The organism is Virgibacillus sediminis (genome assembly GCF_042643265.1).
In the GTDB taxonomy this organism is placed as follows: domain Bacteria; phylum Bacillota; class Bacilli; order Bacillales; family Amphibacillaceae; genus Virgibacillus_O; species Virgibacillus_O sediminis.
Genome location: NZ_JBHRRZ010000035.1, coordinates 1 through 57,671 on the forward strand (window position 1 = coordinate 1; position 57,671 = coordinate 57,671).

Annotated in this window: 56 protein-coding genes, 1 pseudogene and 1 riboswitch (1 of these 58 running past the window's edge); of the genes and pseudogenes, 15 read left to right on the plus strand and 42 right to left on the minus strand. The window is 48.7% G+C overall.

The genetic code is table 11. The annotated features are described in order from the left end of the window. Positions 1-237 precede the first annotated feature (237 nt). From ACFODW_RS13370 to ACFODW_RS13380, 3 genes are all read right to left on the minus strand, one after another. Positions 238-1,482, minus strand: coding sequence for a metal-dependent hydrolase family protein (locus ACFODW_RS13370; RefSeq protein ID WP_390307269.1), 1,245 nt, complete (start codon positions 1,480-1,482; stop codon positions 238-240). Between the two features lie 13 nt (positions 1,483-1,495). After that, a complete protein-coding gene (locus tag ACFODW_RS13375) occupies positions 1,496-2,668 on the minus strand; it encodes a hypothetical protein (protein WP_390307270.1) in 1,173 nt (390 codons plus the stop codon). A 340-nt stretch (positions 2,669-3,008) separates the two neighbouring features. Beyond that, positions 3,009-3,521, minus strand: coding sequence for a cupin domain-containing protein (locus ACFODW_RS13380; protein WP_390307271.1), 513 nt, complete (start codon positions 3,519-3,521; stop codon positions 3,009-3,011). Positions 3,522-3,680: 159 nt separating this feature from the next. Here ACFODW_RS13380 and ACFODW_RS13385 point away from each other — a divergent pair, with 159 nt between their 5' ends. Together ACFODW_RS13385 and ACFODW_RS13390 are read left to right on the plus strand one after the other, a co-directional pair. After that, positions 3,681-4,538, plus strand: coding sequence for a YitT family protein (locus ACFODW_RS13385; protein WP_390307272.1), 858 nt, complete (start codon positions 3,681-3,683; stop codon positions 4,536-4,538). A 179-nt stretch (positions 4,539-4,717) separates the two neighbouring features. Then, positions 4,718-5,755, plus strand: coding sequence for a M14 family zinc carboxypeptidase (locus tag ACFODW_RS13390; RefSeq protein WP_390307273.1), 1,038 nt, complete (start codon positions 4,718-4,720; stop codon positions 5,753-5,755). A gap of 51 nt (positions 5,756-5,806) precedes the next feature. On the opposite strand, the gene ACFODW_RS13395 is transcribed toward ACFODW_RS13390, so the two are convergent. The 7 genes from ACFODW_RS13395 to ACFODW_RS13425 all read right to left on the minus strand — a co-directional run bounded on the left by ACFODW_RS13395 (position 5,807) and on the right by ACFODW_RS13425 (position 15,549). Then, positions 5,807-7,147 carry a CitMHS family transporter gene (locus tag ACFODW_RS13395; RefSeq protein ID WP_390307274.1) on the minus strand — a complete coding sequence of 447 codons (1,341 nt, stop codon included), beginning with the start codon at positions 7,145-7,147 and terminating at the stop codon, positions 5,807-5,809. 134 nt (positions 7,148-7,281) lie between these two features. Continuing rightward, on the minus strand, positions 7,282-8,013 hold the full coding sequence (locus tag ACFODW_RS13400; protein ID WP_390307276.1) for a response regulator: 732 nt from the start codon (positions 8,011-8,013) through the stop codon (positions 7,282-7,284). Next, positions 8,006-9,661, minus strand: a complete 1,656-nt coding sequence (locus tag ACFODW_RS13405; RefSeq protein ID WP_390307278.1) for an ATP-binding protein — start codon at positions 9,659-9,661, stop codon at positions 8,006-8,008. The genes ACFODW_RS13400 and ACFODW_RS13405 overlap by 8 nt, the downstream gene beginning before the upstream one ends. 371 nt (positions 9,662-10,032) lie before the next feature. Further along, the gene (nhaC, locus tag ACFODW_RS13410) at positions 10,033-11,481 is read right to left on the minus strand and encodes a Na+/H+ antiporter NhaC (protein ID WP_390307279.1); all 1,449 of its coding nucleotides are present in this window, start codon (positions 11,479-11,481) and stop codon (positions 10,033-10,035) included. 27 nt (positions 11,482-11,508) lie between these two features. After that, positions 11,509-12,669, minus strand: coding sequence for a beta-aspartyl-peptidase (iadA, locus tag ACFODW_RS13415; RefSeq protein WP_390307280.1), 1,161 nt, complete (start codon positions 12,667-12,669; stop codon positions 11,509-11,511). Between the two features lie 181 nt (positions 12,670-12,850). Further along, positions 12,851-14,887 carry a sigma-54 interaction domain-containing protein gene (locus ACFODW_RS13420; RefSeq protein ID WP_390307281.1) on the minus strand — a complete coding sequence of 679 codons (2,037 nt, stop codon included), beginning with the start codon at positions 14,885-14,887 and terminating at the stop codon, positions 12,851-12,853. 320 nt (positions 14,888-15,207) lie between these two features. Further along, entirely contained in the window at positions 15,208-15,549 is a 342-nt protein-coding gene (locus ACFODW_RS13425; RefSeq protein WP_390307282.1) for a DUF4363 family protein, read from the minus strand. 156 nt (positions 15,550-15,705) lie between these two features. On the opposite strand from ACFODW_RS13425, the pseudogene ACFODW_RS13430 reads away from it, so the two are divergent. From ACFODW_RS13430 to ACFODW_RS13440, 3 genes and pseudogenes are all read left to right on the plus strand, one after another. Further along, positions 15,706-16,218, plus strand: a pseudogene (locus ACFODW_RS13430) (DUF421 domain-containing protein); the annotation flags it as partial. A gap of 164 nt (positions 16,219-16,382) precedes the next feature. Beyond that, positions 16,383-16,499 carry a DUF1657 domain-containing protein gene (locus tag ACFODW_RS13435; protein WP_390307283.1) on the plus strand — a complete coding sequence of 39 codons (117 nt, stop codon included), beginning with the start codon at positions 16,383-16,385 and terminating at the stop codon, positions 16,497-16,499. A gap of 149 nt (positions 16,500-16,648) precedes the next feature. Beyond that, positions 16,649-17,878, plus strand: a complete 1,230-nt coding sequence (locus ACFODW_RS13440) for an EAL domain-containing protein (RefSeq protein ID WP_390307284.1) — start codon at positions 16,649-16,651, stop codon at positions 17,876-17,878. A gap of 47 nt (positions 17,879-17,925) precedes the next feature. Here the strand turns inward: ACFODW_RS13440 and ACFODW_RS13445 are convergent, their stop codons facing one another. From ACFODW_RS13445 to ACFODW_RS13455, 3 genes are read right to left on the minus strand one after another with little or no spacing between them, the layout of a single operon-like run. Continuing rightward, the gene (locus tag ACFODW_RS13445) at positions 17,926-18,228 is read right to left on the minus strand and encodes a hypothetical protein (RefSeq protein ID WP_390307285.1); all 303 of its coding nucleotides are present in this window, start codon (positions 18,226-18,228) and stop codon (positions 17,926-17,928) included. Between the two features lie 41 nt (positions 18,229-18,269). Then, positions 18,270-18,758 (minus strand): hypothetical protein, encoded by a 489-nt coding sequence (locus ACFODW_RS13450; RefSeq protein WP_390307286.1) that lies wholly within the window; start codon positions 18,756-18,758, stop codon positions 18,270-18,272. Between the two features lie 51 nt (positions 18,759-18,809). After that, complete coding sequence (locus tag ACFODW_RS13455) at positions 18,810-19,436, minus strand: metal-dependent hydrolase (RefSeq protein ID WP_390307288.1); 627 nt, start codon at positions 19,434-19,436, stop codon at positions 18,810-18,812. A 434-nt stretch (positions 19,437-19,870) separates the two neighbouring features. On the opposite strand from ACFODW_RS13455, the gene ACFODW_RS13460 reads away from it, so the two are divergent. Beyond that, on the plus strand, positions 19,871-21,190 hold the full coding sequence (locus ACFODW_RS13460; RefSeq protein ID WP_390307289.1) for a short-chain fatty acid transporter: 1,320 nt from the start codon (positions 19,871-19,873) through the stop codon (positions 21,188-21,190). A gap of 74 nt (positions 21,191-21,264) precedes the next feature. Here the strand turns inward: ACFODW_RS13460 and ACFODW_RS13465 are convergent, their stop codons facing one another. After that, entirely contained in the window at positions 21,265-22,566 is a 1,302-nt protein-coding gene (locus ACFODW_RS13465) for a M20 family metallo-hydrolase (RefSeq protein WP_390307290.1), read from the minus strand. Positions 22,567-22,829: 263 nt separating this feature from the next. Then, positions 22,830-24,737, minus strand: coding sequence for an FUSC family protein (locus ACFODW_RS13470; RefSeq protein ID WP_390307291.1), 1,908 nt, complete (start codon positions 24,735-24,737; stop codon positions 22,830-22,832). A gap of 347 nt (positions 24,738-25,084) precedes the next feature. Between ACFODW_RS13470 and ACFODW_RS13475 the strand changes: the two genes are divergently transcribed. Then, complete coding sequence (locus ACFODW_RS13475) at positions 25,085-26,083, plus strand: metal ABC transporter solute-binding protein, Zn/Mn family (protein ID WP_390307352.1); 999 nt, start codon at positions 25,085-25,087, stop codon at positions 26,081-26,083. A gap of 265 nt (positions 26,084-26,348) precedes the next feature. On the opposite strand, the gene ACFODW_RS13480 is transcribed toward ACFODW_RS13475, so the two are convergent. Then, on the minus strand, positions 26,349-27,332 hold the full coding sequence (locus ACFODW_RS13480) for an ornithine cyclodeaminase family protein (protein ID WP_390307292.1): 984 nt from the start codon (positions 27,330-27,332) through the stop codon (positions 26,349-26,351). Positions 27,333-27,350: 18 nt separating this feature from the next. Beyond that, positions 27,351-28,670 carry an MFS transporter gene (locus ACFODW_RS13485; RefSeq protein ID WP_390307293.1) on the minus strand — a complete coding sequence of 440 codons (1,320 nt, stop codon included), beginning with the start codon at positions 28,668-28,670 and terminating at the stop codon, positions 27,351-27,353. A gap of 285 nt (positions 28,671-28,955) precedes the next feature. Here ACFODW_RS13485 and ACFODW_RS13490 point away from each other — a divergent pair, with 285 nt between their 5' ends. Then, positions 28,956-29,504: a helix-turn-helix domain-containing protein gene (locus ACFODW_RS13490; RefSeq protein ID WP_390307294.1), complete on the plus strand. Its 549-nt coding sequence runs from the start codon at positions 28,956-28,958 to the stop codon at positions 29,502-29,504. Between the two features lie 116 nt (positions 29,505-29,620). Here ACFODW_RS13490 and ACFODW_RS13495 read toward each other — a convergent pair whose 3' ends face one another. Beyond that, a complete protein-coding gene (locus ACFODW_RS13495; protein ID WP_390307295.1) occupies positions 29,621-30,469 on the minus strand; it encodes a glycerophosphodiester phosphodiesterase in 849 nt (282 codons plus the stop codon). Positions 30,470-30,738: 269 nt separating this feature from the next. Between ACFODW_RS13495 and ACFODW_RS13500 the strand changes: the two genes are divergently transcribed. Beyond that, positions 30,739-31,194 (plus strand): nucleoside deaminase, encoded by a 456-nt coding sequence (locus ACFODW_RS13500; RefSeq protein WP_390307296.1) that lies wholly within the window; start codon positions 30,739-30,741, stop codon positions 31,192-31,194. A gap of 160 nt (positions 31,195-31,354) precedes the next feature. Beyond that, positions 31,355-31,765 carry a VOC family protein gene (locus ACFODW_RS13505; RefSeq protein WP_390307298.1) on the plus strand — a complete coding sequence of 137 codons (411 nt, stop codon included), beginning with the start codon at positions 31,355-31,357 and terminating at the stop codon, positions 31,763-31,765. Positions 31,766-31,861: 96 nt separating this feature from the next. Here ACFODW_RS13505 and ACFODW_RS13510 read toward each other — a convergent pair whose 3' ends face one another. Continuing rightward, complete coding sequence (locus ACFODW_RS13510) at positions 31,862-34,015, minus strand: FUSC family protein (RefSeq protein WP_390307299.1); 2,154 nt, start codon at positions 34,013-34,015, stop codon at positions 31,862-31,864. A 301-nt stretch (positions 34,016-34,316) separates the two neighbouring features. On the opposite strand from ACFODW_RS13510, the gene ACFODW_RS13515 reads away from it, so the two are divergent. Next, a complete protein-coding gene (locus ACFODW_RS13515) occupies positions 34,317-35,306 on the plus strand; it encodes a DUF3231 family protein (RefSeq protein WP_390307301.1) in 990 nt (329 codons plus the stop codon). A 50-nt stretch (positions 35,307-35,356) separates the two neighbouring features. On the opposite strand, the gene ACFODW_RS13520 is transcribed toward ACFODW_RS13515, so the two are convergent. The 10 genes from ACFODW_RS13520 to ACFODW_RS13565 all read right to left on the minus strand — a co-directional run bounded on the left by ACFODW_RS13520 (position 35,357) and on the right by ACFODW_RS13565 (position 43,056). Further along, on the minus strand, positions 35,357-36,136 hold the full coding sequence (locus ACFODW_RS13520; protein WP_390307303.1) for an energy-coupling factor transporter transmembrane component T family protein: 780 nt from the start codon (positions 36,134-36,136) through the stop codon (positions 35,357-35,359). Continuing rightward, positions 36,120-37,715 carry an ABC transporter ATP-binding protein gene (locus ACFODW_RS13525; RefSeq protein ID WP_390307304.1) on the minus strand — a complete coding sequence of 532 codons (1,596 nt, stop codon included), beginning with the start codon at positions 37,713-37,715 and terminating at the stop codon, positions 36,120-36,122. Before ACFODW_RS13525 ends, ACFODW_RS13520 begins: the two co-directional genes overlap by 17 nt. After that, positions 37,702-38,307, minus strand: coding sequence for an ECF transporter S component (locus tag ACFODW_RS13530; protein WP_390307305.1), 606 nt, complete (start codon positions 38,305-38,307; stop codon positions 37,702-37,704). Before ACFODW_RS13530 ends, ACFODW_RS13525 begins: the two co-directional genes overlap by 14 nt. A gap of 19 nt (positions 38,308-38,326) precedes the next feature. Next, positions 38,327-38,920 carry a YkoF family thiamine/hydroxymethylpyrimidine-binding protein gene (locus tag ACFODW_RS13535; RefSeq protein ID WP_390307307.1) on the minus strand — a complete coding sequence of 198 codons (594 nt, stop codon included), beginning with the start codon at positions 38,918-38,920 and terminating at the stop codon, positions 38,327-38,329. A gap of 90 nt (positions 38,921-39,010) precedes the next feature. After that, positions 39,011-39,116: riboswitch (TPP riboswitch) on the minus strand. A gap of 93 nt (positions 39,117-39,209) precedes the next feature. Then, the gene (locus ACFODW_RS13540; protein ID WP_390307309.1) at positions 39,210-39,449 is read right to left on the minus strand and encodes a hypothetical protein; all 240 of its coding nucleotides are present in this window, start codon (positions 39,447-39,449) and stop codon (positions 39,210-39,212) included. A 69-nt stretch (positions 39,450-39,518) separates the two neighbouring features. Further along, a complete protein-coding gene (locus ACFODW_RS13545) occupies positions 39,519-40,673 on the minus strand; it encodes a flagellin N-terminal helical domain-containing protein (protein WP_390307310.1) in 1,155 nt (384 codons plus the stop codon). A gap of 127 nt (positions 40,674-40,800) precedes the next feature. After that, positions 40,801-41,028 (minus strand): carbon storage regulator CsrA, encoded by a 228-nt coding sequence (csrA, locus tag ACFODW_RS13550; protein ID WP_390307311.1) that lies wholly within the window; start codon positions 41,026-41,028, stop codon positions 40,801-40,803. Beyond that, positions 41,015-41,470 (minus strand): flagellar assembly protein FliW, encoded by a 456-nt coding sequence (fliW, locus tag ACFODW_RS13555; RefSeq protein ID WP_390307312.1) that lies wholly within the window; start codon positions 41,468-41,470, stop codon positions 41,015-41,017. The genes csrA and fliW overlap by 14 nt, the downstream gene beginning before the upstream one ends. A 14-nt stretch (positions 41,471-41,484) precedes the next feature. Beyond that, a complete protein-coding gene (locus tag ACFODW_RS13560; protein ID WP_390307313.1) occupies positions 41,485-42,039 on the minus strand; it encodes a DUF6470 family protein in 555 nt (184 codons plus the stop codon). 105 nt (positions 42,040-42,144) lie between these two features. Continuing rightward, positions 42,145-43,056, minus strand: coding sequence for a DMT family transporter (locus tag ACFODW_RS13565; RefSeq protein ID WP_390307314.1), 912 nt, complete (start codon positions 43,054-43,056; stop codon positions 42,145-42,147). A gap of 197 nt (positions 43,057-43,253) precedes the next feature. Between ACFODW_RS13565 and ACFODW_RS13570 the strand changes: the two genes are divergently transcribed. Further along, the gene (locus tag ACFODW_RS13570) at positions 43,254-43,610 is read left to right on the plus strand and encodes a response regulator (protein WP_390307316.1); all 357 of its coding nucleotides are present in this window, start codon (positions 43,254-43,256) and stop codon (positions 43,608-43,610) included. Between the two features lie 60 nt (positions 43,611-43,670). On the opposite strand, the gene ACFODW_RS13575 is transcribed toward ACFODW_RS13570, so the two are convergent. Next, positions 43,671-44,261, minus strand: coding sequence for a helix-turn-helix domain-containing protein (locus ACFODW_RS13575; protein WP_390307317.1), 591 nt, complete (start codon positions 44,259-44,261; stop codon positions 43,671-43,673). 373 nt (positions 44,262-44,634) lie between these two features. Here ACFODW_RS13575 and ACFODW_RS13580 point away from each other — a divergent pair, with 373 nt between their 5' ends. After that, positions 44,635-44,817 carry a hypothetical protein gene (locus ACFODW_RS13580; protein WP_390307319.1) on the plus strand — a complete coding sequence of 61 codons (183 nt, stop codon included), beginning with the start codon at positions 44,635-44,637 and terminating at the stop codon, positions 44,815-44,817. Between the two features lie 197 nt (positions 44,818-45,014). On the opposite strand, the gene ACFODW_RS13585 is transcribed toward ACFODW_RS13580, so the two are convergent. The 3 genes from ACFODW_RS13585 to ACFODW_RS13595 form a co-directional block, all read right to left on the minus strand. Beyond that, complete coding sequence (locus ACFODW_RS13585) at positions 45,015-45,914, minus strand: endonuclease/exonuclease/phosphatase family protein (protein ID WP_390307320.1); 900 nt, start codon at positions 45,912-45,914, stop codon at positions 45,015-45,017. 334 nt (positions 45,915-46,248) lie between these two features. Continuing rightward, a complete protein-coding gene (locus ACFODW_RS13590) occupies positions 46,249-46,782 on the minus strand; it encodes a RidA family protein (RefSeq protein ID WP_390307321.1) in 534 nt (177 codons plus the stop codon). A 340-nt stretch (positions 46,783-47,122) separates the two neighbouring features. Then, positions 47,123-47,488 (minus strand): winged helix-turn-helix transcriptional regulator, encoded by a 366-nt coding sequence (locus ACFODW_RS13595; protein WP_390307322.1) that lies wholly within the window; start codon positions 47,486-47,488, stop codon positions 47,123-47,125. A 185-nt stretch (positions 47,489-47,673) separates the two neighbouring features. Between ACFODW_RS13595 and hxlA the strand changes: the two genes are divergently transcribed. Together hxlA and hxlB are read left to right on the plus strand one after the other, a co-directional pair. Beyond that, the gene (gene hxlA / locus ACFODW_RS13600; protein WP_390307323.1) at positions 47,674-48,306 is read left to right on the plus strand and encodes a 3-hexulose-6-phosphate synthase; all 633 of its coding nucleotides are present in this window, start codon (positions 47,674-47,676) and stop codon (positions 48,304-48,306) included. Between the two features lie 7 nt (positions 48,307-48,313). Then, positions 48,314-48,871 carry a 6-phospho-3-hexuloisomerase gene (hxlB, locus tag ACFODW_RS13605; protein ID WP_390307324.1) on the plus strand — a complete coding sequence of 186 codons (558 nt, stop codon included), beginning with the start codon at positions 48,314-48,316 and terminating at the stop codon, positions 48,869-48,871. An 86-nt stretch (positions 48,872-48,957) separates the two neighbouring features. Here the strand turns inward: hxlB and ACFODW_RS13610 are convergent, their stop codons facing one another. From ACFODW_RS13610 to ACFODW_RS13650, 9 genes are all read right to left on the minus strand, one after another. Next, complete coding sequence (locus ACFODW_RS13610; RefSeq protein ID WP_390307325.1) at positions 48,958-49,359, minus strand: MaoC family dehydratase; 402 nt, start codon at positions 49,357-49,359, stop codon at positions 48,958-48,960. Next, positions 49,314-49,667 carry a hypothetical protein gene (locus ACFODW_RS13615; RefSeq protein ID WP_390307326.1) on the minus strand — a complete coding sequence of 118 codons (354 nt, stop codon included), beginning with the start codon at positions 49,665-49,667 and terminating at the stop codon, positions 49,314-49,316. Before ACFODW_RS13615 ends, ACFODW_RS13610 begins: the two co-directional genes overlap by 46 nt. Then, on the minus strand, positions 49,664-50,758 hold the full coding sequence (locus ACFODW_RS13620) for an acetyl-CoA C-acyltransferase (RefSeq protein WP_390307327.1): 1,095 nt from the start codon (positions 50,756-50,758) through the stop codon (positions 49,664-49,666). The genes ACFODW_RS13615 and ACFODW_RS13620 overlap by 4 nt, the downstream gene beginning before the upstream one ends. Then, a complete protein-coding gene (locus ACFODW_RS13625; RefSeq protein ID WP_390307329.1) occupies positions 50,755-52,203 on the minus strand; it encodes an AMP-binding protein in 1,449 nt (482 codons plus the stop codon). The genes ACFODW_RS13620 and ACFODW_RS13625 overlap by 4 nt, the downstream gene beginning before the upstream one ends. After that, complete coding sequence (locus ACFODW_RS13630) at positions 52,200-52,766, minus strand: biotin transporter BioY (protein ID WP_390307330.1); 567 nt, start codon at positions 52,764-52,766, stop codon at positions 52,200-52,202. Before ACFODW_RS13630 ends, ACFODW_RS13625 begins: the two co-directional genes overlap by 4 nt. Before the next feature lie 481 nt (positions 52,767-53,247). Beyond that, a complete protein-coding gene (locus ACFODW_RS13635) occupies positions 53,248-54,531 on the minus strand; it encodes a GntP family permease (protein WP_390307331.1) in 1,284 nt (427 codons plus the stop codon). Positions 54,532-54,583: 52 nt separating this feature from the next. Continuing rightward, positions 54,584-55,762 carry an acetyl-CoA C-acetyltransferase gene (locus ACFODW_RS13640; protein WP_390307333.1) on the minus strand — a complete coding sequence of 393 codons (1,179 nt, stop codon included), beginning with the start codon at positions 55,760-55,762 and terminating at the stop codon, positions 54,584-54,586. A 37-nt stretch (positions 55,763-55,799) separates the two neighbouring features. Next, complete coding sequence (locus ACFODW_RS13645; RefSeq protein ID WP_390307334.1) at positions 55,800-56,576, minus strand: 3-hydroxybutyrate dehydrogenase; 777 nt, start codon at positions 56,574-56,576, stop codon at positions 55,800-55,802. 232 nt (positions 56,577-56,808) lie between these two features. After that, positions 56,809-57,671: the 3' portion of a purine-cytosine permease family protein gene (locus tag ACFODW_RS13650; protein WP_390307335.1), read on the minus strand. Its footprint extends 535 nt past the window's final position; 863 of the gene's 1,398 nt are visible here — the last part of the coding sequence; its start codon lies off the right edge, out of view; its stop codon occupies positions 56,809-56,811.

A 57,671-nucleotide genomic window follows, 5' to 3' on the forward strand; every position in this document is an offset into this window, starting at 1 on the left:
CTTTCATGGATTGAAACAAGTTCATCACCGCCTTTGGAAATTCTATCTTAAGAATAACATGTAAAGAAAATGAATTTTAGAAAAATGGACAAAAAATAAGGCTGTCGAGAACTTTCTCGACAGCCTGAGCACTGCATCCTGCAGTGCTTTTTGGTATATATCTATGGTACACAAAATTAAAGCTTTGTTTAGTAGGTACCAGACCCCGTTATTTCCGACGGGGCCCCTTTTCAGCCATTAGGCCAATGTATTTTTCTCTACTTCTCCGTTTTTTACAACGACTTGGATCGTATCGTTGTCAGCTAGTGAATAAATATCATCCAGCGGGTTGCCTTTGGTGATGATCACATCAGCCAATTTGCCTTCTTCCAGGGTGCCGACCTTATCTTCCCAGCCCAGACATTCTGCGGCTGTCTTTGTGGAAGCGGTGATGGTTTCCAACGGGCTCATTCCGCCGTCTGCCATCAGACCGAGTTCACGCAGGTTGGTACCATGCTTGAAAACACCTGCATCCGTTCCCATGGCAATTTTCACGCCTGCCTTATAGGCTTTAGTAAAGCTTTCCTTATGCTTCTCGATTACTTCTCTGGACTGCTGGACGGATGCTTCCGGCATACCGGCCTCTTCTGCCGTCTCCAGAACAGCTACTGGTGCCAGCAGTGTCGGTACAAGGTAGGTTCCGTTTTCTAGCATCAGCTCAATTGCCTCATCATCCAAGAAGATACCATGCTCGATGGAATGGATGCCTGCACGGACAGCATTCTTGATGCCTTCTGCGCCCTGTGCGTGGGCCATAACCTTGACACCTTTACGGAAACGCCCTTCTTCTACGATCGCCCGCAGCTCTTCTTCCGAAAACTGAGTGAATTCCGGATGATCGGTAGCACTAAGAACGCCGCCTGTCGCATGCACCTTGATGACCTCAGCGCCGGCTCTGAGCATTTCCCTGGTCTTTTTGCGGACTTCCGCTACGCCGTCACAGCGCCCGTTCGGCATGCCTGGATAATCATTCGGCAGCAGATCGATGGAGTTGCCTGACACCGTATACCCATCGCCATGTCCTCCGGTGATGGTCAATGCATTTATGCTCAGCTGCAGCCTTGGGCCGGAAATCAATCCGTCATCCACTGCTTTTTTCACGCCTAAATCTGTTCCAAGTGCATCCCTTACGGAAGTGATGCCCGCCTTCAGGGTAGTTTCCAGGTATTTGGCCGCCTGATAGTACATGAAGGAAAAAGGAGTCTCCAGACGCTTAGCAATCGGGGAAAATTCCATCATCATATGCACATGGGAGTCAATCAGCCCCGGCATGATGGTACCACTTTGCGCATCGATGACTGTCTCATCTCCGTTAGCGGTATATCCGTTCTCCGCCCCGACATAGACAATTTTTCCTCCATCGGTAACGACAACCTGGTCCTTCTTCGGTTCGCCGCCATTTCCATCGATCAATAGTCCGTTCTTGATGATTTTCTTGCTCATGTAAAAATACCTCCTATAATGTTTGTACTAGGATTCCTGCTACCACGACCGATGCTATGGTCACCGTGGTGAAGCCGCCAATCAGCATCGGTGTCATCAGTTCGTCAAAGATGGCCTTCTCCTCTTTTTTATTCCTGGCCACACTCCTGCTCACTTCCTCGCAAAGGATATAGTCGCCGGGGAAACCAAAGAGGGCCGTTAGTGCTACCGGCATTCCTTTATATGGATGCCACTTGACCAGCTTGGACATGATGAAGCCGCCAAGCGAGATGCCGAATGTACCGAGAATCAGGATCACCAGGATGCTCGGCAGGTTATCCCATACATCGACCGGCGTCACCCCCGCCATGCTCCCGATTACCACGAAGATGATGGCAACCATGGTCATGGTGAAAGAGTTCGCTTTCTCCAGGGTCCTTGCTTCAAACATTCCAAATTTCAACCCGGCAATACCAATGGCAAGGCACCATAATGTATAGTGAATCGGTGTTACCTCGCCAAGCATGATCCCGACGGATGCTCCGAGGAACACGAAGAACAGCTTCATGGTCATGCTGGAACGGATCGGCCCTGCCGGCTTCTCCTCCTTCGTTGTGGCAACTTCTTCTGATTCTGGTCCGGCTAGCGGGATGAACTTTCCTTCATCCATATCCTTCTGCAGTCTCACCGCATAACGGCGCATGAAATTAAGCGCCAACGGCATCCCCATTAGTCCCTGGAATGCCACGACCAATGCGGGGATGACAACCAGGCTAGCAAGCCCGATCTCGGTCAGGCGCTCCGATGTAACCAGCAGAGCGACTACTCCACCGCTGAGCGGTCCGACACCGGCCACCGCTGTCGGATAGTCAAAGATCAGCGAAACGACAAGGAGTACGATCCCCCCGCCAACTACAACTCCGCCAAGCGCGATCAGTACTGCCTTAATTTGGCTTTTCAGCAGGGAAAGGGGAATCATCGTACCCATATGTAGAATCGCGGGTCCGATCAATAGAGCCCCAAGTCCGGCAAATGTTGAAGTTTCCATAATATCGGCCGGAAAAATTCCCGTCCATACACAAATCAAATATCCTACCATCGCTGTCAGGAGCATGGGTACCCGTGCTCTTGTTATAATGGAAATCCACTCACCAAGGGCAATCAAGGCAAAAATCAAAGTTGTTGCCACTAGCGGATTATCAATCATCGTCATTACCTCCCAGATGTTAAAACACTGTTGTTTTTTTTTTGAAATTAGAACAGTATCCAATATATCACCGTCAGGTATGCTTGTCTATAGTGTTTTTTGACAATTGTATACAATGCTAATATTTGTTTTTGAGGTACTTTTGTGGAGAAATAAACAAGCAAATAGACATAATATGCGGAATATCGACAAAGAAAGCGATTGCTTATCTGGATGGTCGGGGGTGGGATTTTTCAATATATTTCCCCTTTGATTGAAAAAATTGGATAAATATTTTTTTCTAACTGGAGACGGCTCTGTTATTAGGTATCCTTAAAATCCTGTTATTCATTCGCGGAACTTATAAGTTTATAAAAAAATAAAGCAGGACGGTCAAACCGTCCTCCCCAAACACCGGGTCACTGGATGGCGCCGGCTGCTTGGCAGAACGGATCTCCTGCAGATCCTCATTATGCTCTGCAGGGTTTCCCGTTTTCAGGTTTGGGCTACGGCCTTCGGGATAGGCCCCGCATACTTGGAAGTCGTCACTGTTCTGAAGTTTCTTATGGCCAGTGCCGGCAGGGAGGACAACAACATCGCCCGCCTTTACCCGGTAGGTTTCGCCCTGTTTTCCGCCGAGCTGGAGGTCTGCACTGCCAGACACGACGCCTACCGCTTCATGGGTATTGGTGTGATAATGATGATAATCGAATACATCGCCTGTCCAGCTGCCTGTCCATCCATTACGGTTGAAAGCATCCTCTATCTCTTGTGGATGCTCTTCAAAGGCTCCCTGGTAAACCAGAACGGGAAGCACTGGGTTGTTCGGAATAGTTCCGTCACTTTCAAACATTACTGTCTTCACATCTGCCATCGTCACCATCCTCCTTTTCACTATCGTTCTAATAAATCTATACCCAATTCATCCGCTACCCATGCACGGCCCGGCGGCGTTTAGCTCGCATGGTTCCCATTTTGCCGAAAGTGAGATAGACTGATGTATGTGATAAAGGAAAAGAGCGGAGGGATAGCTGTGCAACATCATGTAAGAGATATCATTTTTATTATTATTGGATCGTTCCTATTTGCATTGGGTGTCAATTATTTCGTGATACCCAATCAGCTGTCCGAAGGCGGGATCATCGGGATTACCATCGTCACCTATTATCTGTTCGGATGGTCCCCCGGCGTGGTCAACTTTATTTTGAATACAACGCTTGTCGCCTTGGGCTATCGTTTTTTCACCAAACGAACCATCTTCTATACCATTTTGTCCATCTTCCTATCTTCCGTGTTTCTGCATATTACGGTAGGGTGGGGAGAACTGCTGGAGGATAAGCTGCTTGCTGCCCTGTTCGCCGGGCTGGCAGTCGGAATTGGCCTCGGCCTTATTTTCCGGGCCGGCGGGACATCGGGCGGCACCACCATTCTCGCCCGGCTGGCCAACCGCTTCTTCGGCTGGAGTGTCGGTAATGCGATGCTGTTCATCGATATTGCCGTCATCTCCATCTCGGCATTTATCATCGGGCGGGAGCGGGCAATGTATACATTGATCTCGGTCTATGTCGGTGCCAAAGTAATCGACGCGCTCTTAGAGGGTGCCGAGGAACGGAGCGCGGTAATGATCATGTCCGAAAAGCATGAAGCCATCCGCAAAAGCATCACCGATAAGCTCTCCCGCGGGGTAACCGTACTGGAAGCCCATGGCGGCTATACCGGTGCGGAAAAGGATGTCCTATATGTGGTCATCAACAAACGGGAAATCGTCCAGCTCAAGAAACTCATTGAGGATATTGATGAGAATTCCTATGTGACCCTCCATAAGGTACAGGAAATTTTCGGGAAAGGCTATAAAGGCACACATCCCTCTGGGAAGATGCTGAAGTGGTGAGGGGAGGCCCTCGCCTTTTTTTCTGCCTCCCCCTCCTCCCTCCTTCCCATTACCTTTTTCCCTATTTCCCAAGAGTGCATAAGAACAATGATTTATTTTCCATTATTTAGAAGGATTAAGTATTTCGACCACCGAATGAATACACCAAGCGTTAATTAAAAATGGGAGGGATTTGCTTGATGAAAAAGAAATTGCTCACCTGCACAATGGCAGGCGCCTTGGTGTTTAGTGGGATTGCCGCCGGCTCCATGAGTGTGAGTGCCGCCGGGGAAGGGCCGAATTATAATGGCCATGAGACCATCAATACATCCATTCTGCATAATCATGAAGAATTGGTAAGCTTCCTCGAGACACAGGATGCCAAACAGGAACAGATGGAATTGGAGGTGATCGGCCAGTCGGTTCAGGGCAGGGATATCCATCTGGTTAAATATGTTTCAGATCCGGATAACCCGACCATCCTGTATTTGACTCAGCAGCATGGCAATGAATCACTTACTACTGAAGGTACGCTGGAATTTATCAAGCATCTTGGGACAGATAAGACGAAGGATGTCCTGGATGGGGTGAATATCCTGATTGTCCCGCGCTTGAATGTGGACGGGGCCGTGGGTGACGTCAATTTCTCACTGGATGACTATGTAGGGGATGGGGAGTATAACCTGACACGTTACAATGCCAATGGAGTTGACTTGAACCGTGACCATGTAGATAAAGAGGAGCCGGAGACTCAGGCACTGCATGATAATGTGATGCAGAAGTATGACATTGATTATATGATCGATCTGCATCATCAAGGCGCACAGAGCGAACGTGATGGTGAGCTGGTGTCCGGTTCCATCCTTTATCCGACAACCAAGAATGCAGATCCTGCCCTGGTTGAGAAATCCAAACAGCTGGGCGCTGTGGTGTTTGATGAAATCGACCGCACCGGCTGGGGGCATCTCGGCAAATATGCAGGCGGCTCTGCTGAAACCATCAGCCGCAACGGCATTGCAGTGGAATATGGAATTTCCACCCTGCTGTTTGAAATGCGCGGTATGATGGATCATGAAAATGAAAGTTATGTACTTGGACAGAAAAGCAATGGCTATCTGATCAAGCAGACAGTCAATACATTGACTGCCACTGCAGAGGCGATTTCCGACGGTTCCATTGAAGAGATGGATACCTCTTTCTGGGATACACTGCCTGAACAGGAATCTCGGTCCGAATAAAAGAAAGCCGCTCCGATTGCTGTCGGAGCGGCTTCTTTATCTTCCTTACGTCTAGATCACGCCAATAACGAGCGCTATTACCATCAGTACGATACTAAGCCCCCACAGCCAAGGCAGCGAATACTTGATATGCTTACCCATTTCCAGGCCTGCAAGTCCAAGCGCCAGCCATAGTGCCGGGGAAAATGGGCTGATGAATGTTCCGACAATATTGCCGATGATCATGGCATACGTGGTAGTCAGTGAAGCTACACCAAAGCCTGCGGAGATCTGTTCAACCACCGGAAGCAGTGCGAAATAATATGCATCTGTGCTGAGCAGCAGATCAAATGGCACTCCTAGGAAGCCGATGATCAAGTGAATATACGGTCCTACGAATGCTGGCAGAATGGTGACAATATCACCGGCCAGCGAATCGAGCATTCCTGTTCCCGTCAAAATCCCCAGGAAGGATCCGGCTGCAAGGATAATCGATGCCATGGTCAAAGCATTCGGCGCGTGGGCACGGATACGATCTGTCTGTTCCTTTGAACTGCGGTAATTGATTGGCAAGGCAATAGCAACCCCGATCATAAATGCAAATCCAGCCGGGATAATGCCAGTGATAAGCAGGGTTATTATGCCAAGCGCCAGCAGCGCATTCATCCAGAAGAGTTTTGGCAGGGATTGGGAATTTTTATCTTCCTCTTGCTCCATATCATTCTGGCCGGCATGCAACGTGACACCTGTTCCACCACCTACCGCTGATATGGCATCTATGCTGTAGCTATGCCGCTGCTCAATCCTCCGCTTTTCTTTAAGCCCTAGGAAAAATGCAAGAGAGAGCATCAGTACCATGCCGATAATCTGTACAGGGATGAGCCCCTGCCATAATTCCGTAACATCCATTCCAAGAACGGAGGCAGCCCGTCCAACCGGACCAGCCCAAGGCAGCATATTCATGATGGCAGCACTTCCCGCAATCAAGAGCAGCAGAAGGTATGGACTCATTTTCAACCGCTGGTAGAGTGGTAGAAGCGCCGGGATGGTAATCAGAAAGGTGGACGCCCCGGAGCCATCCAATTGGGTGACTGCAGCGATAATGACGGTAGCTATGCTAACTGCAATGATATTCCCCTTTGACAGCGCAATCATTTTATTGATTAATGGATCAAATAAGCCTACATCCTGCATGATTCCGAAGAACAGAATCGCGAAAATGAACATAATTGCCACATTCATTACCGATCCGATTCCTTCGTTGAAGAACTCGCCTATTTCCCCCAATCCGAATCCAGCCAAAAACGCCCCGATGATCGGTACAAGGGCTAAAGCAACCACTGGAATGACCTTGCCTTTGATCAATAGAATAACAATAGTAATGATGGTCAGAAAAGCGATAATGCTCAACATACTATATCTCCTCCCCATTGTACGTTCATTTCTTTTTCAAAAATGAAAACGCTCGCAATTAACCTGTAAATAATTGATTACTGTCAAAATTAGCACAAAAAATAAGAAGGATAAACCTTCTTATCATTAACTGCTTAATCTCCATATTGGCTATTTTGTTCATAAGTTTCATCGTACTCATACTGGCGTTCGGGCCTGCCGACAGTGCCATATTTCAACGTCGTGCGAACGAAGCCGGTGGAAACCAGGAATTCCAGGTAACGCCGTGCTGTTGACCGGCTCGTCCCAATCTGCTCCCCAAGCTCTTTGGCGGTGACTCCTTCCCCTGACCGGGATTGCAGCCATGTCTTGATTTCCTTTAAGGTGATAGGGTCAATTCCCTTCGGAAGACCATCTGCAGAAGCCTCTGCCGGAAGAAACGTTTGGGATCTAATTAAGAGATCAACCTCTCCTTGTGCCAATGTTTCCTTCGAAGCGAGAAATTCTTTATGCTCTTTGTATTTTTTCAGCGATTGTTCAAACCGCTCTGTATCCACCGGTTTGACAATGTAATCGAATATGCCGCCCCTCAATGCTTCCCCGATAATCTCATTTTCTTTAGCGGCGCTCACAATGATCATATCCATTTCATGATAGGTTTCCCGTATCTGCCAAAGCAAGTCGAGTCCTTTCACATCAGGTATGTATATATCCAATAAGATCAAGTCCGGTTTCTTGTCATTTTCAGCCAGGAAGGCTAATGCTTCTTCCCCTGTCTTGACGGTACCAAGCACCTCGAAGCCATTCACTTTTTCTACATACCTCGCATGAATATCGGCAATGCGGAAATCATCTTCCACAATCAACACCTGAATCTTCTCACTCATCCTGTATCCCCTCCTTTGGTATCGTTACGACAAAGCAGGCACCGCCGTATTCTCCTTCTTCCAAGAGAATCTCGCCCCCAGCTTCTTGCACCAGCTGTTTGGACAACGCGAGCCCCGTGCCCCTGTGAACGTTCTGCTTTCTCGTAAAACCTTGCTGAAACAATTTGTCTATATCCTCTTCGGCAATGCCTGCACCCGTGTCTTCCACTTCGGCTACCACATCATCTCCCATATCGGTCAAGAACACAGAAACCATCCTTTCCCTGGCCTCTGGCACTGCTTCCACCGCCTCTATTGCATTTTCAAGCAGGTTGCCGAGGGCCGTCACAAAAGCCGTCCGCTTTTTCCCATACAGACGATGTGTCAATTGGCTTCCTGGGTCAATTTCCATTCGGACCCCCAGTTCATTTGCCTGATTATATTTTCCCTGCAGCAGCCCGTGGACCATGGGATCTGCGACATGCTGGGTCAGAAATGCAGACCATTCATTCTGGATATTCTTCTCCTGTTTGATAAAATCGATCGCTTCCTGTGTCTGGTTCAACTGAAGCAGGCCGAGGATGATGTAAAGCTTATTGGAGAATTCATGCGCCTGGGCACGCTGGGCATTCGCATACTGCTTCACCTGGAGTAGTTCCTTTGTTACATGTTCCAGCTCTGTTTTCCTACGGATGGTAGACACTGCACCGGCAATCGTTTCTCTATCATAGACAGGCATCCGGTTTACCAGCACAATATTTCCCGAGAGCACCATTTCCTCATCATGATGCCGCTCCCCATGATGAAGCACCCTATGCAGCCGTGTTTCCGGGATGATCTCTTGGACCGGCCTCCCATATACATGGTCTGCCTGCTTTTCATCGCCAAGGACAATTCTTCTTGCCGCTGCATTCATCATGGTCACCAATCCCGATTGATCCACAGCCACGATTCCTTCATGTGTCGATTGCAGAATTGCCTCTTTTTGCAACAGCAGATGGGAAATTTCCTCTGGTTCCATATCAGACAACAATTTTTTCAAATAATGTGCAATGGCTATAGCCCCCGCGATGCCTAGAAGAATAATGGAAATCAGGGCCACCCATAATGGTTTGCTCTGGTCCCAAACCGTCTCCCGGATCTCCGAGTCCAGAAAACCAACAGAAACCACACCAATGATATCTCCTGCTTCATTGCGGAGCGGGACTTTGCCGCGAATGGACAGGCCAAGTGAACCAATGCTTCTCGACGTATAAGATTCTCCTTCATTTAATGCACGATCATTGTCTCCACCGATCATTTCCTCACCGATCCGGTCCGGGTTTGGATGGGAATAGCGAATGCCATCTTCATTTCCTACGACAATGAATTCCGCCCCGGTTTCCTCCCGAATGGGATCCACTATATCTTGAATCACCGCAGCCGGCTCGTCCCTTTCAAAAGCGTCGGCCAACTCAGGGATGTGCGCAACACTCTGCGCCACGCTCAATGCCCGCTTGCCAATCTGCTCCTCCATGGTGTCAGAAATAAATGGATACAGGAACATGGCAAAAATAACAAACACACCTATCAACAGCAGACTAATCAGTCCGATCATCTTCGCTCGCAGACTTAGCCTTCCACCAGGATTATTTGATTGCAGAAAACCATCGTTGGTATGTTGTGCCATATGCGCCTGCCCCTTTTCTGTCTAAAATTCCGAATAAAAAAACATAGAATCATTTTAACAGATTATGAAGGGTAATGTAGTTGTTTTTGAGTTGATATTGGGGGTGGGTTGGTGCCCGAGTGGTGTGGGTCGGGGCCCGAGTGCGGGGGCTGGCGACCGAGTGGTATGGGGGGCGGCCCGAGTGTGGTGGGGTGGCGCCCGAGTGGTATGGGGACGGCCCGAGTGTGGTGGGGTGGCGCCCGAGTGGAGTCGGGTGCGGCCCGAGTGAGGCTGGAAGGTAGCATAAGGTTTAGTCAATTCTCCATTATATTTAATGGATAACTTTAAGAAAGAAAAGCAGCTGCCATATAGCAGCTGCCTCTCTTTGTATCTTATTGTGCTTTAATCTCTTTTTCTTCCTCTAATTGCTCGGGCGGTCCTCCCAGTTTTGCAATCCCTATACCTGTGTATCCCAAAATGATGGCAAATATGAACCCTATATAACATAATATAGCCCATGGTGCATAACTAAGTGTTGGGACGCCTAAAGTTCCTGCCATGAAGACACCGGCAGAAGACCAAGGGATAAGAGGAACAACGACCGTTCCCGAATCTTCAAGTGTCCTGGAAAGATTCTTTGCGTGCAGCCTTTTATCTTTATAAGTATCTTTATATATTTCCCCAGGTACAATGATGGATAGATAAGAGTTTCCTGTAACCAAAGCCATAGTTATGCAGGAAAGGACTGTGGAGAGAACAAGGTCTCCTGTCCGCTTAACGATCTTCATTAATGCATTTATGATAACCTCAAGAGATCCAGATTTGGTAATTATACCTGCGAACACAAATGCACTGAAGGCAATTAGAACTACACCCGTCATAGATTCCATCCCACCCTGATTCACGAGGCGGGTCACTTCCCAAATCACCCCTTCCGGATTAAAACCAGGTTGGTTAACCATTTCCACGTTAAAACCTGATACCGTAGAAGCAAAGATATTCTCTGCACTGAATCCTTGTAGTAACTTCGCTAATAAAGCGGCTACAAATGAAGATATAATAATAACGGGAAGAGTCGGCTTCTTACGAAAAGAGCCATATAGCACAATTGCAGGCGGGAGGAGCAGCCATAGACTGAAATCAAACATTTGCGAAAGGGTCTCCAGCATAGAGTTCATCGTTTCTGGTGCCGCCACCTCAGGTGAAGATAGGTTCAGTCCTACTACAAAATAGATAATCATACTGATGATAGCTGCCGGGAAAGTTGTCCATAGCATATGTTTAATATGTTCGTATAGTTCACTCCCTGCAGCGATTGGAGCCAGATTGGTTGTATCAGACAATGGAGATAACTTATCTCCAAAATAAGCACCGGCTACAATAGCACCCGCTGTAGCAGGGAGGCTCGCTCCGAGCCCAGTGGCAATTCCCATTAAAGCAACACCAACTGTTCCAACTGACCCCCAGGAAGTTCCGGTAACCACCGAAATTATCGCGGCCACTACAAAAGAGATAAAGATGATAAATGTTGGATCGATAATTCTCAAACCATAATATATCATCATTGGAATCGTGCCGGAAATCATCCAGGTCCCAATTAAAATACCAATAGAAATTAGTATTAGAATCGCAGGCATTGCCTGTTTTATTTTCTCCTGTATTCCTTCCAACATATCATTCCATTTAAGACCCAGACGAACTGCTATGATACCAGCATATACAGATGCTAGAATTAATAGCGGTTCAGGAGCAAATCCGAAAACCCCATAACCAATTGCCAATAACAACAACATAACTACAATAGGTGAAAAAGCTTCAAACATATTTGGTCTTCTAGCCATAATTTTGCCTCCATTTTTTAATGCAATCTATTTTTCCAGTGTTTCGAAAGCGCCAACGACTTCTAACTGTGTATCCGCTATCATTCTCTGCCCTTTTGCAAACACGTCTCTGATTCCTAACGTCTCCCTATCAAGGATCAATATGTCAGCATCAGCCTTCACTTGGATACTTCCTTTTTGGGGAAGGTGCAGAACTCGTGAAGTATTTGTGGTTATAAGAGGAAGCACTTCTTCTACCTTCATACCGTATTCCAGGATGGATGATACGAATTGTCTATACAAAGTCTGCGTACTCGCTACGCCGAAACCAATTAAGTCACCATCCTTATCAAACTTCGGTAGACTTCCATTCCCATCAGAAGAAATGGTTAATTGCCCCATGCATCCCCCGTTTTCCTTAAAATAGCTAATCCATTTCCCCGTACTGTCATCGGCAGTTATATCTACAAAGGCTCCATCATTGGATAGAGCAATGGCATCATCCATCAATTCCCGGCTTCTAGTAATATGGGTGGCATAGATATTGGAAGGAGGAATTTCATAGTCCTTTAATAATTTATGAAGGGGGGACAAATATCCTTTACCAGGGCCTACATGAAAATGAGTTACTCCGGCTTTCCCACTGAGCAGCCCTCCTATTCTTGCCTCGGCTACCAATTTAGCCAATTCATCTATGGTCGGTTGGGCAGAGCGTGAATCAGAAATGGCTATTTCCCCCGCACCCAGGATTTTATTGATTAAGATAATGTCGTCTTTGACAGTGGACGTAATAGTAGGAGTAGGGACGTGATAATTACCCGTATATATGAAAGTTGTTATTCCTTCCTCCTCAAGCGCGAAGGCTTTCGCTAGCAGGGAAGTCATATGACGAGTAGTCCCGTCTGTACCAAGCACCCCCACTGCTGTAGTAATGCCACCGCTGATCATATCACTTAATTGAATCTCCGGTGTTCTAGTTGCAAAACCACCTTCTCCTCCACCCCCAATGAAATGGACATGCGGGTCAATAAACCCCGGGGTAATAAGGGCACCTTCAGCATCGATTACTTCTAATTCAATTCCTGCCATGCCTAACGAAATTTCATCAACATCCCCGATTTTCATGATTTCTCTTCCAGCTATCAGGATAGATTTCTTACCTATGTATTCAGGCGCATAAATCTCTCCGTTCTTTATTAAAGTTAACACTCTATTCTTCTCCTCCTTTTCCATGAAACTTACAATATACTACAACTCTAGATAGCACATCCCCTTCCATTCTCTATTAATGAATATATGCAAAAAACATGCCAACTCCAATAAGCTTTTATAATCCCACTTAGTAGAGTTGGCATATACATTTAGGTTATTTTTTTAAATTTATTAAATCCTATAACTCCTCTAAAACTTTTAAACCTAGATTTGTAATTCTCGTTCCCTGCTTCTTAACACCAGTTACAACACATTTGCTCTCTTTTAAGATTTGAAGTTTTGTACGGAGCTGGCTGTCGCTTAAAGGAGTTTGAATCATAGGAAGCAAGGCAGCTCTCCCTATTCCTCTATTGACCGTACTATGAAGAGCCAAACACTCGAGAATTTCCTTATACACTGGGAGGTCACCTTTTTTCTCTAAATATTGAATAGCCCGATTAGTACTTGATTCTCCCAATAACTCTTCCTTCATTTGTGGAGGCATGCTGTCAAGATCCGCTTCATTGCCCTCCACGGTCACGGAGAGGTAATGGATAAACGCTTCTAATTCACGAGCGTTTCCGGGCCAGTTATACCTTTCAATCTCTTCCACCATCTTTGAGGTGAAATTCATCGTGATAGAATGTTTTCTTAGAAAGTACTCAATTAAAGAATGAATATCCTCTTTTCTTTCCCGTAATGCAGGTATCCTGAGAGGCAACTGATTAAGCCTATAAAATAAATCCTCCCGAAATCCCTTATTCTCCATCATCCTATTGAGGTTTTTATTGGTTGCAGCTATGATCCGTATGTCAACCGGGATTACTTTATTACCCCCTACGCGCATTACCTGCTTCTCTTGGAGAACCCGGAGGATGGATGCCTGTATTTTTTCGGAGGCATCTCCAATCTCATCCAAAAAGAGCGTTCCGTGCTGTGCTAATTCAAATAGCCCCATTCTTCCGCCCTTCCTCGCTCCAGTGAAAGAACCCTCTTCATACCCAAAAAGCTCACTTTCAGCAATAGATTCTGTCAGTCCGGCAAAATTTACTGCAACAAAAGGGCCGTTCCTTCTTGAGGAGGCTTGATGAATAGCCTGAGCGAATAATTCCTTTCCCGTTCCACTCTCTCCAGTGATTAATACTGATAGATCTGTTCCAGCCATTCGCTTCGCCATTTTCTTAGTCTCAGTCAAACGATCGCTCATTCCCATAATATCGCCGAATGTATACCTAGCGATTAAACCGGCATCTGACTTTCTTCTGCGAATTTCCTGTTCGAGCCTCTGTACGTGGGAAATATCCTGAAATATCACAACGGAACCCAAAAACTTATCACTAACTGTAATAGGATTTAAAATGGTTAAAAGATCTCTCCCATTAACTCTTACCATGCGTTCCTGTGTCTCTTGTACTCTATTACTTCCTTCTTCTATAGGAAAGGCCGGAATAATATCCGTATAATGCTGTGAATACGCTTCTTTCTCAGAAATCCCAAGAATACTGCTAGCCTGATCATTAATTAATGTGATCTTGCCAACTGAATTTACAAAGATAATTCCTTCCTGGGCGGCATCGAGCACAGCTTCAAGCTGAGAATTTATATAGCGCTGTTCATCGGCTAACGCGGCAAGTTCCTTCCCTATACGGACAAAGTTTTTTACATAATCCATTGTCATATGATTAGCGTGCTCTAAGTCCTGATTCAACTCCTTGGCTATTTCAAAAAGGGTTGATAAGTCCAAACTCCTATTGCCAAGATCTATAATTTGTTTGACCCCATCAGGTACCAAATGGGCCAATCCATAAGTAATGGCCACATCCATATTTGTCACTTCCGGAAGAACTTCCATATCATTTGAAAATGGAGTTATATCCAGGTAATCAAAGCCTAGTCGGTTTAAAAGATCGACAGATTCATACGCGCCTTCCTCGGTATTACTGACAAGCAGACATCTGGTGCCTTGTTTGAGCTGAAATAGCCTCTCAAGCTTATTAAAATCCACCGTCCGGTTTGCTGTAATAACAGGTGCTTTAATGGTGTTAGAATCTACTAAGTCATGATATAATTCATCAGCTCCCGACCAGAGAATTAAGTCCACTTCTTTTAAATCTACTGGAGGAAAATGATTGCTGCGTAATTGTATATGGTTACCGAATATTTCCTTCACTTTATCTCGAAAAGTATAATATAGACTGACTTCCTTTGTCATAACGAAGATAACAGGATTCTTCATGATCATGCCCCCTGCTTAACTCATTGTTTCTTCATACTTTACACCTTCAGAAATCCCTCAACAAGAAGATTTAGTCAATTTTCAAATAGCAAATATTCATCTAAGGGAAGATTTGCCTTATGGAAATGTCTCTATTTGCTACCTTTTTCTTAAAGAAACACGGATATATTAGTTTGTATCCTTAGTTTAATAGCTTCCATAGAGCGACTGGCATTCTATCCATGACTGGCAATCTGATTTGTTAACACTCACAAAGAGAACATAAGACTATATTCTCCTCCTTTAGGATCAGCAAGAAGCGGGGAGGTCCCCCCGCTCCATCACAGCGAATATATATCCTCGAGAAGCCGGTGTACATTTGCCAGTTCCACCCTGGTTTCCGTGGAATCTTCTTCCTTTGCGGCGGCTATCAATTTACTGACGGCTTCATATAACCCTTCATACTCCCCTTCGTCTCCGATCAGCTGGATTTTCCAGCGGTGTTCTTTGTACAGCTTCCTCAGCTCGTCCGCCTCCTTCTCAATTTTTTTCCAATCGGAGGCTTCCAGAGAGCTTTCCAGCTTATCTACTTGGTCGAAAAAAATATCTCCTCCCAGCACTCCCGCACATCCGGACATAAGGATCAACAGCCAGACGGAGGCCAGGACTCTCAGTGCTGCCATAACTTTCACCCCGTTCGCCTGCATGGTTATTCCTATATTGCCCAATAATATGAAAAGCTTCCATCTTTAGTTGGAGGAGATTCTATGCCCGAGATCGTACTGATTCTGATTCGTTCTATCTGGTCCTTCCTTGTCCTGCTGCTGATGGCACGGCTCATGGGCAAGAAGCAGATTGCGCAGTTGACGTTTTTTGATTATGTGGTAGGCATCACTATCGGATCGATTGCTGCCACGATGTCGGTGGACCAAAATGTAAAGATTTCCAATGGGCTGGGTGCCCTCGTTATCTGGGGGCTCTTCCCTATCGTCCTTGCCTACCTGGGAATGAAAAACCGTACCTTTTCCCAACTGACCGATGGCAAGCCGGCTGTCGTCATTGAACAGGGGAAGGTTCTGGATAAAAATATGCGGAAAAACAGAATGACTGTCGATGAGTTGATGCTGCAGCTGCGTGAGAAGGGAATTTTCAAAATTTCCGATGTAGAAATGGCGATCCTTGAAACCAATGGAGAAATAAGCATTATGAAAAAGACAGATAAACAGCCAATAACGCCAAGCACTCTGGGAATTCCCGTCGAAAATGAGCATGGTCCGACAATCGTCATCATGGATGGCCGGGTGCTGAATAAAAGTCTGTCGAAGCTCGGCTATTCCACCTCCTGGCTGCTGGGGGAAATTGAGAAACAGGGTGCACAGGAACTGAACGATGTCTTTATTGCACAAATTGATTCCAAAGGGCAAATGTATGTGGACCTTTATAAAGATATGGAGAAAAAGCAGGCCGTAAATGAGCGGTCCTTGCTGGAGCATCCCTCAAGAAGATACAGGCGGACTTGGAAAACTATGCACTCCAGACAGAGAATCACCAGGCCAAGACCATGTATGCTGATCAGGCGGAAAAATTGCAGAAAATGCTGGATGAGGTGGAGGGGTATATGAGGGGCGGGTGAACAAGATGTCGTGAGGGTGCTATTGTGCCCCATTCATCACATACACACTGATTATTCCTTTCCCAGTATGCCTGATCCCTATTCCAGCCAAAAGCTGTCACTCTCCAAATCCCCCTGTGATATAATATAGGGTATAGTAAATTGCGGAGGTGGATGATTTGGACCCATTGGATATCATGCTGCATCAGGAAAAGGTGGTCCCCCATTACGAACCGATCATCAGCGCGGATACGCAGCTTGTCGTCGGCTATGAGGTGAAGCCTTATTTTCAGATGCAGGAAGATGATATACGAAGCCTCGACTGGTTTTTCGAGGATCCTTCCATCCCGGATGAATTTCAGCTAGAGTTAAGTTCCATCATTCAACACAAAGCACTCGAGACCTTTAGGAAGACGGACCAGTCGTTATACTTATTTTTCAACTATGATGCACGGCTCCTTGCCAGGGATAATGGTGAGACATTAATGGCCCAGCTGGAATCCTACATAGATTTGGGGCTGGATATCAGCAGAATTTATCTGGAGCTGAAAGAAGAGTTTATTGTGAACCGGATTGAAGAGCTTCGGCCGATGTTCAATTATATGAAAGCCCTTGGGCTCAAGATAGCGGTGGATGATGTTGGACAGCGGAGCGGCAATCTGGAGTGGATGGCACAAGTGCGCCCACATGTGGTAAAAGTGGATGCAAACTTCCTAAAGGACAATCTGATGCCGCATCTCTACCGAGAGGTGCATCAGTCGCTTGCCTCGCTGTCCCGGAAGATCGGTTCCACCCTGCTGTTTAAGGAAATCTCCAGTTTCCAGCAACTCAATTATGCCTGGCGGAATGGCGGACAGTTCTATCAGGGAAGCTATTTGAAGCGGGCGGACTCTGCCTATGTAGATGCAGAATGCGTACAGGAGCGGATGAAGGAGGATTTCCACCACTTTGTCACATTTGAAAAGAGAAAAGTGAAGGCACAGATGGAGCTCGCCAACCTGATCAGCTCGCAGTTCCACACGATACTGAGTAATGTAACGGCTGATGTTTCCTACGATGAAACGATTTTAGCTGTCGGCAAGACATGCAGCCGTTATGCATTCCGGGTGTACATCTGTAATGAAGAAGGAATCCAGCTGTCGTCCAATGCGGAGAAAAATCAACATGGCGAGTGGGAACTTTATAGTGAGGGCCGTCATAAGAACTGGAGCTGGCGTCCATATTTCTTTGAAAATATCATCCGCATGAATGTCGAGAAAAAAGGCATTCTTTCCGACCTTTATACGGATATTGAGCGGGATGAACAGATTCGCACGTACTCCTATCCCCTTTCCAACAAGCTCTACATCTTCTTGGATGTGCCGTATGAGTATCTGTATGAACAGGAAGGGCTTTTATAAGGCATAAAAAAAGGGAGCAGCTGGTACTGCTCCCTTTTCTTATGTCTTTACCGTTCGGTGAGGGGGATGTCATCATAATCCTCTACATCCAGCTCATGTACTTCACCGGAGGCCACGCTGTCCAAAATGCCGTACAACCCGGTTTCCACCGCTTTGGTCAATTGGCCTAATTTCTTCTGGCCAAAGCTCTGTGTCTGCCCGGTCACCTCGAACAATACTGCTCCGCTACCATTCATGGCAAAGGAGCCAAGTGCTGTTCCCGGCAGGTCAAGGTCCTGTGGATACAGGGTGATATTGCCGAATGGCGAGTTGCCCATTTCCTGCAAGGCATCATATGCAGCGACATTCAACTGTTTGGAAAACTCTACATTATACTCGTCCGCTTATGCTTCTATTTTCCTCCCTCTTCTGTTTCAGATTCAGGAATGAACACGCCGGATAAGGAAAGTGTCACCGGATCATCGGTGCCTTCTACCACATATTCCCCTTGGTGGTGCAGGTCGATGAATACATGCACATTACCGTACTCTTCCTGCAGGCCTTTATACACATCACGGATGGTTTGGGCTTCTGGGGTGATGAACCAGCCAGGCTGAGAGGAATCGTTAGGGAAATCATCCGGCTGCGGCGTGTAATCCAGATTCGGGTTAAAATCCCGGTTGACATCAAACCCTGGATTCACTCCATAATTCCAATATTGATTTTCATAAGTATAATAGTTCCAGGAAGGTTCCGACCCCTCCAGCTGTGGGAAGTCTTCCACTACGTCCTCCCATGTCATATCATTACCGCGACGATTGCGCTCGGTGGCATCCGGATCCGCCGATGACCCGTGAATCAAGACGTGGAAGGATGGGGGAAGTTTCATCGTTTCTTCCATAAAAAAGCAGCCACCTGCTATCACCTTTCAGATGGCTGCCCTATGTATTGGTTAAAATTGCTGGCCTGTCAATGGCGCCAGCAGCTTTACGCCTTTTCTATTGCCTGGAACCCATCTAGAGTCGCCGACTAAATGGGATGCATAGCCGAGCATGCAGGCATAAAACATGCCGTGGATTTGCACATCCATCGAAAATAAATAACTGATATAGCTGAAGAAAGCGAGACCCAGCACGGAATGGGTGTAAGACCGATGTGGCACAAGCGAGGCAAGCACGACATAAGCGCCAAGCAAGATGAGCCACAGAACATTCATGGCCACCCCAAGCAGAATGACACCGGCACCGGTGACGGTAAGCATCATTTTCTCCGACATCTTTCGGGAAAAGAAAAACAGAAGCATGCCGACACCGATGCCGATAGCCCGGTCGGCACCAATCCCCTCTGCCCATGAGTAATAGACAAGCCATAAAGCAACAAAGCTCAGGACAATTTTCAACGGTTCCGATGGGAGAGTGATCCGGTTCGAAAGCCTGCCTCCCGTATCCAGGTCTGGGAATAGCCCAGCGATCATGCTGGCACTGATCAAAGCGACGCTGTCCATCGGCTCGGCCCCATAATAGGCCGCAACACCGAAGCCCACAGCGCCCCCGATCATTGCATGTGTTGTTCCCTTCATGTTGCGTTCCCCCCTTCCTGCTTTTTCATATTATACAGGAACAAGAGGGGTTATGGTAAACATACGTTCTGTTTTAAAAATTATGGGTTAATCATGGACGGATGACGCCTTCTCTGCAAGCCCGGTGATATAATCGAAAAATCCATCCCTGTGCTCGAGGGTCTTACTTCTATGAAAAAGGCAGTCTGGCATCCATTTTAGCGTCATTTTTCCAGGATAGTTGTTAAATTTCAAGATAGAGGAGTGGATAGATGCCGGTAGAGGTGCCAATAAAAAAGGGAAGCAAGGCAAGGTTTTCTCCGTAACTAACTAGTATCCAAGAAAAAAGGGCTATTTTTATAGCCTGGACATATAATTTCAATATAGTGAATCTTATGGTATTATGTACATTATTGTGTTCGAAAAATGTCAAAATTTGAATAAGGGGGAATACGATGAAAGCACTCACTGGTTTTTTTGATCGGATGATTCAGCGTTATCTGCCCGATGCTTTCTTGTTTGCGGTCATCCTGACGTTTGTTGTATTTGTGGCAGGGATTTTGTTCACAGACAGTGGTCCGGTGCAGATGGTCGACCATTGGGGCAGCGGATTCTGGGATCTTCTGGCCTTCGCCATGCAGATGTCCCTTGTAGTCATCACCGGATATATTCTAGCCAGTGCGCCTGTGATACGGCGGGCACTGGGGAGGCTTAGCACGTTGGCGAAGACACCTGTACAGGCGATCATGCTTGTTACCTTTGTTGCATTGGTTGCCTGCCTGATCAACTATGGATTCGGATTAGTAGTTGGTGCATTATTTGCCATCCATGTAGCAAAAAGGGTTCCGTCGGTGGACTACCGGCTTCTAATCGCGAGCGCCTACAGCGGGATGCTTGTATGGCATGGAGGTTTTTCTGCTTCGATTCCTTTATTGCTGGCGACACCAGGGCATTTTCTAGAAGATACCATCGGGACAATTCCTGTTACGGAAACACTGTTCAGCCCGTTTAATATCTTCATTGTCCTGTTCCTGGTTGTCACGCTGCCATTCTTTAACCGGTACTTAATGAAAGGAAGCGACCCACTAGGAAACACGGATGCTTCGCTGTGGAAAGAGGAGGAAGAGGAGATCCATACGGGAGTGCAGCCATCCACTCCGGCTGAGCGGTTGGAGAACAGTCAGACCGTTTCTCTTCTTATTGGAATCATGGGTCTTGCCTACATCTTCTATCATTTTGCAATGAATGGGTTCGACTTGAATATTAATATCGTCAACTTCATTTTCCTTTTTCTCGGCATCCTGTTTCACCGGACACCAAAGCGTTTCCTGGATACCGTCATGAAGGGTGTGAAGAATGCTGCCGGCATTATTGTGCAGTTCCCATTTTACGCTGGGATCATGGGCATGATGGTTGCCTCTGGGCTGTCCCAGCAGATATCCGAGTGGTTTCTCAGCTTTTCCACTGAGTTCACGTATCCGCTATTCGCCTTTCTAAGCGCGGGCCTTGTCAACTTCTTCGTCCCGTCCGGGGGTGGACAGTGGGCCGTACAGGGTCCGATTATGATTCCTGCCGCCATGGAAATTGGCGTCAGTACGGCGAAAACTGCCATGGCCGTCGCTTGGGGAGATGCCTGGACCAATATGATCCAGCCATTCTGGGCCCTGCCCGTTCTAGCCATTGCCGGCTTGAAGGTTCGGGACATCATGGGCTTCTGTGTGATGATCCTGTTCTACAGTTTCATCCCGATCACCCTCGCTCTATTATTCTTGTAGATAATGGAAAACTGCCTCCAGTGGCTGAATCGCTCGCCGCTGGAGGCAGTTTTATATAGGTAGAAATCAGAGTTTTACGCTTCTTTTACTTTGCCTTCGAGGAAGGTTTTCAGTACATGGACGGTCTTTACACAGTCGTTGAGATCAGACCATTCGGCAGGATTGTGGCTGACACCATCCTTGCTCTTCACAAACAGCATGGCGATCGGAAGCTTTGTACCGATGATCATAGCATCATGGCCGGCACCGCTCGGCAGCCGGTATGGACGGATACCATTGGACTCCACTGCCTGCTCGAGCTGATGTTGGACCTCCTCCCCAATCGGTACTGGAGTGATCCGCATTTTTTCCTCACTTTCCAGTTCAATGCCGTGTTTGCCGGAGATGCTGTTGGCGAGTCCTTCCACCTGGCTTAACAGCGTGTCCCGTGTACTCTCGGCAATATCCCGGATGTCGACGAAGACGGCCACCTTGCCAGGGATTACATTGACGCCGTTCGGGTCGACATGCATTTTACCAACTGTAGCAACTGCCGAGTCACTGATTTTTCCTGGCAGCTGGTTCACCTGAAAAATGAATTCACTGGCCGCAACCAGGGGATCCTGTCGGTCATTCATCGGGGTATTGCCTGCATGGCCGGCCTTCCCGGTAAATGTCAGTTCCAAAAAGGACGGGCCCGCAATTCCAGTAACAATCCCGCATGGCAGGTTTTCTTTCTCCAAACGTTTCCCCTGTTCAATATGGACCTCAACAAACATGTCAATCTCCTCAAGGTTCCGTTTCGCCTCCAAGAAACTCTCCGGTGAAAGGCCGACATCCTTCACAACCTCTGTAAAACTCCGGCCCTCACTATCACTCTGCTTCTTTTTCTCCTCGATATCAATTTCTCCCATCATTGCTTCACTGCCGTTGAAGCCGCCATGGAAACGGGAGCCTTCCTCATCACTGAAAATGACCACCTCATATGGCTTGTTCGGCTGAAACCCGGCCTCTTTCCATGCTTCGGCCACTTCGAGAGCGGACAGAACCCCGAGCGGCCCATCAAAATGGCCGCCATTCGGCACACTGTCTACATGCGAACCGCTCAACACAGCCGGCAGGGAATCATCTTTTCCGGCGAGCCGGCCGAATACATTGCCTGCCCCGTCCTGCCGCACTTCCAATCCAGCTTCACGCATCCAGGATTTCACCAGTTCCTTCGCCTCTTGTTCCTCCAGTGAGAACCCAGGCCGTTTCGATCCTTTGTCTTCCGTCAGGCCGATTTTTGACAGCTCCCCCAGCCTTTTCGCCAGCCTGGCGCCCGAGATACCATCCCGATCCTCACTGTCGTCATAGTCCTTAAGCAGCATTTCTTCCAAATGAAACTTCCCTGTCATCTCCGTCGTCCTCCCTATGTAACAGGCCGATGCCTAACACCGCCCTTTTCCGATTTTTATAAACAAATTCATTATAACAGAGAATGGGAGATGTGTGGTGAGGTGGGTACGGCCCGAATGGGAGGCGCTGGGGCCCGAGTGGGAAGTGATGGCGCCCGAGTGTGCGTGGGTGCGGCCCGAGTGCAAGGTGGTGGCGCCTGAGTTGCGGTGCGTGCGGCCCGAGTGGGAGGTGCTGGCGCCCGAGTGGGGCATCGGGCGGCTCTTTATTTTCTTAACTGCAATGCTGCCTGGAGGTCGGCAATTTCTTTTTGGATATGGGGGTGACCTGGCAGTTCAGGGACTTTTCTCGTTGTAAGAGAATGTCTTTGTTTGGCTGCCTGGGCCATCCTTTCAAAGATGAGCAGCAGCTGAGCCATGTCCACATCTGTCAGGATCGGTCGGTCAGGGCGCTTAGCTGCAGCTTCGAGCAGGTATCCTAGCTGTTTGACGGAAAAGATAATCGGCCAGAGATGATTCAGGATACGCTTATTTCGCGGTATTTCTCCCAATGCCGTCGAGTAGACAAGATCGAGATTATTCAGATTGGTCAGCATCTTGCGCATGTCCCCGCTGTCTTCTACAGCCTCTTTATCTTGATTGTCGGAAAACAGCTGAACCAACAGTTGCATTTGGCTGCGGATTGTTTTGGCCAGCAGATGCGGGAGCCTGCTGGATGCGGATCTTCTGCCAATCAGAAACGTGCCGAGCAAACCGATGGAACAGCCGATAAGGACATCGGTAACCCTGATGGTCGCAAATACTCCGACATCAAAAATTTGGGTGGAGTTTTCCGCCATAAAGATGGCTGTCGATGTAAAAAAGAATGCAGCAAGGGCGTAGTTCCGCGGGATGAACATCTCTGCCCCGAACGTCAGGAGTACAATGATGATGGCGATCATCCAGCCATCCGGTTGGGATGACAGCAGGATACTGGCGATGAATATCCCGATAATTGTTCCGACCGAACGCTGAATGGCCCGATGGAAAGTGGTCATTACCGTCGTCCCCATCATCACAGCGGCACAGGACAATGGAATCCAATAGGCACGGTCAAAGTCAAACGAAAAGGCGATCAGTGCAGCAATAGTCAGAACGAAGCCATTGCGAAGCGACGAAATGAACACGATGGAATTTTTATGCAAGGCCCCGGCGAACAAAGATCGAAGCGGCGGCCTTCTAAAGTGAATTTCTTTTTCTATTGCCTTTTGGGGATCTTCCAGGACCTCTGCTATTTCCTTGAGGCGGTCTGCCAGGCGTTTGAGCATCGGATATTCTTCATACTCTTTCCGTTCCGGAATCGATCTGTTTTTATCGATCGATTCAGCAACACGGTGAACCGCCTCACTGAATTCATTAGGGACCCGGTTCCCATACAGCACCTGATACTCGGCTACTTCGGAAAAGATATGGTTTGCCTGTTCATATAAATAGTATAACTTCCTTGATTCCGCGGACTTGTCCCAGGATATATACCCGGCAGACAGGGTGTCGCCAGTGGTTTTGATTTGCTGGAGCGTTTTTTCTCTTGCCTCGCCAAATGCTTCTGTCCCTGCCGAATCAAGCAAAGAACCCAATTCACTATAGACAGCCTTCAATGCCTTGATTTCCGGCCCCCGGCGGCTTACAAACCAGCCGGACATGGCGACCACCCAGGACAGCATCCCGCCAAGAAATACCAGTCCGGCACGGATTGGTGCTTCCGCCGGGTTGATATCCATGGCAGATGCGATGGTAAACGCCAACACAAAGAAGATGGCATCCGGCCCCGGAAATTTCAACGTCCCGAAAAGGAACGTGACAAACGCCCCGATGAAGCCGACCGTTACTGCCATTGCAAGGGGGTACGGAGCTAGCAATGTACCAATCCCGACCGCTGCAGCCAACCCCAAAGCGACGAAAAACAGCTTTTTGGCACGCTGGGCAAGCGGCTCATTGAACATATATAAAAAGGTAAAGCTCCCGATACTGCCATACATGCCGTATTGGAAGTTTCCCAGCAGCAGGCCGAGAAAAATCGGGGTACCCGCACAGATTCCGGCCAGAATAGCTTTGATCCATGGGAAGGGCACTTTCTTGATTTCAAAGGCCTGTTTAACAGCCGTCCAAAATGTATGATCACTAGAATTACTCATGTAGCAGCTCCTCTTTCTGATAAAACTTTATATATAAAATGGTGACACACTCCCTCCATTTTACGCCCTTTTTTCCATCCCATCAAAATAAGCGGGTTTCTGAAGAGGGGTTGATGGCCTATGATTATGGGTCAAGGCTTGAGGTCGATGGGTCGCGCTCCCCCGATCCGCTGCTTCAGCTTGTACAGTTTATCCTGTACCAGAATATTCAACACACCTATGCGGACATAGACATAAACATAAACAAACCGTAACGATTACTATTTACAAAACGTAATCATTACGGTATTATTTTATTCATAACTTATATTTGACGTGGATAAGGAGTGAAGATCACAGTGAAAAGCATGAAAGCACTTATTACCTTAGTTATTATTGCAATGGTTGCGGCGGGCTGCACTTCCGAAGAGCAATCATCGCCTGCTGGGGCAGATGAGGGACTTACGATATATACTACCCTCTACCCGATTCAGTATGCGGCAGAAAGGATAGGCGGAGATACCGTCACAGTGGAATCTGTCCTACCTCCGGGAGTGGATGCACACACCTTTGAACTGACAAGCAGGGATATGACCGCGATTGCTGAAGGAGATGCCTTCATCTATATGGGCGCTGGTATGGAGGGATTTGCCGAATCAGCTGCGGAGGCACTGTCCTCCCAGGATGTTAAGCTGGTCGAACTTGGGCAAAATGAAGAACTCTTCCGGCCAAGTGAGGGTGTAGATGCTCATGAGGATGAAGAAGAGGGACATGAACATGCGGAGGAATCCCATGAAGAAGGTCATGGCAACGGGCATGGCGAGCATGACGGACATAACCATGGCGATCACGATCCACATGTATGGCTCGACCCTGTCAGGATGCAGGAGATGGCCGATATGGTCAAAGAGGAGCTTATCGCTCTGAATCCGGATGCGGAGCAGGCATATGAGGAAAACTTCTCCGGCCTGAAGGAAGACTTGCATCAGCTGGACGAAGATTTTATAAGCTCATTGGAAGGCAAAGAAAACAAGCATCTCCTTGTATCCCATGCAGCGTACGGGTACTGGGAGGAACGATACGGCATCGAGCAGATTTCCGTGAATGGCCTGTCTTCCACCAGTGAGCCTTCCCAGAAGGAATTGACACAAATCATTGACCTGGGCGAAAAATATGACCTAGAGTATATGGTCTATGAGCAAAACAGCTCCAACCGTGTATCCGAAATTATTCAGGAACAGCTGGGACTGGAAGCTGCCCACATTCATAACCTGGCAGTGCTCACGGAAGAAGATATCAGCAATGAAGAGGATTATTTCTCCTTAATGGAGCGGAATGCTGAGGTATTGGATGAAGTGACCAATTAATTAGATTATGTAAAAAGACCGGGCAGAGGGTTGCCCGGTCTTTTTAATTGGGATGAGATCGGCGCCCGAGTCAGAGCGGCTGTGGCACGAGTGCGGCTTCCTGGCGCCCGAGTCAGAGCCGGTGCGGACGAGTGTAGTTGCTTGGCGCCCGAGTCCGAGCGGTTGCGGCACGAGTGCGGTTGCTTGGCGTCCGAGTCAGAGCCGGTGCGGCACGAGTGCGGATGCCTGGCGCCCGAGTCCAAGCGGGTGTAGACCGAGTGCCGGGTTACAATTCCGCCTGTACTCCAATCCCTGCACCTTTCAGTTTATTATATACACCTATTGCTACGACAAGGTCAAAGTAGGCGGCGCCGACGGATTTGAAGAAGGTGATTTCTTCCTCCGACTCCCGGATCGGGCTGTAATCCCCTCCGAGTTCACTGAGTTCAGCATAGACGGAGGAGAAGCTCCAGTCGGTTTCGGCATCGGCATGGATCAGCTCGCCTGCTTCATCCTTGACGCCGGCCAGGTCATCGACGACAATTTTCCCTGCTCGGTCGATGGTTGTCTGATCCACCTCGCGCATCGATGGCAGGAAGGATCCGACCCCGTTGATGTGGGTTCCTTCCTTTAATAATTCCCCATTGAATACTGGATCTTTGGAGCGGGTGGCACAACAGATGACATCGGCTGCTGCAAGCACATCTTCAGAACTGTCACAGACCTCGACATCGACCTCCACGCCGAAGTCCTCCAACTTTTGCTTGAACCTGACCGCTTTTTCCCTGGTGCGGTTATATAGCTTCATCGAGGTGATGTTCCGCACCTCCAGCATAGCGAGCACCTGCTCGAACGCCATCCCTCCGGTGCCGATTACGCCGAGCACGCTGGCATTTTCCCTTGCGAGTTTTTCTGTAGCAATGCCGCTCAGTGCCCCGGTACGCAGCCTGGTCAGGTAGGACGCATCCATCATGCAGATATGCTCGCCTGTCTGTGCATCCGTCAACATCAGCACACCCTGGGTCGTCGGCTTTCCCTGTTGCGGATTTTGCGGGAAGATGGAGACGACTTTCACCGCCGCCATCTCCTGTGCCAGATCGGCGCCCGGCATATATAAAGTTGAGCCCTCGTATTGCGGAATATCAATGACCGTACGGTGCGGGCTGGTGATGGAACCTCCCTTTTTAGAGATGAGCCCCTGCTTCACATCAGCAATTGCTTCCCTCATTCCGTAATGGTCCTGTATTTCCTTCCCTGATAAAATAAGCATCTATTTCTTCCTTTCTCTCTATGTTGTGATTTTGGCTTCGTTGGTTGGGATGACTGCATCCTCCTCATCGAGATCCTGTGCTCTGCGATCCTGGACAGCCGTTACGGCAATCAGGGAAATGACCGCAGTCAGGATAATATACAAAGCAACCGGTACATAGGAATTGTCAAACCGGATCAGCAAGGCGGTTGCGACAAGCGGCGCCGTACCCCCGGCAAGTGCTGCACCAATCTGATAGCCCAGGGAAATTCCTGTGTAACGAACCTTTGCACTGAAAATTTCCGAGAACATCGTACCAAGAACTGCGGTGATCGGCGCCCAGATAATACCGAGGCCGATGATAGTCGCCAACATCAACAATGCAACTGAACCTTGGTGAATGAGCCAGAAATACGGGAATGCATACAGCGCCATCATGACTGCTCCCCCGATATATAGCGGCTTCCTGCCAATTTTATCGGATAAAGCCCCCATGATCGGCATCATAATCGTTGTAATGATTGTACCAATTGTTACAGCATTCAATGCATTGGTTTCTGTAAAGCTCAGATTAGACGTTGCGTAGGAAACAATGAATGTACCAAAAATGTAAAATGGAGCGGTCTCCACTACTTTCGCCCCGATGGCGATCAATACTTCCTTCCAATGATAGCGCAGGGTATCGGCAATCGGCAGTTTGGCCACCGTACCCTGCTCCTGATTCTTTTTAAACGATGGCGTTTCATCAATTCCCTTACGGATCCAAAGGCCGAAGATAACCAGAACTGCACTCAGAATAAACGGCACCCTCCAGCCCCAGGTCATAAAAGAGCCGTCAGGCAGCAAAGTCATAATCGATAGGGCAATCGTACCCATCAGCATCCCGAGGGTTACCCCCATCTGCGGAACACTTCCGAACAGGCCGCGCTTTTCTTTCGGTGCATATTCCACCGCAAGCAGCAGGGCCCCGCCCCATTCACCGCCAAGGCCAATACCCTGGACGAGCCTCAACGTAATCAAGAGGATAGGAGCCCAGATTCCGATGGCCTGGTATGTAGGCAGAACCCCCATCAGGAAGGTGGACATCCCCATCAAACTAAGTGTGAGGACTAATGTCTTCTTCCGCCCGATCCGGTCCCCGATATGACTGAAGATAATTCCCCCAAATGGCCGGATTAGGAAGGCAAGCGCAAATGTTGCAAAGGCGTAGAGTGTACCGAATGCCGGGTCCTCCGTCACGAAGAACAGCTGGTTAAACACCAAAGCGGCTACGGTTCCATATAAAAAGTAGTCAAACCACTCGATGGCACTTCCGACAATACTGGCTACAAGCACACGCCGCATTTTCTTCTTTTCCATTTTCTTCACCCCTATATTGAATAGTAGTTTTCTTTCTCCCACAAAAGAAATCGCTTACAATTATGATGAAAAAATATTGCATGAAGTTTTTCCCCCGGCCCTCCTTCCTGCCAAAATTTAAGTGTCACTTAAATATCTATAGTCGAATTATAAGGCAATTTTCTTTAAATTGTCAACTATCAAATTAATGATTTTTTCCTTATAATAAGAATGAAAGAGAAGAAGATTCCCGGCGGCCATGCTATAATGAACGTTCAATTATTGCCGGCAAGAGGTGAACGACATATGAAGGAAGACATAGGGGCAAAAATTAAACAGCTGCGCAAGCAAAAAAAACAGACACTAAAGCAAATTTCCGAGCAGACCGACCTGTCGATCAGCTTCCTCTCCCAGCTGGAAAACGGAAAATCCTCCGTTACCCTCGAATCACTCAGAAAAATTTCCGATACACTTGGAGTAAATCCAAGCCACTTTTTCGATGAGCCGGAAGAAGAATCCAAGCAGGCAATCGTCCGAAACAGCTCCCATGTGACCGATGCCGGAAAAAATCCCTTTATCTACCGGGATCTGAGCGGCAAGATGGAAAATCCATTGTTCTCCCCCATCCTCGTAGTGTTGAACCCGGGTGAAAACCAAGGAAATAACATCACCCACAAGGGACAGGAATTCCTCTATGTATTGGAGGGCACGCTGACCGTGCTGATCAACCAGGAAGAGCATACACTTGAACCATCCGACAGCATCTTCGTCGATTCCTCCAGGCCCCATTACTGGCTGAACCGGACCAATCAAACGGTCAAATTCCTCTGCGTCTGGGCCAAGGGGCAAGGCTAAAGGCAGCTGGTGGTGGGCATCCGCCTGCCACTATACTTCCGAAAAAATCCTGAAAGTGAAAAGCCACTTGGAACTGTAGAGCTCCAAGTGGCTTTTCATGTGGCCATTCAACAATACTAGTGATTCTTCACCGGATGATAATAAACATGCTCCGGATAGTCGGTGATGATGCCATCTACATTCAGGTCAAACAAATGCTTGGCCTGTTCTTCGGATCTGGATGTATACGGATAAATTTCCATTCCTGCTGTATGTACGCTTTCGACCAGTTCTGGTGTCACGATATTCATGTTCGGATTAAAAAAGTCGGCATAGGTGGCAAATTCCGCCAGCTGTTCATCCGTCACATCCGCCCAGCTCATTCCTGCCAATACCGCATGTGGCAGCTCCGGCAGCAGTTCCTTGGACTTCTTCACCGATTCATGGTTGAAAGACTGGATGACGATTTTTCCGTTGGCGGTCTTGTCCATATTGCGCTCCTTCAATGCTTCAGCCACTTTCTCCTCGATCCCTGGATACAGTTCAGGTGCTTTCAGTTCAATTAGGATTCCAACTTTCCCGCGGTAGGCATCCAACAGCTCTTCAAAGGTCGGCACCTTTTCCCCGGCAAATTCTTCACCAAACCAGCTTCCCGCATCCAATTGGCGGATCTCCTCCAATGTAAAATCACCTACAAGCCCTGTTCCGTCTGTGGTCCTGTCCACGGTAGTATCATGGATCAATACAAGTTCTCCATCCTTGGTCATCTGCACATCGATCTCGACGTAGTCGGCCTTCATCTCAAACCCCTTCTCGAAGGCGGCCATCGTATTCTCCGGTGCATGGGCAGATGCCCCGCGATGGGCCACATTGATGATCTGCTGCTGTTCCCTCATCGACACTTCCCCTTCCGCCGCCATTGCCGGCATCGCAAACATGCCCAGCGAAACAAAGGCGATGGATAAAATACTGAATAAACGCTTCATGAATCCAACACTCCCTTAAGTTTGTTCAACTCTATTATAGAATCGGGATATGAACTAGAATTAAATAGAAGGTTAATAGTTTGTAAGAAAAACAGCGAAATTTTTCCTATGACAAAAGCCGCCCCAGGCCCTGGCACCATTCACTCGGGCCGGAACACCACCAACTCAGCCCCAACTCATCCCCCATTATCCAACACCACTTGCTTTCCCTCTCTTTCCTCCCTTATCCTATACTTAATTTAATAGAATGATGGAGGGAGTATATTATTATGGATCGATTTATGAAACGGGCCGTTGAGCTGGCGGCAGAAAATGTACGGGATGGCGGGCAGCCGTTTGGCGCTGTCCTGGTGAAAGGGGACGAGATGTTCACGGAGGGTGTGAATGAGCTGCATCATACCTATGATATCAGCGGGCATGCGGAGATGCTGGCAATCCGCCGGGCACAGGAGAAGCTCGGGACCCATGACCTTTCCGGGTTTACCATGTATGCAAGCGGTGAGCCGTGTCCGATGTGTCTGACCGCCATGTATTTTGCCGGAATTGAAACGATCATCTACTGTGGCTCTGTCGAAGATGCTGCAGAAGCAGGACTGGAGAAATCAGCCTATATTTACAAGCAGCTCCAGAAATCAAAAACAACCCGGGATATCTCTATGAAACAGATGCCGCTAGAGGATGGGCAGGAGGACCCAATGAAGCTATGGCAGAACGAACGCCGGTAGTCCGACAGATAGACCGGCGATGGTTCGCTTCTTTCAAGCACATGGGAAATATCCTTCTATTTTCTCTTTCAATCAATAATTCAGTCTTTTATCCTTGTTAAATCCTTTGTCTGCTGTTAATTTAAAGGAATAGGCCAAAAGATGGTAGGAGGAACGAAGGATGAAGAGTGCAACTCCCTATATTTTTATAGAGAACTGCAAGCAGGAAATGAAATACTACCAAAGAATCCTGGGGGGCGAGATAAAAAACGTCCATTTGGCTGACGGAATAGCTATGTTTAAGGGCCATGAGGGGAAAGTGCTGCACGGCGAACTGCATTTTAAAGACTGTATCATCCACTTTTCCGATATATTTGAAAGCGTGAGCATTGGGGATCAAGTGAAAGTCTGCCTGGAATTCGATAGCGAGAAAGAGATCCGCCGGGTATACCGTTCGTTTCTTGATGGCGGACATGCTGCCCCGGCACTGCAGTCGACCTTCTGGGGTGCGCTACACGCCAATGTCACAGATAAAAATGGCATCGGCTGGCTTTTGAATTATCAGGGAAAGGCAGATAGTGAAAATCAATAAATAGTGGAATGTTATGCATTCTGCAAACAGATTCTCCATTGGCCGATAAAGTCACTAGTCGATAGTCAGACCCGGACGGTTTCCATACGTCCGGGCCTATTTTTTCTCCGCTCCTAGTTCCACACTCATACGGACGATCGATTTATTAATCTGCCAAACATAATACAGATGGTGGATCAGGTCGATATGTGCCTCCTGATTCACCCCCGGCACCAGCCGCTCCAGCTGTCCGCGTTCCTCCTCCAATGAATATACGGCTCCCTTCTCTCCCTTGAGCAGCAGGGAAAGGGTGTCGATATTATTTCCCAGCTTTTCCTCTACCTGCCGGAAGGTATCCTCCAATTCCGCCGGATAGTCAAAGTTTTTCCGGTACGACGAGGCGACCAGCTGCCTTGCATAATAATTGATGGCGGTAAATACGGTCACCCACCGGCTCGTCCGCGAATGGCTTCGTGCCGCTGTCCGCTTCATGAGCGGCTGGGCCTGGTCCTCGATCTGCTGGAGTTTTGTATCAATATCAATGGCCGATCCGGTCAGCCCCTTCACACTCACATCTTCCCGAAACCTTCTAACATAACTGAGGACAAATGGTTTCAGTTCCTCCAGATAGTCATTGGATACCTCGGTAACTTTATCCGTCGTCCTGGTCGGGAACAGAAATACGGATACGACATAGGCGATTAATGCCCCGGCAATAGTGTCGATCACCCGCTCCCCGATCAGGGCAAAGCTGATGCCGCCAAGCAGGATGTCATACATGAAGGCGATCAAAATGGTGATGAACACGCTCATCCATGTATAGGAAACCGGGAACAGATAGATGGACAAAAACACGACCACTACCAGGAGGAAGAGCTCGAGCTGAGGACTCCCGCCAAGAAGCTTTGCCAGCAGAAAGCCGATCACTGCCCCGATTATCGTGCCCACCGAGCGCTGCATCCCCTTTCGATAGGTGCGGCCGATCGATTCCGTGCCAAGCAGGCAGATGAACGTCGTTAATAGAACCCAGTACGGCTGCACCGGGGAGATGAGCTTTCCGACGAAAATGGCGATGATGCTCGCCACCAGAGCCTGGAATGCCTTCTTGGCGGCCGGTGACAGCTCCTTCTTCTCATCTTCTTCCTCTTTCTCCTGTTCCACGTCCTCCTCTTCCGCTTCCTCAGGGTCCTCTCCATCCTTCCCCGCTTGGAGATGCTGCCTTATCGAAAATCCTGCAGCGACGATATGATTGGCAATTGATTCGATACGGCGGATGAGGAACAGCCATCCCTTTGACGAATCCCCCGTCTCCATAAATTCCCGGATAACATTCCTTAATGCCTCGACAGCCAGTGCCGCCTCCTCCAGGTGATGTTCTTCCGAATAGACATCCGCATCCCGGAGGGCAGTCATCACCCAGACCAGCAGACGGCGCAGTTCTTCGATGTCAAATGCATCCGCAGATTTCAGCCCATAGATGGCTTCGGTCAGCGTCTCCATCAGCATGCCGGCATCAAATACATATAGGCGCAGCCGTGTCTGCTTTAGTCCCGGCCAAAGCTCCTGGACATCCTGTTCATTCAGGTTTCCGGCCACCGTGCGGGCATAGCTGCGCAGCTTCTGGACGTTCTGGTCGATCTTTTTCCTGCGCGCTTCATCCAATTCCTTTTCCTCCAAGCCCTGGATCAGCAGGTCGAACGTCAAATTGGCCTGGATATGAAAGGAGCGCATGCTCGATTTGAGCACCTGTGCCGAGCTTTGAAACAGGATAAAGTTGAACAGGAAGGCAGACACCACCCCGATGGCGATACCCATATACACCCATGGCAGCTCTCCCGGGGCAAGATCCATGATGGAAGAAAAATAGATCGTCATAAAGCCGATCTGGCCGATGCTAAAATACCTGCTGCCAAACTTGGAAAAATAATAGCTCCCGAAAATGATCAGTATCAGGATAATATCAATGTAATAGACTTCCGGGAGTTGCGACCCAATCGTCATCCCAGCAGCCGCGGATATTCCAAGCAACAAGGTGGTCACTTTCTTTTGGTTTTTTGTGTCATCCATGACCATGACAATGCCCATCATCCCGACGAGCCCCGCAATCATGGCAGGCGTGAGATAGGCATTGCCGGCCACATGTAGGATAAGCAAAGTGACCAGCACCGAACAAAGCAGGCTCATGGTCGCTTTCCCAGCACTTTTAAACCTTGTCCGGCCCGGATCCGCTGCGGCCATCCTCCCCTTCCAGTGATACAGCCAACTCTTCATAGGAACTCCTCTTTCCAACAACATTTAGTTCATCCATTATAACACCCGAACTTCCATTATCCATTACTTACCCTTCCCTATTAATGGAAAACATTTCATGGAGTGAGACAGGTGCCCGGCCTTTTACCCGAAAAAAATCTCGCCTATTCCGGCTCTACCCTATAAGATCCGGATAGCTCTTGAACTGCGGTAGGCAGTTTGAAGGGTTGAACGCCGATGATTCGTACGTTCCCTGCATATTTTCTCCCATTTTTGGGCACGCTAGCAGTTATACTAAGAGACTAGTGAAGGTGGGTACAAAATGGAGCAGGAATATCATGCCGGGCTTTCTTCGGCGGAAATGGCCAATTTATGGACAACCTATCAGGGGGACTCGATGTCAATCTGTGTATTCAGCTATTTCCTCAAGCATGTGGAAGATGAGGACGTAAAAAAGCTGATGACCCGGGCGCTGGACATTTCCCGAAATCATGTGGAAATGATCCGGAGAATCTTCAAGGTAGAGGACATTCATATACCTCAAGGATTCGGGGAACAGGATGTGAATCTCGGTGCAGACAGCCTGTTCACCGATGTGTTCTATCTGCATTATGTAAAGCAGATGGCCAAGGGAGGGCTCGAAACCTATTCCAGGTTGCTGCCGGACATCTACCGCAGAGACATCCGGGCATTTTTCTCCAACTGCCTCACCTCCACCGTGGAGTTAAATGATGCAGTGACAAGGCTGATGTTGGAGAAAGGCATTGCTGTCCGACCGCCGGCCATCCCGGAGGCAAAAAAAGTCGAGTTTGTAGAGAAGCAATCCTTCCTGCTTGAAGGCCTTGGGGACCGGCCGCTGACAGGCTTGGAAGTTTCCAACCTCCATAAAAATATCCTGACCAATGAACTCGGTTCCGCCCTTGCGACAGCCTTCAGCCAGGTGGTCGAGTCGGATAGGCTCCGGAAATATATCCTGCGCGGCAAAGATATTTCCATCAAACATGTCCGGGTGTTCACGGATTATCTGAATAACCACTCGCTCCCAGCACCGACAACCATCGACGAGACGGTCACCGATTCAACGGAAGCACCATTTTCCGATAAGCTGATTTCCTACCATTTCAATCTGATGACCTATTCTGGCATGGGCAACTATGGCTCCTCCATTTCCCAGAGCCAGCGCAGCGACTTGGCGATCGACTATTCCCGGTTGCTTACGGAAATTATGAAATTCGGGGAAGACGGCATCAATATCATGATTGACAACGGATGGCTGGAACAACCGCCGATGGCTGCGGAAAGGAAAAGTTAGCATGCACCGAGAAAAGGCCGGAGGGGCGTTCCCTCCGGCCTTTTCATCATTCAGTAGCGCTTTCCGAATATATTCAGATAACCGAGATAATACGACAGGATAAATACTGCCGCCAGCATGCCGATCATCAGCACAAAGAACAGCCAGTCACGCTTTTCCACCTTCATTTGATGATAATGGGTGCGGTCCTTATCTCCCGTGAATCCCTTCGACTCCATTGCAATAGCGACACGCTCCGCTTTCCGGATGCCGTTGGCGAGGAGAGGGATGGCATAGCGGCGGAATTGGTTCAGCCGTCCCTTGATTCCCTTTGTGCGGCCGACACCACGGATGCGGTGGGCCTGCTTGAGCACCTGCAGTTCATGCTGGAAAATCGGCAGGAATCGGTAGCCGGCCAGTATACCATAGGTGATTTTCGGCGGCAGTTTGCATTGCTGCATGAAGCTCAGCATCAGCTTTGTCGAATCCGTTGTGAGGATAAACAATAGAGACAAAGCACCAAAGCATAGCGACCTCAGCGCCAGGCTGATGCCGGTCTGGATGCTTCCTGTCGTGACCTCCAGCCCCCAGAGGCTAAACACCACTTCCCCATAGGAAAAGGTCTGATTGGCATACAGCACCGTCATCCAGGCAAATCCCAAGGCGATCAATACGAACGGGCTGAACAGCTTCAGCCAGCGCAAGGTAGGAATGTCGGTCATCGAAAACGTTATTCCGAGGATGAACAGGAAATACAATAGCGGGGTGAACACGTCAAACGTGAACCCAAGCATGATTCCCGGTATCAGCACAGCGAATGCCTTGATGGACGGGTTAATGGATGAGATCATACACCACACCTTCCTTCCGATCCAGGCGCATCCTTGCAGGCAGCCTGAGCCTTGCCTCCTGAAGAAGTTCCTCTTTTTCCCACAGCTTCTCCGGCGATCCGTCATAGGCTAGCTTGCCATGCTGCAGCACAGAGACACGATCCGCGGCATCGACGATATCCATGTCATGGGTCACAAATACAATCGCCGTCCCCTTGCTCTTCAATTCCATCACATAATGCATCAACTCCGCCGTAGTGGCCGCGTCCTGCCCGAATGTCGGCTCATCGAACAGCAGGATGTCCGGTGTCTCATCGAGCACCGTCGCCACACTGAGCCGGCGTTTCTGCCCGCCACTTAAAGAGAAGGGATTGCTGTCATGCTGCTTTTCCAAATGGAACTGCCGCATCAGCTCCCCTGCCGCTTGTTCCATTTCCTCTTCGGCATAGCCGTTCAGCCTCATGCCGAACGTCAGCTCCTCGTACACGGTATCGGTGATGAACTGATGTTCCGGATTCTGAAACACAAACCCCAGCCGCTTCCGGAGTTCATTTTCATCCCATTTTTCCAGTTTTCGTCCGGAAAGCAAGACATTTCCCTTACTTGGCGTTAGCAGTCCAGCCATCAGCTGCAGAAGTGTCGATTTCCCTGCACCATTCTCACCGACGATCGCGACAAACTCCCCGCCACGGATATCCATGCTCACATCTTCAAGTACCTGCTGTTTTTTCCGGGAAAACGCAAGCCCGTCAACAGACAGCACTGATTCCTCCGATGGGGCGGCGATTGGCAGGACATCCCGGAGGTCCTTTGCATCGGAATATGCCCTTGGCAGGAAGACACCCTCCTGCTCAAGCAGCTGCTTTTGTTCTGTCAACAGCCGCTCCGGCGTATCATCAGCCAGCAGCTGTCCATCCCGGCCAATCACCAGCACCCGGTCGATCAGTTCCAACCAGTCATCGGCCTGATGCTCGATGATCAGGACAGACATGCCTCTCTCCTCTTGGATTTCCTGCACGAGTTCAATAAATTCCAGACTTGAGACGGGATCGAGATTGGCAGTTGGCTCATCAAGAATCAGCATTTCCGGCTCAAGCAAGAGGACAGCGGCAAGCGCAATCTTCTGCTTCTGCCCGCCGGACAGCTCATGGATTTTGTTTTGCTCAAATCCTTCCATCCCGACAGCCTTCAGCACTTCCTTGATCCGCCCTTTGATTTCAGAGGCAGGAAATTTCCGGTTTTCCAACGTGAATGCCAGCTCATCATCGACCGTAATCATGCAGAACTGGCTCTCCGGATCCTGAAACACAATGCCGATCTCTTGATTCAGCTCTCCTTTTTCAAACTCGCTAATATGCCTGCCATGGAAATAGATGTCCCCCGTTGCAGTCCCTTCGACCGCATCGGGATACAACCCGTTCAGGCAGAGGGCCAGGCTGCTTTTCCCGGCACCACTCGCCCCCATCAGGAGGGTTACTTCATTCTCATTCAGTGCAAAGCTGAGCCGGTTGAACAATGGCTGTTCATCGATTTCCTCATAGGAAAAGGAATAGTCACGCACCTCGATCACCGGCTTCGGCTGGACATTAAGCTGCTCCATATTTCCGCTTCCTTTTCAGTTCCTTTCCTAAAGCATAGCCGCGCAACACACCGGTTTTGGCGAGCTGGTCGCTGAGCCATTTTCCAAGAACTCCGGCGAGCAATGCTCCACTGATCATCCTCACAATTAAGGTAGAAACGATCAGCCACGGCGCAAGCGCAATATTACCGGCCGAGAATAGGTTCCAGACGAAGCTGAAGACGGCTGCAGACACCCCTGACAACACGAGGATCCTTAGCCGGTAATACTTCCATTTTGTCGCAGCGAATACGGCTTCTGCACCTAGTCCTTGGATGGCGGCGGCAAGGATTAGGCCCGGCCCTGCCGCTGAACCGAGCAATACTTCCACGACCCCGGCAATCAATTCCGCAGTAAAGGCGACACCTGGCTTACGCAGGATATAGGCCGCCATGATCGAGACAATGAACCAGATGCCAAAAATGATCTCATAACCGAACGGCGCCAGGCCGAATGGCACGAGAATATTTCGGATCCCCTGTCCAACAAGGAAAAACACGAGATAAATGACACCAAACACCACACCTAATATGGACATCAGGACAATTTCTTTCAATTTCCATTGATTGGTCATCTTGTTAACTCCTTTCTTCTTATGATTGATTGGATGGACTGTTCGCTGAAATGGTGAACGTCATCGTCACATGGGAGACCTTCTCCTGCACACTGTCAAACGACTGGTGCATGGCCTCAAAAATATCCTTCACATCGCCGTCCAGCCTTGTCGCATAATGGGCATGGCTCACCTCGACTCCACGGTGTTTGGAAAGGTCGATTTGTTCATAGATGGCATCCATATAATCCTCTCTGCCCATTGGATACAGGGAAAATTTGCATCCTGCCTGTTGGGAAATCGCTTGGGACTTTTCCTCATTCAGCAGCTGATCTGACTCATCCATATAAGAATCGGCCTCGGTATCACCAGGACAGCCGATCGAGAAAGTGCCGCTCATTGCCACATGCTCCCCTGTTTTGGCTGCATGCAGGAAAATCGCCTTGGTCACATCAAACACATGCCCCATTCTCCCGCGGACACAGGTGCTCACATCATCGGTATCCTTCCATACCTTCGACGTATCCACTTCTTCGATGGCTCCGAGAATGATGTCGACAAACTTTTCACTCATCGGAAACAGGGTGAATTGGCACCCCGCGATCCTGCTTGGTCCACAACTGTTATTGTTCATGTAAATTCCTCCTAAATTTTTTTGCACAAAAAAACTGCACTCCCGCGGGAATGCAGTTTGTCGTATGTATATTCATCATGTTCATTAATCATACGGTCCACTGCACTTCCCCACGCTGGTATTATCCAGATCGGGTTCCAAGGGTCAGAATGTATCCTCTCAGCCGCCATTCCAGACAGCTCCCCTAGTGCTTTTTGTCGGTTATGCAGTTTTCATGTGTCTTTATGGTATACAATTATGTGAATTTTGTAAAGGGGGGTTATATAGAATAGTATTTTCTTCGCTTGTTTTAATGAACAGCAGTGTTTAACTGCTGTTGCAAATTAAGAACGTCATTTTGCAATTCGTTTATTTGGTCATTTAATCTATTAAATTCTTGTGAAGACAACTCTTGATCGCGAGCATATTCAGCTATACTTCTCATTTCATATAGCTTTATTTCTATCTTTTCTAAGATTTTATCTCGGGCTTTAACCCACTCAAATTGTTCTTGAAGGAACCTTTTTTCCACCTGTTTATGATCATCCATACCGGTACTCCTATCTAGATTGTAATGAAAAAGACCCTAGCAAAGCTAGCGTCTTTTCCTTTATTAATATTATTGTAGAAGTTGTAATACTCCTTGTGGTTGTTGATTAGCTTGAGCCAGCATTGCTTGTGATGCCTGAGCAAGAATAGAATTCTTTGTTTGGTTCATCATTTCTTTCGCCATATCTACATCACGGATACGAGATTCCGCAGCAGTTAGGTTTTCAGAAGATGTACCTAAGTTATTGATAGTATGGTCTAATCGGTTCTGAACTGCCCCAAGTTTAGAACGTTCAGCTGAAACAGAATCAATAGCAGTCTGAATTGTTTCAATTGCACTGTTAGCTGCACCCTGAGATGAAATGTCAATACCTTTTGAAGTATCATAAACGGTAGAAGCAGCGATGGTTGCATCTGCTGTTGTTGCAGTGAAAGCAGTATCAGCTGTTGTTGGAGTCGCTGTTACTTTTCCAGTAGCTGCCAATGCTGTAGCAACTTCACCTTGTGTAGCAGTAGTTGCTGTAGCTGCAGTTGTAGCATCAGCTCCCGCATCCTGCTTAAGAGTAACAGTGATTGTATTAGAGTCTTCATCAAAAACCGCAGTCGTTTCAGATACAGCTTCTGTCCCAAGGTCCGCGTACTGAACAGTGATTTCTTCGCCGGTTAAGTTTGCAATACTAACGTTCCCGGAATCTACCGCTTCTCCAGCAGCAAATCCAGCAACCTTAAGAGCCTCAGACCCCATAGCATCTATAGAAATAGAAAGATTTTGATTTGCATTGGCACCAATTTGGAATGTACCCTCAAAACTTCCATCAAGTAGGTTTTGAGTGTTAAACTCTGTATTATCCGCAATACGAGTTAACTCCTCAGCTAGTTGGTTAACTTCTTTTTGCAGTTCTCCACGGTCACTTTCAGTATTTGTATCGTTAGCTGATTGAACAGCAAGTTCACGCATACGCTGAAGAATGCTTTGAGATTCATTTAACGAACCTTCAGCTGTTTGAATCATAGATATGCCATCTTGTGCATTTTTTTGAGCCATATCCAAACCACGAATCTGTCCACGCATTTTTTCGGAAATTGCCAGACCTGCTGCATCGTCTCCAGCTTTGTTAATACGAAGTCCTGATGCCAATTTCTCCATTGAATTCATTTGCCCATTCTGTGCATTCCCCAACTGACGATGTGTATTAAGAGCTGCAATGTTATGATTGATTCTCATTTTAATAATTCCTCCCTGAATTAGGTGACCCCACATCCTTGTGGGATTCTATTTTGTTTGGCAAAACAAGCGTCGGCCGACATTGTATTTGCTTACACTACTTATATCGACCGACCTTGGGAGATGTTTAATCTTTTTTTGTATTTTTTAGGAGATCCAGGATATTTTCTGAGAAGGCTGCTGCTTCGGCGTTTTCTTCCTTGATGGCTGTGTAGATTTCCTGGCGGTGGATTTCGATGTGCTTCGGGGCGTTGATTCCGATTTTCACCTGGCCGCCTTCGATGGCTGTGACACTTATTTCGATGTCATCGCCGATGCGGATGGATTCTCCGACTTTTCGATTAAGGACGAGCATGCAGGTCACCGCCTTTATTTGACTTTAGGAGTGGATGACGGGTCTGATAGGTATTATCATTCAGGATGAGCTGCTTGGCCTTTCCCGCCTTCTTGTTGATAACGATTGGTGCCTGCAGGTTGATCGTCGATGCTTCAAACGGGTCTTTTAACGTCACCACATTATAGACAGCCAGATCTTCCGGCTGTTTAAGTTCGATGTCGTTTTGGGATTTTTCGTCCAAGTCAAATGCATAGTCGGGATAGAACATATAAGCATTCGTCACAATGAGTGAGATGCCCGCTTCCTCCATAGACTGCAGGGCTTGGTATACACCTTGTTCATCGACCGGGATCAGAACGAAGGAATGATAGCCTTCGAATCCCGGCAGGCCCCTTTCAAATTGAATCAGTTCTTCTTCTGCCACTTCTACTGTGCCAAAATATTTTGTTGCTATTCTCATATAAAACCACCTCTTTAAACTTTCCAATCAATCTGGATATCCGGATATTGTTCCATATAGGCATTCACTTCGCCCGGCTGGTAGGACGTCTCAGCCTTGCGGGGGACTGTATTTATCCTCGGCGCTTGGGGCTCCACCGAAATATCAGCTCCTCCCGGCTGATAGGAGATGTCGACCCAGGCGTGTGCAGGAATATTCCCTGGCTGATATAAGGTAAAGTCCAGCACGGAATTCTGCTTGGCTTGGGCTGCTAGGGGATTTCCCTCATTTTCGATCTGCATTAGTTCTTTTCCCTGTTGGGCCCTCCGTCCAACCCCTTCCAGCCAATTCTGTTTCGCCTTACTCGTGAATTTCTCGGTCCGGACCGGCATGCTTTCCAGTCCAAGATTGTTCCAGGCCTTTGTCTGGTCGATGGACAGCTTACCGGGGCGCTGGCGGATGGACATATTGGCCCGGGGCTGTTCGATCGACTGGTCGGCTTGAGGCTGGCGGATCGTCTGCTGAGGCTTGGTGATATTCAGCCCTAACCTGGCCGGGGTTGTCTGGATCTGGACCTGTGGTACCCGCATACGCAAGCCTCCCTGTGTGAATTTTAATCGATACAAATTTGCTCCATTTCTTATATCGTCAACAAATCGTTATTCTTTAAAAAGATACAGGAAATCCCCGGGCCCTTACTGGACACGGGGATTTTTCCATCTGACGGTGGCGATGATAATTCCGATAATGATCATTGCCGAGCCGGTCAGCACGCCGATGGTCATGGTTTCTCCCAGCAGGACGCTGCTGAATGCCAGGCCGAAGATCGGTACCAACAGTGTCGAGATGGTGGCGCTGACCATATCCAGCCGGCTCATGATGATGAACCAGACCGTGAAGCAGAGGGCCGATGCGAGGACGCCAGTGAATAGAATATAATAGATAAGTTCAGCATTCCAGACGATCGGCTGCGATTCCAGGAACAGGCTGGCAATGATAATCGCGATGGAGCCAAACAGCATCTGGAATGCGGAAGACTGGATCTTCGGCAGGTCCTGTACATGGAGGCGGAAATAGGTATTGGAAACTGCCCAGGATAAGGCACCGATGACGATCAGCACCTCACCGAGAATGACTTCCGCTGGCTGGCCGATCCAGATATCCCAGCCCATAATGGTCAGCAGGCCGATCATGCCGATAGTCAGTCCGATCAATTTGGCCGGGGTCAGCTTTTCCCCGAGGAATTTCACCGCCAGCAGGCTGCTGAACATGGGCATGGAGTACAGCAGAACGGATGACTTCCCGGCATCCACGAAGGTGAGTCCGTACATGACCAGCAGGAAGACGATGGCTGTTTGTAGAATGCCGACGATAACGAGATGCTTCCAATATTCCTTTGGCGGCAGGCCGATCTTCATGATCCAGACGACAAGCAGCAGGGTGACTGCCCCTGTCCCGAACCGGAAGGAGGAAAAGGCGAACGGCCCCATGTATTCCAGAGCCGCCTTCATGGTGACCCAGGCATAGCCCCATATTAAAGTGATAGCGAGTACCAGCAGCCAGACAGCCGCTTTATTTTCAATGATCCATTTCTTCCATTTAGCCAAACAAGGTCCGTCCCTTCCCTAAAACAATGTATCTATTATGATAGCAGTTTATATAGGAAGTAACCACCTTATTCAGCTTAGACGCCCGAATCAGAAAAGGCAGAAAATAATGCTTCAATAGTTGTCCCCTTTTGCCGATATAAGGGTAAATGCTATTTCATCAAAGATAACATCATATAAAGGAAAGTAGGGATGACATGAAGTCCGTTTTAATTGCCGACGACTCCCAGTTTATGAGGAAATGGCTGCGGGAGATCCTGCAGGACACCGAATATAATGAAATCATCGAAGCATCGAATGGCCAGGAAGCCATTGACCAGTACAGGCAGGCCCGCCCGGATGTAGCGTTCCTTGATATCACCATGCCTGATGTGGACGGCCTGGAAGCCTTAAGAAGCATCCGGATCATTGATCCCCAGGCAAAAGTGGTGATGTGTTCTGCGATGAGCGCACAATCCCAGGTGCTAGCGGCGCTAAAGGCCGGGGCGACCGATTTCATCGTAAAACCGTATTTCGACGGAGTGGTCGATAAGCTAAGAAAGCTGAATGCATAAACAAAAAGCCATAACAGATGGCATATCATCTATTATGGCTTGCAGATTTCCTTGCCTGAATTAGCTTCTTACATAAAGGTCCTTGATCCGGTGATACCGCCTCTCGACACTGAGGGGGCTTCTGTCCAGCTTCTCACCGATTTCGTTAAAGGTTAGACCACGCTGGCGGAGATCCAGCAGCTCCCGATCAGCAAGGGTCGTCCATGACTTGTATTTCCTTTTCTTCATGAGTGAAAGCTCTTTTTCCCTTCTCCGTTCTCTATTCACCCAGCTTGGCTCCGGTATCAGCGAATGCGGCTCGATATCGGAAAACTGGATTTTCTCCTTATGGTCCTTTGCCCAATCCCAGAATTCCGTTGGATGGATGAGATAGAATTTCTTCTTTTCCTTGGTGATTTTCCGGTGGCAGGGCATTTCATGGCGAAGCATCCAGCCTTTCACCGTATTTCGTTCCACGCCTAGAATATTGGCCAGCTCCCCCATCGTCAGGAAGCCTGTCTGGTTCTTGGTATGGTACAGATTCATCCGCTTCATCTTCAGCTCCACCGCTGTATAGCTTTTTCCCAAATTGGCCGCGATGGTCGACACCTTGGTCATCCCTACACTGTCCCTCAAGTATTCCACCGCTTCCTGATCCCATGATGCGCCCATATCTCTCACAACCTTTCTAATCTCGGGATAAGGTGACTCTCGTTTTCAGCACTCTGTATGTTTTTGTACCCTCCAGTGTTATAGGAAAAACCTTCCATTGGGTGAGGGGCAGGTGCATTGTATTACATTAATATTACAAATATGGAAGACAGTAACTTTATCCAAAATTTTCCTTGGTATATATTTCCCATTATTTCGACAAATATCTTTTCCTTTCGATTGGTTTTCTGTAGGTATTGCATATTTCCTCGAAAGTATTGAGCGGATTTTATATTTCTATTACACTTCTGTTAAATTGCGCCTTTTTTCCATCGTATATGAGATAATACTTGTACAGCTAGGTTCTGGCTGAACCATGAAGGGAGTTAATGCTATGTTTATTCTTGTACGGAGAATAAATGGAGAGACCGAAATTCTGACGAAATCCAACAGCGACTTGGCTAAGACGTTCCCTGACTCCCAGTCGGCAGAAGCATTTGCCCAAAAACTGAATGCAAGCATACAGCCAGGTAAACAATGGACAGTAGAGACGGCAAAGGAAGCAGTGGCCGAATAGATAATGAATACATGGAGAAACCCCCTCTTGTGCCCGGCACTTAGAGGGGGTTTTTAGATTGGATATATCCGGCACTCGCATCTTCTAATTTCTCACTTTCAACCAGTTTAGGAAGAACTAGGCGAGACAACGCAGTGCGAAGCACAAGTGGCTCGCCAGCCGCCCGTGGAAAGCGGAGTATATTTCCGTAGCCACCCCTAATACTGGAGAATCACATCCGAAACAACAGGATAGTGGTCACTTGGATATTGGCCGTTCTTCTGATAATCTACAATCTCGCTCGTCTCCGTCACCACATTCCCTTTGGAAAGAATCCAGTCAATCCGGTTGTCCGCTCCTCCTCCATCATACGTATCAAATCCGTTGAATGTACCGAGTTCCTGATTGATGCTTGTTTCCGCTGCTGTGAAAGTATCGACGAATCCGCCTTGCTCCAGCAGGATGTTATGCGGTTCACTGTCCGGGCCTGCATTGAAGTCGCCGGTCAACAATACTGGGAGATCTGGATCAAATTCCTTTACCTGCTCAGAGATAAGCGCTGCGCTTTTCTGTCTTGCCTCTTCGGACTGGTGATCGAAATGGGTGTTCACGAAGTAGAATTCCTGGTTGGAGCGCTCATCCAGGAACTTCACCCAGGTAACCATGCGCGGAATCGTGTTGCCCCAAGACATGGAGCCGACTACTTCCGGTGTATCCGACAGCCAGTAGTGGTCATATTCCAGTGGTGTAAAGCGGTTTTCGTTATAATAGATCGACATGAATTCACCTGCATTACCGCCTTCACGGCCCTGGCCGATCCACTCATAGTTCGGCAAATCCTCCGCGACATCTGTCACCTGCTGATGGACTGCCTCCTGCGTTCCGATGATATCCGGCTGTTCCATCCGAATCACCTGCCGGACCGTCGACCGCCTTTCGTCCCACGTATGGGGAGGTTTATCATGGTCATTCAAATACCGCAGATTGAAGCTCATTACCTTCAGCTTGGCCTCGGCCGAACCCTCTGCCGCAAAGGCTGCCATTGGTGTCAACGCAAAACTTCCCAAAGCCACCATCATCGTCATTACCGCTACAAACTTCTTCAGCATTTTTCCCATTCCATTCCCTCCTTGTGTTTGGTTCACCTACAGTCTAGTAAAACTCTATTAACTACATATGAACTTCCTTTATAGAAATGGTAAAAAAATGCAGGAAATTAGGCATGTATCTTTGGTTATAGATGGAATCGTTTTGGTGCAATCTTCCTCCTATCGAATACTCAAATGAAAAGAACCCTGCAGAGTGGACGCGTAAAACGTCCACTTGCAGGGTACATATTCAAAGGTGCTAAGTTTTTGTTTGGGTGCAACGATTTTGGCGAGTGTGCTAGCGTTTGCGGTATTAGTTAAAGGGGAGGATGACGGGCGTTCAGCATATTAATAGCTATGTTCGTCAGGATGAATAAGCGACAAATGCCTCAATCTTTATCAACCATCCCGGTTCGGCCAGGCTATCGACCCCGACGGTGGAGCGGGCGGTTTTCACCGGGTTTTCCTCCGTATCGAAGAACTCCCCGTAGGCCTTGAAAAAGCCGGCAAAGTCCGGTTCGTCCCCGTTATTAGGATCGGAGGCGACATATACGCGGAGATACATGACATCTGATAAGGACAACCCTTTTTCCTCCAGCTGTGCCTCCAGGTCTTCAAAAATACCGATGGCCTGCGTCTCTGTGTCTCCATATTTTTCATACGAGGTCTCTCCCTCCTCATCAAGGATGGGAGGAACCATGCCGCTCAGCCACAGCTGATCATATTCTTTGGGGATGGATACGGAGTTGGAAGTGGAAGACGTTGGCGGCCCAAAATGGGATACCTCGTCTGACTCCAGCACTTCCTTCTGCGACCCGGCATATGTGAATGTCCCTACGAGCATAAGCAGGACTGACCCAAATAGGATAATAGCAGTAGTGGTATTTACTTTCCTCAATCGATCCACTCCTTTTAAAAATTTAGCTCGCCTTTTTAGCGGCGCTGGGGCCAAACGCCAATTCCAATACAATCCACCTGATTATTTTATTTGAATGTATATATAATATAACGGAATATTCATAATATAAAAACCAATTCGCTCGAATTTTAAGCCATTTGTGAAGAAATGATTAGAAGGTCTGTGATCCGTTTGGTGAAAATAGGCCGAAATGCATAGGATTCAAATCAAACATAAAAGCCTTGGACAGCATTATGCAAAAATCACTGTTCAAGACTTTTTTATTAGAATTGGCGTGGTATCTAGTTTTTACCCTCACAGCCTGAAAAGAAACTTCTTTCTACTTAATGGCTGATTCATCATGAGGGTCTTGTTCCAAAACATTCTCAATATAACCTTTACCCCATTCATACATAGCTTCCAAAATCGGCATCAGGCTTTCTCCATACTCCGTCAATGAGTATTCAACTTTTGGCGGAACGACAGGATACACTTCACGATGGACAATCAAATGATCTTCCAGTTCGCGCAATTGGTTGACAAGCATTCGTTGCGTAATCCCTGGCATGAGGGCTTTTAATTCACCAAATCGTTTCGTCCCTTCTTTGCCTAGATGCCATAAAATCAACATTTTCCATTTCCCGCCAATTACTGCGAGTGTTAATTCTTTTTCGCAGTTAAACGATTTCTCTCCTAAATTTGGCATTGCTTCACATCCCCATCTTTATCCATAGTATACTTTTTAGCACTATATGCAGTTAAAGTGCGTACTTTTAAATCAATAACATATTGATTATACTAAACGAGTGCTGCGGAGTAAATAGACTCTCACAGGGGTATATTTGCATTTCCACCAGTACAATAAATTAAGTTATGAAGGAGCAAATATAAATGAAATTACAATTAGCATTAGACCTCGTCGATATTCCTGGAGCTATTGAAGTAGTAAAAGAGGTAGAAGAGTATATTGATGTAGTAGAAATCGGTACACCTGTCGTAATCAATGAAGGGCTCAAAGCAGTAAAAGAAGTAAAAGCAGCATTTCCTAATTTAACCGTATTAGCAGACCTGAAAATTATGGATGCAGCTGGCTATGAAGTAAGCCAAGCATCTGCTGCAGGAGCTGACATCATTACGATTCTTGGTACAGCAGAAGATGCGTCCATTAAAGGTGCTGTAGAAGAAGCTAGAAAACAAGGGAAACAGATTCTTGTGGATATGATTGCCGTAAAGGATATTGAAGCCCGCGCAAAAGAGCTAGATGAACTTGGTGCCGATTATATCTGTGTACACACCGGTTACGACCTACAAGCGGTAGGAAGAAACTCCTTTGAAGATCTGCATACCATTAAGAGCGTTGTAAAAAATGCCAAGACTGCAATTGCTGGTGGAATCAAACTGGAGACACTTCCAGAAGTGATTAAAGAACATCCTGACCTCATCATTGTAGGTGGCGGTATCACAAGCAAAGAAGATAAACAATCGACAGCCCGTGAAATGCAAGAATTGATTAAACAAGGGTAATTCACATATGAAGACTACTGAATATTTAAACCAAGTCGCTCAAGAACTAAGCCAAACCGTTCAATTCATATCTGATGCCGAGGCAGAGAGATTAGTAGACCAAATACTAGAGTCGAAGAAAGTCTTTGTGGCTGGTGCGGGAAGATCAGGATTGATGGGCAAATCCTTTGTAATGCGAATGATGCACATGGGGATTGATGCCTATGTAGTTGGTGAAACAGTAACAGCTAATTTAGAAAAGGATGACCTTTTAATCATTGGGTCGGGTTCAGGAGAGACCAAAACATTAGTCGCCATTGCTGAAAAAGCGAAGAGCTTGGGAGGCAAAGTCGCAGCTATAACCATTCCCCCTGAATCCACCATTGGGGAATTGGCTGATATTGTTGTTCAGCTGCCCGGTGTAACAAAAGATCAATCTGCAGGTGATTACAAGACTATTCAACCAATGGGATCTCTATTTGAGCAAACGATGTTGTTATTTTATGATTCCGTCATCTTGCGTTTTATGGAGAAAAAAGGCTTAGATTCGAATACAATGTATGGCAAACATGCTAATCTCGAATAGAAAATAGATTAGATACAGAAGAGACCCCTTTAATGGTGGTCTTTTCTGTATATCAAAACAGCTTTCTGCGTGAGCGGCTTGACTAATCAGGCAGAACTCGGCTCCCCTGGTATAGGTCCAGCAGTCTCCCCTGCATTCCCGTCCAGCACCATTTTCCCCTTCACAACCACTTGCCCATCCTGATTCCTTGCGGCCACTTTGTACAGCGTTCCGCCGTTCCTCTGTGCTTCGACAAGTATTTCCAAATTGTCACCTTGATGCACCGGCTTGAAGAATCGCATTTCATAAGAGGTGATGCTGAGCCCTTCTGCTGCCATCTCCCCGATCAGGCCCATGGTCAGTATGCCGTGGGCGACAGGTGCCTGGAAACCCTCATTCTCGGCTGCTTGCTGACTCATATGGATAGGATTATCGTCTCCGGAAAGCCATGCATATTGCCGGATCATTTCTCCGCTGATGGCAAGTTTGCGGCCAGTTCGGACAGACATCGAAAACATTCCTCCCCTCGCTCGTCATACCCGGTCAACACTTGGTTGTAAAATAGTTTAGTGCCTTTTTGCCTTTCATATTCCAAGCTCACCTGGCAGTGATAAGTTTCTCCGACCACAAGCTCCCTCGTGGCTGTGCAATATTGTTTACGGAGAATAGGTGTGGTTGGGTCTCGCCAAGGAATATCGATGTATTGGTAAAAGATCATCGGAAATGTGGGCGGCAGTTTGGATTGCCTGCCAAAAATCCGTTCAAACTCACGGACCATTTCTTCCGTGATGGTGATGGGAACCAGCTCTGTCTTCATTCCGCCACCTCCCATAGTGCAGCAATGCCGAGTCCCCCGCCGATGCCGATAGCCGACAGGCAGAGATGTACCTGATGACGGCGGACTTCATGAAACAGGCGTGTCAGTAATATGGCGCCCGATGCCCCATAGGGATGGCCCATGGCAATAGCGCCGCCTTCCACATTCATTTTTTCATAGGGAATGGAGAGTTCCTGTGAGAGCAGTACCGGTTTTGCGGCAAATGCTTCGTTCACTTCGACCAGATCGATATCTTTTGCTGTTAATCCTTGCTTCTCTAACAAGTTGGACGTTGCGGAGACAGCACCGGTAATCGGGTGATTCGGATCCACCCCGATCACTGCACTGTCTATGAATCGGAGGACCGGCTTGTATCCGAGAGAAGCCGCTTTTTCTTCCGACATGATAAGGACAGCCGCTGCACCGTCATTAATTCCGCAGCAATTGCCCATCGTCACGGTGCCATGCTTGGTAAAACAAGGCGAGAGGCGCTGAAGCATCCGTTCATAATCCAGTTTCGGATGGATGCTTTCATCCTTCAATGGCACTCCCGGCAGCTGTATCAACTCCTCGGCAAAAAAGCCTTTTTCCAGTGAATCTTGTGCTCGCTGATAGCTGAGCAGTGCATATTCATCCTGCATTTCCCTGGTGATGCCGTAAGCCTCAGCCGTCCAGTCAGCAGCAATTCCCATATCAGGATCGCCGATCGAGTCAGGGGAAAAACGGGCCCGCTTCTCGTATGGTGACTGGCTGGTGCTTTCCACGCCGCCGGCAATAAAGATTTCCCCTGCTCCACCCTGGATCAGATGGCAGGCCAGGCGGATTGCTTCCAGCCCTGATCCGCATTGACGGTCAATCGTCAGCCCTGGAACGGAGACAGGCTGACCGCTTTGCAATGCCGAGAGCCTTGCGATATTTCCACCCGGCCCGACTGCATTGCCGAACAAGATATCATCCACCGGCTGGTCCAGTTCCTGAACAAGTTCCTGAATCAGCGGAGCAGCGAGCATGTCGGGGGAAAAGCTTTTGAGGATTCCATTCTTTTTGCCGATGACCGTACGTTTGGCCTGGACGATCACCGCCCTTTTCATGATGTCATCTCATGTTCCAGCCAGCTTTTAACCTCCCGGCGTGACACCTTCCCTCCCGAAGTCTGCGGGAAATTTTCAAGTTTGCGCCAAATCCTTGGTATTTTATAAGTGGAAAGATGTTCAAGGCAATAGCTTTTCAACTCGCGGACGGTAACATCCCCTTGAATGCAGGCCGCCACTTTCTCTCCCCAATAGTCGTCTTCTACCCCGAGAACGACGGCCTCCTCGACACCGGGGATGTTTTTCAGGACCTTTTCGATTTCCTGGGGATAAATGTTCATTCCGCCGTACAGGATCATGTCATTTTTTCGGCCCAGTATGTAGACAAACCCGTTTTCATCCTGTCTGGCAATATCATGGACGGTCGCCCATTCCCCGGCAAATACGGTGTCGGTTGCTTCCGGGTTGTTGATATAGCCGTCGAAAACCATCCGGCTCCTCACGTACAAGACGCCTTCTTCCCCTGGTTTGGCCTCCTGTCCGTTGTCGCGGCGTATGCTCACCTCGACATTATGGAAGGGCCGGCCGACAGAATCACCGTATTCATCCTGTTCTTCGTCTTTCAAAAAAGTGATATAACTGAGCTCGGAGGAGCCGTAGAATTCACAGAAGGCTGCATTCGGGAAGCGTTGCCGCATTTCGCTTTTCAGGGAGGACAGCCATTTGGCACCCGTCGAAATGAAGGTGCAGTCCTGCTCTCCCTTGTATCCCCCATCGGCCAGCGCCTGCAGCATCGTCGGCACTACATAGATGTGGGAAATCAGCTGTTGTTCCAAGACTTTCATCAATCGCTCCGGCGAGAATTTTTTCAGCAAATGAACCGTGCCGCCCAAGTACAGGGTGCTGAGCGCCCCGTAGAGGAAAGTCGAATTCACGAACGATCCCGGGATGAGGACCTGAATATCTTGAGTCATTTGCAGGTCCACTTGATTGCAGCGGAACGTTTCCACCCAGGATGCATGGGAGCGGACAAATGCCTTAGGCTCGCCGGTCGACCCGGAAGTGAAGCCGATATAGAAGGGGTGATTCCCTTCGACACGGGGTTGTTCAAGCTGGTCAGCGTCCCGGACCCATTGCACCAGTTCACCTGCCAGGATCACCTTCTGGCCAGGAAAGAACTCTTCCATACTGTCGTCGGCAATAATCAGGTCCGGCTCCGTCTTGCGCAGGCGCGCTTGGATCTCTTGCTTTTTCCAGCGCATGTCCCCGACAATGGCTGCCCATCCGGCGGCACTGGCACCGGCAAATACTTGAAGAAACTGATGTCCATTAGGCAGGAAAATTGCCACCCGGCGATGGGTGGCATGTTCCTGGGCGAAGGCAGCGGCCGTCTGTCGGACAAGGCGATCCCACTCCCTATATGATAATGTCTGTTCTGTTGTAATGATGGCCGGCTTGTCCGGGCAATTTCCTACATGTGTCTGATAGGTTTCCATTATGTTCATCTGGCTGCCGGAGCCTCCTTTTTAAACGGCACGGCATGGTATAGCCGGACGGCAAGCAGTGAGGCGACCGCGACCTTTAGCAGATCTCCCGGCAGAAATGCCAGACTGAGGACAGCTGCTTCGCTCACCGCAATCTGCATCATCCATGCCTGTACTGGCACACCGAACAGGTAGATGACCAGCACACCGCCGATAATGTTGGCAAGCATCATTTTAATGAATGAGACATTTTTCATCCGCTGGCACAGAAGCGCGATCACAAATGCACCAACCACCCAGCCGATGAAATAGCCTGCCGACGGTGTAAAAAAGACACCTAAGCCGCCGCGCCCGCCGGACAGGAGCGGTGCACCGGCCGCTACCAGCAGCAGAAATAGCAGTTGGCTCAGCGCTGCATACCTCGCTCCGAGATGCGCGCCCAGCACACAGCCCGCCAGCATCACACCCAGCGTCTGCATCGTGATCGGCACCGGCGAAAATCCCAATGGAATCGGCGGCAATACACCCAGCGCCCCCATAATTGCTGCAAACATAGATACATAGATTAGATGAGTAAGTTTCATAGAGTACGTCAACCTCCGTTATGTATTGGTTAACGTTATTATAGGGGGTTATTTTTTATTTGTAAATGGGCTTGTGTAAATTTTCTGTTAAGTGGGTTGGGGTGTGGGGCTGAGTGAGTGGCGCTGGGGCCCGAGTTGTGGCTTCGGCGCCCGAGTGCGATGGGTTGGGGCCCGAGTTGGGGCTTTGGCGCCCGAGTACAGCAGTCCGGGCCGGTGTTCTCTCAAAAAAGATCGGGATATATCTAAACGTTTAACTCTATAGGCGAACAGCAATCTAAACTAGCGGAGGAAACACACGTAGACTCCTGCGGGAGGAAAGGCATAGGTGAGACCCCACAGTGCGGTAGCACGAGGAGGCTCACCAGCCACCCGCGGAAAGCGAAGTGTCTTTCCGGAGTGGTTTATATCCACTAACCAAACTCTCCAGTTAATTCAAATTTACCACTGGATAAAACACTTTTGCCCCAGCGGCTTCCGTAGATTAATATATTCCGACCGATGCGATCAATATGGCTACCGCTACTGCCACAATCGGGATGACGACTGCTACGATAAAGATGTCTTTGTAGCTGTCCTTGTGGGTCATGCCTGTGATGGTGAGCAGGGTAAGGACGGCGCCGTTATGCGGCAGGGCGTCGAGCCCGCCGGAGGACAGGGAGGCGACGCGGTGGAATGCTTCCGGGTCGATGCCTGTCTGCTGGGCGATTTCATAATAGCGCGAGCCGAGGGCCTCGAGAGCGATCCCCATCCCTCCGGATGCGGAGCCGGTTGCGCCGGCGAGCAGGTTGACGGCGACTGCCTCAGAGATGAGCGGGTTTCCCTTGATGCCCATCAGGAGTTCGGTGAGGCGGTCGAAGCCGGGAACGGCCTGGACGACGGTGCCGAACCCGACGGCCGCACTGGTGTTGATGATGGCGATCACGGAGCCGGTCGCCCCGTTGTTGATAGCTTTGACGAAACGCTTGAATTTTGCCAGATTCAATAATAGTATGAGCACAATCCCGGACAATAGTGCTACGACGATATCCCAGCCCAATAGATTCAGTGTAATAAGCACCGTCAACAAAGGCAGGATCGACAACAGGAAATTCGGGGTGTCGCCTTCTTCATTGATGATCTTCTTATCCTGCGGCTCCGTATACGTTTCCCCTGCCGCTGCGAGCTTCTTTTCCCGCCAGCGCAGATAGAAATAACCGCCGACCGCCATGACGATGGTCGCGGCTATCCCCATTACCGGAGCTGCCATTGCATCGGTATAGAAATGCTCTGTCGGGATGAGGTTCTGGATCTGTGGTGTCCCTGGTACAGCCGTCATGGTGAATGTGAAGGCCCCGAGCGCGACCGTCCCAGGGATGAGGCGCCGGCTGATATTGGCCTCGCGGAACAAGGTAAGGGCCAGCGGGTAGACCGCGAACACCACGACGAACAGACTCACCCCACCATAGGTCAGCACTGCTGCAGAGGCGAGCACGCCGAGAATCGCCCGCTTGGTGCCGATCACCTTTGTCAGGGCAACTGCAACCGAGCGGGCCATGCCGGTGTCTTCCATCAATTTTCCAAAAATCGCTCCGAGCATGAAGACCGGGAACCAGCTTTTGGCAAAGCCGACGAAGCCGCTCATATACGTATCGGTATAGGCTTCTAATAAATCTAGACCGCCGGTGAGTGCCACGACACCGGCGGCAATTGGTGCGACCCAGAGGATGGACCAGCCCATGTAGGCGAGTGCCATCAGCACGATGAGTCCAAGAATAATTCCAAACATGTCAAATCCCCCCTCGATTCAATCCGAGTTGCTTACTCCCTATCCACTTCTATTAAATTGCTTCCACGATCATGGCAATTCCCTGGCCTCCGCCAATGCAGAGGGAAGCAATTCCGTACCGTTGATTTCTCCGCTTCAGCTCACGGATCAGGGAATACAGCACCCTCGTGCCGCTCGCTCCGACTGGATGCCCGAGCGCAATGGCACCGCCGTTGACATTGACCTTGTCACGGTCCAGCCCCAGTTCTCGTTCAACAGCGATATACTGGGAGGCGAATGCTTCATTCACTTCAACCAGATCAATATCAGCCAGGCTTAGATTCGCTTTTTTCAACGCCATTTTAATAGAAGGAGCCGGGCCGATACCCATATAGGCAGGGTCCACCCCTTGAATACCGTAGGACACTATTTTAGCGACCGGTTGGAGCCCCTTCTGCTGGACAAAGCTCTCCCCGGCAACAACGACAGCGCCTGCCCCGTCATTGATTCCGCTCGCATTGCCGCCGGTTACCGTTCCATCCTTCTTGAAAGAGGGCTTCAGGCCTGCGAGTGTTTCGACCGTCGTGTTATCGCGGATATGTTCATCCGTATCGACTTCCACTGTCCCTTTTTTCGTTTTTATTTCGACCGGGACAATCTCGTCGGCAAATTTTCCCGCATCCCTTGCTGCAACTGCGCGTTGATGGCTGAGGGCGGCATATTCATCCTGTTCCTCCCGCGTGATGGAAAATTTATCTGCCAGGTTTTCCGCCGTGATGCCCATGCCGGCTCCGATGTACTGGTCGGTCAGCGTATCCCATAGCATGTCGTCCATCTCGGGCGCCTTCAGCTTTGTGCCGAACCGGGCTCCCCTGATCACATGAGGCGACTGGCTCATATTTTCCGTACCGCCGGCAAGTGCTGCTTGTCCATCGCCAAGCATAATCGACTGTGCTGCTGATACGACCGACTGCAGACCTGACCCGCACAACCTGTTCACGGTGAGCGCTGGACTCGATTGGGGCACACCGCTTTTAAGCGCAATATGCCTCGTCAAATATGGAGCGTTTTTCGCTGAATGGATGACATTCCCCATCACACTGAAATCGATATCCTCCGGGTTCACTCCGCTGCGGCGGATCGCTTCCCTGCTGGCTGTGACACCAAGATCAGTCGGATCCACATCCTTCAAGCTTCCGCCGAATGTACCGAACGGCGTCCTCGCGCCTTCCAAAATATATACGTTTTCCATACGTTCACCCCTCAAAAATTTTTAATTGCATTATTGCTTATTGTGCGGTATAGCCGCCATCGAGCACCACTGCCTGTCCAGTAACACCTTTTGCCTTGTCGCTGGCAAGGAACAGGACATAATCGGCGATTTCCTGCACTTCTAGCAGGCGTTTTTGGGGAACCAGCGGATACAGCACTTCTTCGAGCACCTTTTCCACCGGTATATTGCGGTTTTTCGCCAGGTCTTCAAACTGCCCCCGCACAAGCGGTGTATCGACATAGCCCGGACACATCGCATTCACCGTGATGCCGGCTTCGGCTCCTTCCAGTGCCGCCACCTTCGTCAGGCCGATCAGCCCATGCTTCGCGCTGTTGTAGGCCGCCTTGCCGGCAAAGCCGATCAGGCCGTTAATCGAGGCCATATTGATGATCCGGCCGCTCCCCTGCTTTTTCATGATCGGGAATGCATGCTTGATCGCCATAAATGGAGCCACCTGCATGATACGGGTAATCTGCTCGAACTTCTCCGTCGGAAAATCCTCCAAGGACGCGACATGCTGGAGCCCGGCATTATTGACCAGCACATCCAGCCTGCCGTATATTTTTACTGTCTGGTCGATTGTCTGCTTCAGCTGCTCTTCCTCTGTCACATCGCATGCCAGCCCAATACAGTCAAAGCCCTGCTGCTTCAAGTCTTCGGCAGCCTCCATCACTTTTTCTTCATTAATATCCGAAAGTACCACCTTTGCCCCTTCTTTGGCAAACTCCCTGGCAATCTCCCGTCCGATTCCGCTACCTGCACCGGTGATGTACGCAACTTTTCCCTCTACCATTTTTTATCCCGACTCCTTTCCAAATATGTCTACGAATCTCTCAAGCTACTGGCTCCAAACTGGGACCCATAACCTTCTGTCTTCAGTATACTATGCTAATCGTATCATATGAACTTTTTTTGCTCCTCCATGGCGTACGTGGCTCCAGGGGCTGGCCATGCTTGGCCAATACGGTTAAAATGGCCAAAAAAAGCCTGCCCTTTGCAATTTCGGCAAGGGGCAGGCTTTTAAGTTACGCGATATAATCTTCTTTTTCTATATCGTCCGTATCGTTTTTGATATAATATTTTCCTTTTGTATAGATGGCCAGTGCGACAGTGAGAACTGCTGCTAGAAGGGCGGCGAAGAAGGCTGCCGTACTCTGCAGGAATTCTCCCATGAATCCGATGGCAGCGATCGTTCCCAAGCCGCTTGCAATCAGCAAGGACGCGACACCTACCGGGTTCCATTTGTACAGATTGTCTTGTCTGGCCTCATAATACCTTGGCCCGATCTTCAGGATTTTCTTCACGATTACCGCGTCAGCCACTAAGATGGCTGCCCATGTCATCAGGAAGACCCCCTGGAAGGTCATGACCAGTTCCAGATGATTGACGATTCCTCCGAGCATGAGAATCATCGCAGTGACACCGGTAATGACGACCCAGAAACGTCGGCCGGGCACGAATTTGAAGACATTCTCAAAGAACGTCGACAGTGAAAGAGATCCACTGTAAATATTCGTAATGTTGATCCGGATTTGGGTGAGCATCGTAAACAGCGCTCCCCAAACACCAAGAAGCAGCACGATATATACGCCTGGATTCGGTTCGCCCAGACGGACACCAAACCAGATGCCGAGTCCGCCCATGACACCGAAACAGAAGATCTGCGGAATAAATCCAATAGCGAAGATACCGATTTTCGTATCTTTCGGCTTCAAGAAACGGGCATAGTCAGAGGCAAGCAATGGGGTAAGCCCCATGATTCCGTGCTGCATGCCGATACAAAGCAGCAATGCGGTTCCGCCTACCTGGACTCCTTCCGGCATATATGACCAGAAGCTTCCTTCATATACAGATGGTGTTGTTGCTGCCATGGCGATCGCTGCGATCA

Coding starts and splice junctions, on each gene's coding strand:
- ACFODW_RS13485 (WP_390307293.1), bottom strand. CDS start 28,670: ATGGAAAAGAAGAAAATGCGGCGTGTGCTTGTAGCCAGTATTGTCGGA.
- fliW (WP_390307312.1), bottom strand. CDS start 41,470: ATGAGAATAGCAACAAAATATTTTGGCACAGTAGAAGTGGCAGAAGAA.
- ACFODW_RS13625 (WP_390307329.1), bottom strand. CDS start 52,203: ATGAACATAATGGAAACCTATCAGACACATGTAGGAAATTGCCCGGAC.
- ACFODW_RS13645 (WP_390307334.1), bottom strand. CDS start 56,576: ATGGTAGAGGGAAAAGTTGCGTACATCACCGGTGCAGGTAGCGGAATC.
- ACFODW_RS13515 (WP_390307301.1), top strand. CDS start 34,317: ATGGAGCAGGAATATCATGCCGGGCTTTCTTCGGCGGAAATGGCCAAT.
- ACFODW_RS13570 (WP_390307316.1), top strand. CDS start 43,254: ATGAAGTCCGTTTTAATTGCCGACGACTCCCAGTTTATGAGGAAATGG.
- ACFODW_RS13480 (WP_390307292.1), bottom strand. CDS start 27,332: ATGCTTATTTTATCAGGGAAGGAAATACAGGACCATTACGGAATGAGG.
- ACFODW_RS13495 (WP_390307295.1), bottom strand. CDS start 30,469: ATGAAGCGTTTATTCAGTATTTTATCCATCGCCTTTGTTTCGCTGGGC.
- ACFODW_RS13635 (WP_390307331.1), bottom strand. CDS start 54,531: ATGTTTGGAATTATTCTTGGACTCATCGTGCTGATGGCACTCGCCTAC.
- nhaC (WP_390307279.1), bottom strand. CDS start 11,481: ATGGCTAGAAGACCAAATATGTTTGAAGCTTTTTCACCTATTGTAGTT.
- ACFODW_RS13455 (WP_390307288.1), bottom strand. CDS start 19,436: ATGAAGGGAACAACACATGCAATGATCGGGGGCGCTGTGGGCTTCGGT.
- ACFODW_RS13535 (WP_390307307.1), bottom strand. CDS start 38,920: ATGAACAATAACAGTTGTGGACCAAGCAGGATCGCGGGGTGCCAATTC.
- ACFODW_RS13395 (WP_390307274.1), bottom strand. CDS start 7,147: ATGTTGAGCATTATCGCTTTTCTGACCATCATTACTATTGTTATTCTA.
- ACFODW_RS13405 (WP_390307278.1), bottom strand. CDS start 9,661: ATGGCACAACATACCAACGATGGTTTTCTGCAATCAAATAATCCTGGT.
- ACFODW_RS13540 (WP_390307309.1), bottom strand. CDS start 39,449: ATGGATGATCATAAACAGGTGGAAAAAAGGTTCCTTCAAGAACAATTT.
- ACFODW_RS13375 (WP_390307270.1), bottom strand. CDS start 2,668: ATGATTGATAATCCGCTAGTGGCAACAACTTTGATTTTTGCCTTGATT.
- ACFODW_RS13620 (WP_390307327.1), bottom strand. CDS start 50,758: ATGAAAAGGGCGGTGATCGTCCAGGCCAAACGTACGGTCATCGGCAAA.
- ACFODW_RS13545 (WP_390307310.1), bottom strand. CDS start 40,673: ATGAGAATCAATCATAACATTGCAGCTCTTAATACACATCGTCAGTTG.
- hxlA (WP_390307323.1), top strand. CDS start 47,674: ATGAAATTACAATTAGCATTAGACCTCGTCGATATTCCTGGAGCTATT.
- ACFODW_RS13500 (WP_390307296.1), top strand. CDS start 30,739: ATGGATCGATTTATGAAACGGGCCGTTGAGCTGGCGGCAGAAAATGTA.
- ACFODW_RS13425 (WP_390307282.1), bottom strand. CDS start 15,549: ATGGCAGCACTGAGAGTCCTGGCCTCCGTCTGGCTGTTGATCCTTATG.
- ACFODW_RS13520 (WP_390307303.1), bottom strand. CDS start 36,136: ATGATCTCATCCATTAACCCGTCCATCAAGGCATTCGCTGTGCTGATA.
- ACFODW_RS13575 (WP_390307317.1), bottom strand. CDS start 44,261: ATGGGCGCATCATGGGATCAGGAAGCGGTGGAATACTTGAGGGACAGT.
- ACFODW_RS13615 (WP_390307326.1), bottom strand. CDS start 49,667: ATGAAGACAGAGCTGGTTCCCATCACCATCACGGAAGAAATGGTCCGT.
- ACFODW_RS13580 (WP_390307319.1), top strand. CDS start 44,635: ATGTTTATTCTTGTACGGAGAATAAATGGAGAGACCGAAATTCTGACG.
- ACFODW_RS13450 (WP_390307286.1), bottom strand. CDS start 18,758: ATGGAAGAAACGATGAAACTTCCCCCATCCTTCCACGTCTTGATTCAC.
- ACFODW_RS13585 (WP_390307320.1), bottom strand. CDS start 45,914: ATGGGAAAAATGCTGAAGAAGTTTGTAGCGGTAATGACGATGATGGTG.
- ACFODW_RS13460 (WP_390307289.1), top strand. CDS start 19,871: ATGAAAGCACTCACTGGTTTTTTTGATCGGATGATTCAGCGTTATCTG.
- ACFODW_RS13370 (WP_390307269.1), bottom strand. CDS start 1,482: ATGAGCAAGAAAATCATCAAGAACGGACTATTGATCGATGGAAATGGC.
- ACFODW_RS13465 (WP_390307290.1), bottom strand. CDS start 22,566: ATGACAGGGAAGTTTCATTTGGAAGAAATGCTGCTTAAGGACTATGAC.
- ACFODW_RS13380 (WP_390307271.1), bottom strand. CDS start 3,521: ATGGCAGATGTGAAGACAGTAATGTTTGAAAGTGACGGAACTATTCCG.
- ACFODW_RS13505 (WP_390307298.1), top strand. CDS start 31,355: ATGAAGAGTGCAACTCCCTATATTTTTATAGAGAACTGCAAGCAGGAA.
- ACFODW_RS13400 (WP_390307276.1), bottom strand. CDS start 8,013: ATGAGTGAGAAGATTCAGGTGTTGATTGTGGAAGATGATTTCCGCATT.
- csrA (WP_390307311.1), bottom strand. CDS start 41,028: ATGCTCGTCCTTAATCGAAAAGTCGGAGAATCCATCCGCATCGGCGAT.
- ACFODW_RS13470 (WP_390307291.1), bottom strand. CDS start 24,737: ATGAGTAATTCTAGTGATCATACATTTTGGACGGCTGTTAAACAGGCC.
- ACFODW_RS13530 (WP_390307305.1), bottom strand. CDS start 38,307: ATGACCAATCAATGGAAATTGAAAGAAATTGTCCTGATGTCCATATTA.
- ACFODW_RS13390 (WP_390307273.1), top strand. CDS start 4,718: ATGAAAAAGAAATTGCTCACCTGCACAATGGCAGGCGCCTTGGTGTTT.
- hxlB (WP_390307324.1), top strand. CDS start 48,314: ATGAAGACTACTGAATATTTAAACCAAGTCGCTCAAGAACTAAGCCAA.
- ACFODW_RS13510 (WP_390307299.1), bottom strand. CDS start 34,015: ATGAAGAGTTGGCTGTATCACTGGAAGGGGAGGATGGCCGCAGCGGAT.
- ACFODW_RS13640 (WP_390307333.1), bottom strand. CDS start 55,762: ATGGAAAACGTATATATTTTGGAAGGCGCGAGGACGCCGTTCGGTACA.
- ACFODW_RS13475 (WP_390307352.1), top strand. CDS start 25,085: ATGAAAGCACTTATTACCTTAGTTATTATTGCAATGGTTGCGGCGGGC.
- ACFODW_RS13490 (WP_390307294.1), top strand. CDS start 28,956: ATGAAGGAAGACATAGGGGCAAAAATTAAACAGCTGCGCAAGCAAAAA.
- ACFODW_RS13610 (WP_390307325.1), bottom strand. CDS start 49,359: ATGTCTGTCCGAACTGGCCGCAAACTTGCCATCAGCGGAGAAATGATC.
- ACFODW_RS13595 (WP_390307322.1), bottom strand. CDS start 47,488: ATGCCAAATTTAGGAGAGAAATCGTTTAACTGCGAAAAAGAATTAACA.
- ACFODW_RS13630 (WP_390307330.1), bottom strand. CDS start 52,766: ATGAAACTTACTCATCTAATCTATGTATCTATGTTTGCAGCAATTATG.
- ACFODW_RS13420 (WP_390307281.1), bottom strand. CDS start 14,887: ATGAAGAATCCTGTTATCTTCGTTATGACAAAGGAAGTCAGTCTATAT.
- ACFODW_RS13525 (WP_390307304.1), bottom strand. CDS start 37,715: ATGGAGCAGCTTAATGTCCAGCCGAAGCCGGTGATCGAGGTGCGTGAC.
- ACFODW_RS13560 (WP_390307313.1), bottom strand. CDS start 42,039: ATGCGGGTACCACAGGTCCAGATCCAGACAACCCCGGCCAGGTTAGGG.